Origin of the sequence: Oleidesulfovibrio alaskensis DSM 16109, from assembly GCF_000482745.1 — a bacterium.
GTDB classification, from domain to species: Bacteria; Desulfobacterota; Desulfovibrionia; order Desulfovibrionales; family Desulfovibrionaceae; genus Oleidesulfovibrio; species Oleidesulfovibrio alaskensis.
Genome location: NZ_KI519495.1, coordinates 1 through 57,671 on the forward strand (window position 1 = coordinate 1; position 57,671 = coordinate 57,671).

Annotated in this window: 49 protein-coding genes (1 of these 49 running past the window's edge); 16 read left to right on the forward strand and 33 right to left on the reverse strand. The window is 58.5% G+C overall.

What is annotated here, in order from left to right; genetic code table 11:
* Positions 1 to 142 precede the first annotated feature (142 nt).
* Both H586_RS0115300 and H586_RS0115305 read right to left on the reverse strand, forming a co-directional pair.
* The gene (locus H586_RS0115300) at positions 143 to 1,936 is read right to left on the reverse strand and encodes a methyl-accepting chemotaxis protein (RefSeq protein WP_027182478.1); all 1,794 of its coding nucleotides are present in this window, start codon (positions 1,934 to 1,936) and stop codon (positions 143 to 145) included.
* A 155-nt stretch (positions 1,937 to 2,091) separates the two neighbouring features.
* Positions 2,092 to 2,484, reverse strand: a complete 393-nt coding sequence (locus tag H586_RS0115305) for a Ros/MucR family transcriptional regulator (protein ID WP_011366485.1) — start codon at positions 2,482 to 2,484, stop codon at positions 2,092 to 2,094.
* 454 nt (positions 2,485 to 2,938) lie between these two features.
* On the opposite strand from H586_RS0115305, the gene H586_RS0115315 reads away from it, so the two are divergent.
* From H586_RS0115315 to H586_RS0115335, 5 genes are all read left to right on the forward strand, one after another.
* Positions 2,939 to 3,181: a hypothetical protein gene (locus tag H586_RS0115315; protein WP_011366484.1), complete on the forward strand. Its 243-nt coding sequence runs from the start codon at positions 2,939 to 2,941 to the stop codon at positions 3,179 to 3,181.
* 11 nt (positions 3,182 to 3,192) lie between these two features.
* Positions 3,193 to 4,713, forward strand: a complete 1,521-nt coding sequence (locus tag H586_RS0115320; RefSeq protein ID WP_027182479.1) for a cobyrinic acid a,c-diamide synthase CobB — start codon at positions 3,193 to 3,195, stop codon at positions 4,711 to 4,713.
* 33 nt (positions 4,714 to 4,746) lie between these two features.
* Entirely contained in the window at positions 4,747 to 5,409 is a 663-nt protein-coding gene (locus H586_RS0115325) for a precorrin-8X methylmutase (protein WP_011366482.1), read from the forward strand.
* 178 nt (positions 5,410 to 5,587) lie between these two features.
* Positions 5,588 to 7,177 carry a DEAD/DEAH box helicase gene (locus H586_RS0115330; protein WP_011366481.1) on the forward strand — a complete coding sequence of 530 codons (1,590 nt, stop codon included), beginning with the start codon at positions 5,588 to 5,590 and terminating at the stop codon, positions 7,175 to 7,177.
* A 12-nt stretch (positions 7,178 to 7,189) separates the two neighbouring features.
* Positions 7,190 to 7,672, forward strand: coding sequence for a hypothetical protein (locus tag H586_RS0115335; protein ID WP_011366480.1), 483 nt, complete (start codon positions 7,190 to 7,192; stop codon positions 7,670 to 7,672).
* Positions 7,673 to 7,966: 294 nt separating this feature from the next.
* On the opposite strand, the gene H586_RS0115345 is transcribed toward H586_RS0115335, so the two are convergent.
* The 6 genes from H586_RS0115345 to carB form a co-directional block, all read right to left on the reverse strand.
* A complete protein-coding gene (locus tag H586_RS0115345; RefSeq protein ID WP_148204095.1) occupies positions 7,967 to 9,154 on the reverse strand; it encodes an OmpP1/FadL family transporter in 1,188 nt (395 codons plus the stop codon).
* 407 nt (positions 9,155 to 9,561) lie between these two features.
* The gene (locus H586_RS19540) at positions 9,562 to 11,244 is read right to left on the reverse strand and encodes a glycosyltransferase (protein ID WP_051364063.1); all 1,683 of its coding nucleotides are present in this window, start codon (positions 11,242 to 11,244) and stop codon (positions 9,562 to 9,564) included.
* Between the two features lie 152 nt (positions 11,245 to 11,396).
* A complete protein-coding gene (locus H586_RS0115365; protein ID WP_011366477.1) occupies positions 11,397 to 11,927 on the reverse strand; it encodes an acyl-CoA thioesterase in 531 nt (176 codons plus the stop codon).
* Between the two features lie 148 nt (positions 11,928 to 12,075).
* Positions 12,076 to 13,080: a KpsF/GutQ family sugar-phosphate isomerase gene (locus tag H586_RS0115370; protein ID WP_027182482.1), complete on the reverse strand. Its 1,005-nt coding sequence runs from the start codon at positions 13,078 to 13,080 to the stop codon at positions 12,076 to 12,078.
* A 138-nt stretch (positions 13,081 to 13,218) separates the two neighbouring features.
* The gene (gene purF / locus H586_RS0115375; protein ID WP_011366475.1) at positions 13,219 to 14,607 is read right to left on the reverse strand and encodes an amidophosphoribosyltransferase; all 1,389 of its coding nucleotides are present in this window, start codon (positions 14,605 to 14,607) and stop codon (positions 13,219 to 13,221) included.
* A 4-nt stretch (positions 14,608 to 14,611) separates the two neighbouring features.
* A complete protein-coding gene (gene carB, locus H586_RS0115380; RefSeq protein ID WP_011366474.1) occupies positions 14,612 to 17,875 on the reverse strand; it encodes a carbamoyl-phosphate synthase large subunit in 3,264 nt (1,087 codons plus the stop codon).
* Positions 17,876 to 18,264: 389 nt separating this feature from the next.
* Here carB and hisH point away from each other — a divergent pair, with 389 nt between their 5' ends.
* The 3 genes from hisH (at position 18,265) to H586_RS0115395 (ending at position 20,327) form a co-directional block, all read left to right on the forward strand.
* Positions 18,265 to 18,906 carry an imidazole glycerol phosphate synthase subunit HisH gene (gene hisH / locus H586_RS0115385; protein ID WP_011366473.1) on the forward strand — a complete coding sequence of 214 codons (642 nt, stop codon included), beginning with the start codon at positions 18,265 to 18,267 and terminating at the stop codon, positions 18,904 to 18,906.
* Complete coding sequence (gene hisF, locus H586_RS0115390; protein WP_011366472.1) at positions 18,896 to 19,675, forward strand: imidazole glycerol phosphate synthase subunit HisF; 780 nt, start codon at positions 18,896 to 18,898, stop codon at positions 19,673 to 19,675. The genes hisH and hisF overlap by 11 nt, the downstream gene beginning before the upstream one ends.
* Before the next feature lie 211 nt (positions 19,676 to 19,886).
* Positions 19,887 to 20,327 carry a GNAT family N-acetyltransferase gene (locus tag H586_RS0115395; protein ID WP_011366471.1) on the forward strand — a complete coding sequence of 147 codons (441 nt, stop codon included), beginning with the start codon at positions 19,887 to 19,889 and terminating at the stop codon, positions 20,325 to 20,327.
* 187 nt (positions 20,328 to 20,514) lie between these two features.
* Here the strand turns inward: H586_RS0115395 and H586_RS0115400 are convergent, their stop codons facing one another.
* From H586_RS0115400 to H586_RS0115500, 18 genes are all read right to left on the reverse strand, one after another.
* Positions 20,515 to 21,735, reverse strand: coding sequence for a response regulator (locus H586_RS0115400; RefSeq protein ID WP_011366470.1), 1,221 nt, complete (start codon positions 21,733 to 21,735; stop codon positions 20,515 to 20,517).
* A 44-nt stretch (positions 21,736 to 21,779) separates the two neighbouring features.
* On the reverse strand, positions 21,780 to 22,208 hold the full coding sequence (locus tag H586_RS0115405; RefSeq protein ID WP_011366469.1) for a response regulator: 429 nt from the start codon (positions 22,206 to 22,208) through the stop codon (positions 21,780 to 21,782).
* Between the two features lie 78 nt (positions 22,209 to 22,286).
* Positions 22,287 to 23,762 carry an SLC13 family permease gene (locus H586_RS0115410; protein WP_011366468.1) on the reverse strand — a complete coding sequence of 492 codons (1,476 nt, stop codon included), beginning with the start codon at positions 23,760 to 23,762 and terminating at the stop codon, positions 22,287 to 22,289.
* 31 nt (positions 23,763 to 23,793) lie between these two features.
* Positions 23,794 to 24,342 carry a hypothetical protein gene (locus H586_RS0115415; protein ID WP_027182483.1) on the reverse strand — a complete coding sequence of 183 codons (549 nt, stop codon included), beginning with the start codon at positions 24,340 to 24,342 and terminating at the stop codon, positions 23,794 to 23,796.
* Between the two features lie 34 nt (positions 24,343 to 24,376).
* A complete protein-coding gene (locus H586_RS19545; RefSeq protein WP_011366466.1) occupies positions 24,377 to 24,760 on the reverse strand; it encodes a response regulator in 384 nt (127 codons plus the stop codon).
* Positions 24,761 to 24,783: 23 nt separating this feature from the next.
* Complete coding sequence (locus H586_RS0115425; protein ID WP_011366465.1) at positions 24,784 to 25,224, reverse strand: DNA-binding transcriptional response regulator; 441 nt, start codon at positions 25,222 to 25,224, stop codon at positions 24,784 to 24,786.
* A gap of 300 nt (positions 25,225 to 25,524) precedes the next feature.
* Positions 25,525 to 26,160: a sensor histidine kinase gene (locus tag H586_RS0115435; RefSeq protein ID WP_011366464.1), complete on the reverse strand. Its 636-nt coding sequence runs from the start codon at positions 26,158 to 26,160 to the stop codon at positions 25,525 to 25,527.
* A gap of 89 nt (positions 26,161 to 26,249) precedes the next feature.
* Positions 26,250 to 26,618 (reverse strand): response regulator, encoded by a 369-nt coding sequence (locus H586_RS0115440; RefSeq protein ID WP_011366463.1) that lies wholly within the window; start codon positions 26,616 to 26,618, stop codon positions 26,250 to 26,252.
* A 3-nt stretch (positions 26,619 to 26,621) separates the two neighbouring features.
* Positions 26,622 to 28,352: a sensor histidine kinase gene (locus tag H586_RS0115445; protein ID WP_011366462.1), complete on the reverse strand. Its 1,731-nt coding sequence runs from the start codon at positions 28,350 to 28,352 to the stop codon at positions 26,622 to 26,624.
* Positions 28,353 to 28,369: 17 nt separating this feature from the next.
* Entirely contained in the window at positions 28,370 to 28,714 is a 345-nt protein-coding gene (locus H586_RS0115450; protein WP_011366461.1) for a NifB/NifX family molybdenum-iron cluster-binding protein, read from the reverse strand.
* A 56-nt stretch (positions 28,715 to 28,770) separates the two neighbouring features.
* Positions 28,771 to 30,246, reverse strand: coding sequence for a sigma-54 interaction domain-containing protein (locus H586_RS0115455; protein ID WP_011366460.1), 1,476 nt, complete (start codon positions 30,244 to 30,246; stop codon positions 28,771 to 28,773).
* Between the two features lie 495 nt (positions 30,247 to 30,741).
* The gene (locus tag H586_RS0115460) at positions 30,742 to 30,921 is read right to left on the reverse strand and encodes a hypothetical protein (protein ID WP_011366459.1); all 180 of its coding nucleotides are present in this window, start codon (positions 30,919 to 30,921) and stop codon (positions 30,742 to 30,744) included.
* A 388-nt stretch (positions 30,922 to 31,309) separates the two neighbouring features.
* The gene (mltG, locus tag H586_RS0115470; protein WP_081701875.1) at positions 31,310 to 32,479 is read right to left on the reverse strand and encodes an endolytic transglycosylase MltG; all 1,170 of its coding nucleotides are present in this window, start codon (positions 32,477 to 32,479) and stop codon (positions 31,310 to 31,312) included.
* On the reverse strand, positions 32,479 to 32,913 hold the full coding sequence (gene ruvX, locus H586_RS0115475; protein ID WP_011366457.1) for a Holliday junction resolvase RuvX: 435 nt from the start codon (positions 32,911 to 32,913) through the stop codon (positions 32,479 to 32,481). The genes mltG and ruvX overlap by 1 nt, the downstream gene beginning before the upstream one ends.
* Before the next feature lie 389 nt (positions 32,914 to 33,302).
* Positions 33,303 to 36,869 carry an FAD-binding and (Fe-S)-binding domain-containing protein gene (locus tag H586_RS0115485; RefSeq protein ID WP_027182487.1) on the reverse strand — a complete coding sequence of 1,189 codons (3,567 nt, stop codon included), beginning with the start codon at positions 36,867 to 36,869 and terminating at the stop codon, positions 33,303 to 33,305.
* A gap of 317 nt (positions 36,870 to 37,186) precedes the next feature.
* Complete coding sequence (locus H586_RS0115490) at positions 37,187 to 39,034, reverse strand: chloride channel protein (RefSeq protein ID WP_027182488.1); 1,848 nt, start codon at positions 39,032 to 39,034, stop codon at positions 37,187 to 37,189.
* A 104-nt stretch (positions 39,035 to 39,138) separates the two neighbouring features.
* Positions 39,139 to 39,921, reverse strand: coding sequence for an ABC transporter permease (locus tag H586_RS0115495; RefSeq protein WP_027182489.1), 783 nt, complete (start codon positions 39,919 to 39,921; stop codon positions 39,139 to 39,141).
* Entirely contained in the window at positions 39,918 to 40,808 is an 891-nt protein-coding gene (locus H586_RS0115500; protein WP_011366453.1) for an ABC transporter permease, read from the reverse strand. The genes H586_RS0115495 and H586_RS0115500 overlap by 4 nt, the downstream gene beginning before the upstream one ends.
* A gap of 181 nt (positions 40,809 to 40,989) precedes the next feature.
* Between H586_RS0115500 and H586_RS0115510 the strand changes: the two genes are divergently transcribed.
* The 6 genes from H586_RS0115510 to H586_RS0115540 all read left to right on the forward strand — a co-directional run bounded on the left by H586_RS0115510 (position 40,990) and on the right by H586_RS0115540 (position 45,978).
* Positions 40,990 to 41,916: an SAM-dependent methyltransferase gene (locus H586_RS0115510; RefSeq protein ID WP_027182490.1), complete on the forward strand. Its 927-nt coding sequence runs from the start codon at positions 40,990 to 40,992 to the stop codon at positions 41,914 to 41,916.
* A 131-nt stretch (positions 41,917 to 42,047) separates the two neighbouring features.
* Entirely contained in the window at positions 42,048 to 42,620 is a 573-nt protein-coding gene (locus H586_RS0115515) for a peroxiredoxin family protein (RefSeq protein WP_027182491.1), read from the forward strand.
* A 5-nt stretch (positions 42,621 to 42,625) separates the two neighbouring features.
* Positions 42,626 to 43,246, forward strand: a complete 621-nt coding sequence (locus H586_RS0115520; RefSeq protein WP_027182492.1) for a peroxiredoxin — start codon at positions 42,626 to 42,628, stop codon at positions 43,244 to 43,246.
* Between the two features lie 89 nt (positions 43,247 to 43,335).
* Positions 43,336 to 43,935 carry a VOC family protein gene (locus H586_RS0115525; protein ID WP_027182493.1) on the forward strand — a complete coding sequence of 200 codons (600 nt, stop codon included), beginning with the start codon at positions 43,336 to 43,338 and terminating at the stop codon, positions 43,933 to 43,935.
* A 280-nt stretch (positions 43,936 to 44,215) separates the two neighbouring features.
* The gene (locus H586_RS0115530; RefSeq protein WP_011366448.1) at positions 44,216 to 44,608 is read left to right on the forward strand and encodes a Ros/MucR family transcriptional regulator; all 393 of its coding nucleotides are present in this window, start codon (positions 44,216 to 44,218) and stop codon (positions 44,606 to 44,608) included.
* Positions 44,609 to 45,051: 443 nt separating this feature from the next.
* Complete coding sequence (locus H586_RS0115540; protein ID WP_027182494.1) at positions 45,052 to 45,978, forward strand: DMT family transporter; 927 nt, start codon at positions 45,052 to 45,054, stop codon at positions 45,976 to 45,978.
* A 239-nt stretch (positions 45,979 to 46,217) separates the two neighbouring features.
* Here H586_RS0115540 and H586_RS0115550 read toward each other — a convergent pair whose 3' ends face one another.
* The 7 genes from H586_RS0115550 to H586_RS0115590 all read right to left on the reverse strand — a co-directional run bounded on the left by H586_RS0115550 (position 46,218) and on the right by H586_RS0115590 (position 54,155).
* The gene (locus H586_RS0115550; RefSeq protein WP_011366446.1) at positions 46,218 to 47,603 is read right to left on the reverse strand and encodes a multiheme c-type cytochrome; all 1,386 of its coding nucleotides are present in this window, start codon (positions 47,601 to 47,603) and stop codon (positions 46,218 to 46,220) included.
* Between the two features lie 99 nt (positions 47,604 to 47,702).
* Positions 47,703 to 48,269, reverse strand: a complete 567-nt coding sequence (locus H586_RS0115555) for a NapC/NirT family cytochrome c (protein WP_011366445.1) — start codon at positions 48,267 to 48,269, stop codon at positions 47,703 to 47,705.
* Between the two features lie 171 nt (positions 48,270 to 48,440).
* Positions 48,441 to 49,946, reverse strand: a complete 1,506-nt coding sequence (locus H586_RS0115560) for a flagellar hook protein FlgE (protein WP_027182495.1) — start codon at positions 49,944 to 49,946, stop codon at positions 48,441 to 48,443.
* A gap of 477 nt (positions 49,947 to 50,423) precedes the next feature.
* Entirely contained in the window at positions 50,424 to 51,284 is an 861-nt protein-coding gene (folD, locus tag H586_RS0115570; protein ID WP_027182497.1) for a bifunctional methylenetetrahydrofolate dehydrogenase/methenyltetrahydrofolate cyclohydrolase FolD, read from the reverse strand.
* A gap of 256 nt (positions 51,285 to 51,540) precedes the next feature.
* On the reverse strand, positions 51,541 to 52,836 hold the full coding sequence (gene eno / locus H586_RS0115580; RefSeq protein WP_011366442.1) for a phosphopyruvate hydratase: 1,296 nt from the start codon (positions 52,834 to 52,836) through the stop codon (positions 51,541 to 51,543).
* Between the two features lie 76 nt (positions 52,837 to 52,912).
* Complete coding sequence (locus H586_RS0115585) at positions 52,913 to 53,704, reverse strand: type III pantothenate kinase (protein ID WP_011366441.1); 792 nt, start codon at positions 53,702 to 53,704, stop codon at positions 52,913 to 52,915.
* A 7-nt stretch (positions 53,705 to 53,711) separates the two neighbouring features.
* Positions 53,712 to 54,155, reverse strand: coding sequence for an SRPBCC domain-containing protein (locus H586_RS0115590; RefSeq protein WP_027182498.1), 444 nt, complete (start codon positions 54,153 to 54,155; stop codon positions 53,712 to 53,714).
* A 164-nt stretch (positions 54,156 to 54,319) separates the two neighbouring features.
* Between H586_RS0115590 and H586_RS19550 the strand changes: the two genes are divergently transcribed.
* Both H586_RS19550 and H586_RS0115600 read left to right on the forward strand, forming a co-directional pair.
* The gene (locus tag H586_RS19550; RefSeq protein WP_011366439.1) at positions 54,320 to 55,423 is read left to right on the forward strand and encodes a hypothetical protein; all 1,104 of its coding nucleotides are present in this window, start codon (positions 54,320 to 54,322) and stop codon (positions 55,421 to 55,423) included.
* A protein-coding gene (locus H586_RS0115600) for a cytochrome ubiquinol oxidase subunit I (protein ID WP_027182499.1) crosses the window boundary here: on the forward strand, positions 55,424 to 57,671 show its 5' portion. Its footprint extends 278 nt past the window's final position; only the first 2,248 of its 2,526 coding nucleotides appear in the window; the start codon lies at positions 55,424 to 55,426; the stop codon falls past the right edge of the window.

Here is a 57,671-nt window from a genome sequence, read left to right on the forward strand (position 1 = left end):
AACGGGAACGGGAACGGGAACGGGAACGGGAACGGGAACGGGAACGGGAACGGGAACGGGAACGGGAACGGGAACGGGAACGGGAACGGGAACGGCCCGCCTTGCGGCGGGCCGTTTGTTCAGCAGTTACTCTCAGAAAGCGTTATTTTCTGCTGTTCAGCTCATCAATCAGTTCTTCAAGCCGGGCAGCAAGCTCGGCCAGACGTGCCACTGCGCCTGCGGCCTGATCCATGCCTTCCGCCGTATCCGTAGCCACAGCACTTATTTCATCCACGGCTCTGTTAATTTCTTCACTGGTCGCGGACTGCTGCTCCGCAGCTGTGGCGATGGAACGCACCTGATCGGACGTATGCTCTGCCAGCCGCACTATTTCCTTCAGTGCGGCACCGGCTTCGCGCGCTTTGCCTGTGGCTTCATCAGCGGCACCGGCTGCGTTTTCCACATGCTCCACATTATCATGTGCACTTTTCTGAATAGTCCCTATGGCATCACCAACTTCTTTGGTGGCATGCATGGTCTTTTCGGCAAGCTTGCGCACCTCATCGGCCACCACGGCAAAACCGCGACCGGCATCGCCCGCTCTGGCCGCCTCAATGGCTGCATTAAGGGCCAGCAGGTTTGTCTGGTCGGCAATATCGCTGATAACGTCCATAATTCTGCTGATGTCTTCCGTCTGTTTGCCCAGACCGGCCATTTCGCCGCGCAATGTCTGCGCCCGGCTGTTCACACGGGCGATGGACGCTACCACCTGCTCCACCACATTCTCGCCTGCCGCCGCCTTATGGCGGGTTTCGTCAGCAGTGGCGGCGGACTCTGCAGAATTACGCGCCACTTCCAGCACCGTGGCATTCATTTCCTCCATGGCCACAGCCGTCTCCTGCGAGCGGGCAGACTGAATTCCGGCACCGGATGCAACCTCGTCCACCTGCGCCGAAAGCGCCTGCGCAGCCAGCGACACCTGCTCGGCTATCTCTTTGGCCTCCGAAGCAATACGGGCCATGCTTTCCAGCAGGGCAGACACCTTCGCCTCCTGCTCTTTGGCTTCGCCCATGGCCGCTTCAGCCCGCTGTGTCTGTTGCGCTGCCTCTTCGGTGCGCGCAGCAGATTCGGCCATTTTATCACGCAGATCGCCCACCATGGATGCAATGGAATCACGCAGCAGGGCAAGTTCCGCCTCGTATTTACCCTCGGGGCGGGCCTTCAGATCGCCACCGGCCACCGCACCTGCATACGCGCGCAGACGCTCCAGAGGCGAAAGCAGACTGCGCCCCAGAAAATACCGGGCAAGCAGCCCCAGCACCAGCAGGACGCCGACGGTGGTAATTCCTACCCCGATGGCCGCGCTGCGCACGCGGGCATGCACGCCTTCCAGCGAACTGATCACCTGAAACGCCCCGTGGATGCTGCCGACCTTCCAGCCTTCACGCACGCCTCCGGTAGGATCTTTGGATCCTTTGGGATCGCCGTGGCAGAACATGCAGTCCTGCGTCAGCCTGACGGGTCTGAAATAACGTATGGCATCGGCTTCTCGCACAACATACTCATCAAGCTGTTCTTTTTTAAGCTTGGCAAGAACTTCCAGCTCAAGAGGCGTGGGCGTGTTTGCCGGATTTCTGGGGCTTACCTTGGGTACGCGGAATTCATAGCCGGCTTTTTCGGCATTTTCCGCTGCGGCGCGCATGGCAGTAACAACCGGAACAGCCGATACGACCTTGTCAGGCGGCAATTCAGCCAGCGGACGAACCACGCCGGTCTCCAGCTTTTCTGCCATCTGGTGGCGTGTGGCTTCTGCCATCAGCACTATGCTGCGGCTTTTTTCCAGTATGGCTTCCTCGGCACCGTGCCGGATATCCCTTACCCAGCTGACAGCCATCAGCAATGCAACAACCAGAGGGCCCAGCAGCGCAACAGCCAGCACTTTCCACTTTATGCTCATGTTCTTCCCCTGATGAAATCGAATAAAATACGGCCATGCGGCAAAGCTCACTTTATTCTATCGGCAGGACAAGGGAAAGCATAACCTCAGAACAAGTTTACCGCCGATGATAATAAAAAAGGGCACACATGGTGCCCTGTCTGCAGTAAAGCCGATTATTTCTGTGTTCTGCGTTCCCACAGCTTCATGTCTTTCATTTTTTTACGGCGCTCACGTTGCAGCGACTTGCATACAAGGGGAGTTCCTTTTTTATAACCACATTTCGCTCTGTACTCGTCCGGCGTCAGACCATGCGTTGCAAGGTGTTTTTTTGTCAGAATCTTGAACGATTTGCCGCACTCGACGCAAGTGATTGTCTTTTCCTTGATGGCTTTTTTGGCGTCAACGGCATCAACAGCGGCGTCTTCGGCTGTGACGGAGCACTCACTGATGTTCTTGATGCCTTCTGCCAGCGTTTTTACCATGGTAGTTATCTCTTCTTCTGTCATGGTGCGTACACTGGCCTGAGCCTTAACTATTTCCAGAGCTTCTTTAAGATATGCTTCCATTACATCGCTCCTGTAGTAGAAAAAAATTGCAAGTTCCGTATCACACGCGCATACCGGTGTTGGTGTAGGATATTCATACAACAACGGTCAATACTGAAAACATCGGCAACAACTGTCTTTTGTCCGGAAATCCGGCACCCGGCCGAAAATGCTGCATGGCGGTCGCCTGTTCTCACTGCATTCACATTTTATATCTTCTTTCGTTCTGATACATTGCGCATATACGCAAGACAGATACATAAAAACAGGCTTCCGCATCATGTTATGCCGGTAACACATCTGCCCTGTGACGGAACCGGACGTGATGCGCATATGCGGTGCCTGCCCGTATGCCGGACGGACTCCCTGCACACCGATACTCTATGCATCCGGCGCTGTTCCGGTTATGCTGCACAGGTACAGTCAGCGGCTGAACGCGCCGGACACACCCAAAATACCGTGAGGTCGAACCATCATGAAATACATCCTCTTTGAAGATTTTTCCGGCATGCCGGTTCCTTTCATTTTTCCCGACAGAGTCGACCATGCCGACATGCGCGAACAGATGCCCTATACTCTCGTGCTGGCAGCAGGGTATGTCCACATGAGGCAAGGACAGTTCTACTGCCACGGCGGAGCACCGGAACTGGAAGCAACCGCACGCACGGAAGACGCGGCAATCATCCGCGACTTTTTTCTGCGTGACGAAGCGGAGTAACGCACGGTTTCATGCATCCGCTCATCACCATTGCCGGAACCCACAGCGGGTGCGGCAAAACAACAGTCAGTCTGGCACTTATGGCTGCCTTGCGCCGCGCCGGATTTGCCGTGCAGCCGTTCAAGGCAGGGCCGGACTTTATTGATACGGGGCACCACGGCACCGTAACCGGACGGCAGGGCCAGAATATTGACGGCTGGATAATGGGCCGTCAGGCGTGCTGTGAACTGGTATCACGCGCCATGAGCAATCCCGCGGGGCATCCTGCGGACATCGGTGTCATTGAAGGCGTTATGGGCCTTTTTGACGGCGCGTCCGGCTCGTGCGACAGCGGCTCCACCGCGCAGCTGGCCTCATGGCTGCAAGCCCCCGTGGTGCTTGTTGCGGATGCACGCTCCATGGCCCGTTCCGCCGCGGCGCTGGTGTCCGGTTATGTCCGGTTTGACCCGCATCTGCCGTTTGCAGGCGTTATCTTCAACAGGGTGGGCAGCAGCAACCACCGCAGTCTCATTGCCGAAGCCATGCGCACGGCATGTCCGGACATTCCCGTGCTGGGCTTTCTGCCACGCGATGAATCGCTGGAAATACCGGCCCGCCATCTGGGACTGAACACCGCGGCGGAATCTCCGCTGACAGCCGGAGTGCAGGACAGGCTTGCCCGCTGGTTCACGGCCGGAGTCAGTCTGGACAGCATTCTGACAGCAGCGCGTCGGGCAGCAGCGTCTCGGGCAGCAACGCGTCAGACCGCAGAATGTCAGGCAGCAGAACGTGCCGGACAATGTGTTACGCGGCAGTCCGGTTCAGCACCCGACGGCATTGTACAGTCCCGCAGCACTGCACAAGCGCCTGTCCGCATCGGCGTTTCAGCCGATGAAGCATTCTGCTTTGTCTATGCTGAAAACCTGCGGTTGCTCCAATCAGCCGGTGCCGAACTGGTCTTTTTTTCACCGCTGCATGATGCGCACCTGCCTGCTGGCCTGCATGGGGTGTATCTGACTGGAGGCTATCCGGAACTTCACGCGGACAGACTGTATGAAAACACCCTGATGCGTACCGCTGTATATGATTTTTCTCTCGCCGGAGGCATAGTGTATGCCGAGTGCGGCGGCTTCATGTATCTGATGCAGCAGCTGTACGACCAGCAGGGAGCATCGTGGCCCATGTGCGGCTGCCTGCCTTTTTCATGCGCCATGGGCACACGCTTCAGGGCGCTGGGCTACCGGCAGGTACGCACCACTGCGGACTCGCCTCTCGGCGCGGCAGGCACAGTCCTGCGCGGGCACGAATTTCATTACTCGCACCTGTGCGCGCCGCCCGCCGGAGACGATACAATGAATATTACCAACATCTATGACGCCACAGACCGCAACGGCACGCCCCTGAACAGAGGTACCGGCGACGCCCCCGCAGCGGCAGGCCACCTGCAGCGCAACACTCTGGGGTCTTACGTGCACCTGCACTTTGCATCCTGCCCCGACGCGGCCCGCGCTTTTGTCGGCGCATGCCGCCGTTCATCCGTAACCACGCCCTGACAGCGCAACATCCGCAGTGCCGGAGGAAAATATATGGATACCCCCGTTCTTCAGCAATGCTTCGCACCTCAGGCCATCGAGGCGCGCTCCTTTGCCATTATCGATTCGGAAGTGCCCGAGCCGCGCCCCTTCTGCGGTGCCCACTGGCACATAGCGCGCAGACTGGTGCATACCACCGCCGATTTTGACCTGCTGAACCACATACGGTTTCATCCGCAGGCAGTGGAGGCGGGTATACGCGCCCTGCAAAACGGCTGCACCATATTCACAGACACGGAGATGGCCCGCTCCGGCATACCCCTGCGCCGCATGACACCGCTGGGCTGCACGGTAACGTGTCTGCTGAACCGCCCCGATGTGGTACACGCGGCGCAGCGCGACAACACAACCCGCGCCCATGCCGCCATGAACGCCGCCAGCAGCGAACTGGCAGGAGCCATAGTGGCCATAGGCAACGCACCCACGGCGCTCATCCGGCTGGCCGGACACCTGGAACAGGGCTGCCCTGCGCCCGCACTGGTCATCGCCATGCCCGTGGGCTTTGTAAACGCGGCGGAATCCAAGGCGCTGTTCATACAGCAAAACCGTGTACCATGGATTACCATAGAGGGCAGAAAAGGCGGGTCTGCACTGGCGGCAGCCACCGTGAACGCACTGGCCGTGATGGCGCTGGAATCTTCACCCGCCGCCCCGTGATACCGCACTGCGTGCGCCTTGCGCATCTATGCCGCGGTTGCTATGATAGCAGATTATGTGCGCCGCACGAACATTGTCTGTTCACACTGCCGCAGTGCACCCACGCGCCCCGAGGCGCTTTTCATACGCCCCTGTACACTGCATGCACTGTGTCGGCGGCACCAGAGAAGGAAGTTATATGACGGATGAAACCAACCGGAATTCCGGTTTTGGAGACGAGCTGCAGAACGACCCCGCAGCACGCATGGCCAGCGAACTGACCGGCGTGGACGAGCCGGAGAACGCGCTGCCCGCTCTGACTTTTGAAGAAGTACCCGACACCATCAGGCAGGCCGCCGCACGCGCCGGCTGGCAGAGCCTGATGCCCGTGCAGCTGCACACCATGCCCTATTTTCTCCAGCGCCGCGATCTTATGGTTCAGTCGCGCACGGGCAGCGGCAAAACCGGTGCCTACCTGCTGCCGTTGATTGACCGCATCGACCCGCACAAAAACGAATGTCAGGCTCTGGTGCTGGTGCCCACCCGCGAACTGGCCCTGCAGGTCGTGCATGAAGCCGAAGTGCTGTATCAGGAGCTGGGCATAAACATTGCCGCCGTGTACGGCGGTGTGGGCTACGGCAAACAGACCGACGCCCTCAAGGCCGGAGCCCAGCTGGTGGTGGGCACTCCCGGTCGTGTGCTGGACCACCTTCTGCGCCGCACGCTCACGCTGGACGCGCTGCGTGTGCTCCTGTTCGACGAAGCGGACCGCATGCTTTCCATCGGTTTCTACCCCGATATGAAAGAAGTGCAGCGGTACCTGCCGCGCAGACGCATCAGCACCTATCTTTTTTCCGCCACATATCCGCCGCATGTTGTCCGGCTTGCCGGGGAATTTCTGCACGATCCTCAGATGCTCAGCCTCAGTCATTCTCAGGTGCACATCACGCAGACCCCGCACGTTTTTTACGAATGCAAGCCCATGGAAAAAGACCGTGTGCTTGTACGCATCATTGAAATAGAAAATCCCGCGTCGGCCATCATCTTCTGCAACACCAAGTCCAACGTGCACTATGTGACGGCCGTGCTGCAGGGCTTCGGATACAATGCCGACGAACTGTCTGCCGATCTTTCGCAAGCCAAACGGGAACAGGTGCTCAAAAAACTGCGCAACGGGCAGGTGCGTTTTCTGGTAGCCACCGATGTGGCGGCCCGCGGCATTGACATTCCCGATCTTTCACATGTGGTGCTGTACGAACCGCCGGAAGACCACGAATCGTACATCCACCGCGCAGGACGCACCGGACGTGCCGGAGCCAGCGGCGAAGTGATATCGCTGGTGGACATCATGCAGAAGCTGGAACTGGGCCGCATAGCCAAGCATTACCAGATAGACATGCAGATGCGCCCCACCCCCACGGATGAAGACGTGGCAAAAGTGGCCACCGAGCGCATGACCGCCATGCTGGAAGCCAAGCTGCGCTCGCGCTCGCCGCTGCAGCGCGAAAGAATGCAGCGTTTCATGCCCATGGTACGCCAGATGGCCGAAGACGAAGAACAGATGAAGCTTGTGGCCATGCTTATTGACGAGCTGTATCAGGATTCGCTGCATGCCGCTCCTCCCGCGCCTTCGGCGGAAGAACACAGGCAGCGCCCCGCAGCGCGGCCCGCGCCGCGCACCGCTCCGGCACCACGGCCCCAACAGGCGGCAGCCGGTAATGAACAGCAGGACAGCGATCCGCGGCCCAAAAGACGCAGAAGACGCAGGAAGCCCGCCAGCTCTGAATAAAACGACTACGCCATGACCCAAGAACTTCACAGGCCGGCACCCGTCGCCTATTCCAGTGACGAGGTGATCCGCAACTTTACCGCTGTGCTCGGTTCGTATTCCTTTATACAGGAAATGCGGACCCTGCGCGTGGGCAGACTGCAGTTCCGCCGCCGAAAAAAAGTGCTGCGCGAATTCACAGCGCTGTTTATCGCGCTGTGGAATCTTGCGCTGCACAAGTCCTTTCCCGACGATGCAGAGCTGATCTTTGACGAATTCATCAGCAGGCTTGCCAACCATTGCAGCCAGTCCAGCAAAAACACAAAGCTGCTCTGGCAGCAGATACAGGTGTACCAGACGCTGCTCGAAGCAAGAAAAGACAGTGACTTCACCGAGATTGCCGCTTTTATCACCGGTCAGCTGGAAACAGACAGCACCGAACAGCTGCGGACAAAACACCGCCTTGCGCTGCTGATCCGAGGCGCCTACAGCATCATCTTCGACAGGCTGATCTGACAGGCACCCGCATCTGAAAATGCACAGGCCGGAAGGGATACTACTTCCGGCCTGTTTTTTTCACCCGCAGTCACACATCCGCTGCGGCGCCCGCCATGTCATACTCCCAAAAGCCCCGCCGGTGACTGCCGGTTTTGCAGCCCCGGAATGCTGCATTACCGCAGAACGCGCGGTGCAACATCTCATCCGCTTCCGCGCACCGGCACACGGCAACAGCCAGCCGGAGCAACAACATAAAAAAAGCGTGCGGAACATGTGTTCCGCACGCTTGAAGCCGTATGCAGCCGGTGCCGTCTAAAAGCGGTATCCCAGCGTCATGCCCACAAGGTGAGCGTCTCCGTCTTTGAAGCGCACTCTGTTTTCACCGCCCATTGTGGTGGTCACACTGCCTGTGCGTTCCTTGATAAGCAGGTAGGTGTAGCTGAGGTCCAGCGTCCACGGCCCCTGATGTATGCCCACACCGCCGCTGAAAAGATGCCTGTCGTTGGCAGGCACCAGAAAATCAAGATAGTTTTCGTTGAGCGGCGAATTGTCATAAACATAGCCGGCACGCAGGTCCAGCATCTCGTTAAGGGCATATTCAACCCCCACGTTAAACCGCCAGACATCCTTCCACTCGGTGGTTTTGTCCGTCGTTGCCACACTGGGGTTGTTATAATCGATGACCAGCTTGTCATAGCTTGTCCAGCCGGTACGTACCGCACCCGCTTCAATGCTCAGCCTGTCGGTGGGCATCACACATACCCCCAGAAAAAGCATGTCGGGCAGGTTCACGCTGCCGCGCGCATCGGTATCGCCCCAGTTGCTGAAAAGGGGGCCGGAACCGCTGAAATAGCCCGTGCCCTTCAGGTTCTGCTTGATGCCGGAACGCCAGCTGGCGCCCAGCGCAAGCCATTCCACAGGCTGATAGTGAATGCCCAGATTAATGCCGTAGCCTATGCTTTCGCCGTTCACACGGCCGTCCAGCCTGCCGCCGGCACCGGCTTCCACTATGTTTTTCTGCTCATAGTCAAACCACATGGCCTCAATGCCAAAGGCGACCGAAAGCTTGTCGGTAAGTTTAAGCCCCATGACGGGGTTCACCGACAGGGACTGTATGCCCACATAATACAGCTGGTCTTTACCGAACCAGTCTTTGGAATATTCATTACCCAGACCGAAACGGGAAAACACGCCGACACCGTAGTACAGCGCATCGTTGACCTGCCGCGTGGCGTAGGCATGAGGAATGGCCCAGTAATTCTTTTTGGCGGAGACAGTTTCCTGCCCTTTCACTTCCACGGTGGCGCTGGGGTCTACCAGCGTCATGCCCGCAGCCATCTGAGTACCCTTAAGCTGCGTAATCAGCGCAGGGTTGAACGCAATGGAAGAAGGACTGGCCTTGCGCGCAACCATGGCGCCGCCCAGAGCATTGCCGCGGGCGCTGAATTCGTACATGGCAAATCCTGCGGCCCGGGCCGTGTGCGGAAGGCTGAGAAACATGCCCGAAAGAGCGAGACAACAGACTATGAAGAACCGTCGCACTGATAACCTCGATTGATGATGAATAACGTTGTGTAGCCGCAACCTCCGTCCGTGTTCCCCGTTCTTCGAATCAGTGCGTATGCTTCATTACAGTATTCAGTCGGAATCGGGAGCTTTTAGACTCTTTTGCCGGTAAACACAAGAACACGCCCGACCGGCCATGCGCAGCAGGCATAAGAAACAAAATCGCCTCTTCCGTTGTCACGCCATGTGCAGCGCGACACGTCCCTTGCGGGTGCCGCCCGCACAAAACGCCCCGACGGACCTGTCACGGCTGCATTTACCGTCTGCCCCGAAGCGGCATAAGAAAACCCCGCACAGGCGGGGCAGAGATCACGGGCCGTAACCGGAAAAAACACCTGCCGTCAGCCGGCACCGCCTGTCATGGCCGCCAGCTCTCCCCGTGCCTCGCGGCTCAGCAGCGGGGCCACAGTCTGCAGCGCAGCCGTGAAATGACTGAAGCCGCAGTCTTCCACCGTCTGTTTAAGCTCTTTCAGACGCTCGCCGGAAAACTTTGCCTCCATCTTCATGTGGTTGCCCCACACATGCCCCCAGCCTGCCTCGCTCAGCGGCGCCTTGCGGCCGGTGTCCTGCCGGTGCACCACACATACACGCCCGTCATACAGCACCCTGCCGCCGGCGTTCCATACCTGAATATCATGCTCGATATCATCCACCTGCGACGGCGAAAAACGAACATCGAATTGCGGAACCCCCAGCCTGTCGCACAACCGCCTGTTGAACAGATGACAGCAGCCCATGACCGAAAGGCACGGACTGCGGTAGTCATACTGCCCCATATCCCAGAACAGCGGAGCGTTGTTTGTGAAGCGTATGAGCTTGTTACCCGCCTTGTAAAAGTTGCGCAGCACATACTGCACTGACGCGATGCTGCCGGGGTTGACCACCTTGGGCCCCACCACCGCAGCCTGCGGGTATTCATCAAGCGACTGCATGTACATGCGCAGCCAGCCTTCGGGCAGCAGCACATCGTCGTCCAGATACGCCACATAGTCCGCCTGCCGCATGGCAGGCAGCTGCCACAGCCAGTTGCGGGCCGCCGGGGCGCCCACATTCACCGGCAGATGGATAAAATCCACAGGCCTGCCGCAGGCGGCTTCCCGCGCGGCATCTTCCAGCTGACGCGGCGAAAACGCATCAGAACCGTTATTCAGCAGCGTGATGGATGCATTGCCTATATCGCTGTGCACAAGGCTGCGCAGCGTATCCAGAGTCACGTCAAATTTGTTCCATGTGTACAGAGCCACACTGACACTTCTGCCGCGGGCCACACTTTCAAAACCGGCAGGCGGTGCACCGCGCAATGTCTCCACCAGCCTGTACACCAGAAAAAACAAGGCAGGTTCGGCCTGCAGGGCATCACGCAGCAGAGCTATCCCCTGTTCTCTGTGCCCTTCACGCAGTGCCAGTTCCGCGCTCACATGCAGCGACACAGGGCCGGGTACGGCAAGTGACAACAGCTCGCGGCACAGCTCCGGACGGTTCATGCTCAGCGCGCCCCACGCAAAAAACGGCGCCGCTATGCCGCCTTCCGGAGTCTGCACAAATGCCCGTGCCGCCTGTTCAAAAAAAGCACCGTTGCCTATTTCCCACAGAATACCCGCGCAGGTGAACCGGTAAGCCGGAGAATCACCGTACAGCGCGCCGTGCAGCAGCTTTTCGTCATCTTTTTCCAGCGCGGTGGTCCGTTGCAGCACATCGCCCATATACACGGCAGGGCCGGAATCGAGCACATCGCGCACAGCACACAGCCAGCGCATGTACACTTCGGAAGCCCGCTGTCCCGCGCACAGCGAAGCCACCACCCCCCGCAATGCCGAATCAAAGGGATTCAGCAACAGGGCCTGACGCAGCAGCCCTCTGGCAAGTGCCATGCGCTGCATACCCTCCTGCGGCGGCTGAGCCTGCAGGTCACGCAGCAAATGGTCGGCCATCTGCATGGCCAGTGCGGGATCGGTATAACCGTTGGTCAGATGCTGCCTGCGGAAAAGAGAGGTCATCAAATCGCGTTCCGGCGCGTTGCGCATAATCGTTGTCCTGTCTGTAGGTCTGGCGGGGCGTCACTTTCTGCCGGTATCCGTACGGCAGGATAAAAAAAGCAAAAAATGTTCCGCAACAGGCGCAGCGCGGCATGCACACACAGCACTCCACAAAAAAATCACTGCCCGTCCGCGGTGCATCAGTACAGTTCTTTCACGCCTTCATCACGGGCCAGAGTCTGCCCTTCCTGCGACAGTTTTTCACGCCGCCGCTCTTCGCGCCGCACCTCGCGCCGCATGAGGGCTTCGCGGTTACGGCGGTGCTGCTCGGGCGTTTCCAGTATCAGGCCCGGCACTGCAGTCGGTCTGCGGTTTTCATCCATGGCCACAAATGTCAGGTATGCCGAAGCAGCATGCCGCACCTCGCCCGTGAGCAGGTTTTCAGCCTCCACACGTACCCCCACTTCCATGGACGTATTACTGACCATGTTCACGCTGGCCTTCAGCACCATAAGCTCTCCCACATGTACGGCAGCCTTGAATTCCATCCTGTCGATGGACGCGGTGACCACCGTGCGGCCTCTGGCGTGGCGCATGGCCGCCACGGCACCGGCAAGATCGATATGCTTCAGAATGGTGCCGCCGTGGATGTTGCCGGCGGGGTTGGCATCCTGCGGCAAGCCTCTGTGCGTCATAATGGTATCGCTGTCGCTCACCTTACGATCATTCATAATATACCTCCGGTATCCTGCCGGCAGCGCGGCCTGCATACGGTGCACGCGCCCGCAGACAACAGGGTATGCACCGCCGCAGCCGCGTCCCGTACACAGCATACAAAAACGGCGCACCGCGGTGCGCCGTTACCATGCCACGGGCCTGTCAGCGCGAAAATTTAACTCCGCCCTTGCCCAGCAGGTCATGCAGGTGCACAACCCCCAGCAGCAGTCCGTCATCACCGGTGATGGGCAGCACGGTGATAGCTTTTTCTTCCATCATATCAATAAGCTGCGCCACTGAAAATTCTTTTCTGGCGGTCAGCGGACTGCGTACCATCACATTGGCCACCGGCGATGCGGTTTCCACGCCCGCCTCGCGGCAGACCATGCGGCGCACGTCGCCGTCCGTCAGAATGCCCGACAGGCGCCCCTGACCATCCGTCACCAGCACAGTGCCCAGCCGTCCCTCGTCCAGCACGCGCAGCGCTTCTCCCGTCCGCACGGTCTCGCGCACCACGGGCAGGTTTTCGGTATGCATCAGACTTTCCACCCGCATACTCAGCCGGTGCCCCAGCGAACCGCCCGGATGAAACCGCAGAAAATCATTTTCAGTAAATGATTTCCAATGGATAAGACATACAGCAAGGGCGTCGCCCATGGCCAGCACAGCCGTGGTGGAGGCAGTGGGCGCAAGATTGAGCGGGCACGCCTCGCGGCGGACGCCGGTATCAAGCACCACATCGGCACTCTTTGCCAGCGTGGACTCCAGTCCGCCTGTCATGGCGATAAGCGAAGCCCCCAGACTGCGCAATGCGGGCAGAATGGCGTTCAGTTCGTCAGTCTCGCCGGAATTGGATATGGCGATGATGACATCATCACTGCGCAGCATGCCCATGTCGCCGTGCGCACCTTCCACAGGGTGCAGAAAAAAAGCGGGAGTTCCTGTGGACGACAGCGTGGCCGCCAGTTTGCGGCCCACCAGGCCGGATTTACCCAGCCCGGTAATGACAACGCGGCCCGTGCAGCGTGCCATCAGTGTCAGCGCATCCACAAAACCGCCGTTCAGTCTGTCGCGCATGGCGGCAATGCCTTCAATTTCAATATCCAGCACCTCGCGCGCCAGCGGAATCCAGTCCGTGCGGCGGGTGCATTGTGCGTCCTGAGTCATAAGTTCGGAATCCCTGTTATGAGTTGCATCGCCTCCGGCCAGGGCTGTCGGATACACACCGGATGACGCTGCGATAAAAAAAGCGCATGCGGGCACACCGTGTCCGGCACGGCAGCCCGCATGCACAATATGTCGTATTTAGCAGCCGCACTCAAGGCACGACTTCAGATTTCCTTCGCACTGCAACGGGTAGCTGCCGGTAAAGCATGCCAGACAATAGTCATCCGGCGTACTGACCGACTTGAGCAGCCCCTCTATGCTGATGTAATGCAGGCTGTCCAAACCGATAAAGCGTTCTATCTCTCTTACGGAATGGTTGGCCGCAATCAGTTCGCCCTTGGAGGCAAAATCAATGCCGTAGAAACACGGAAACTTGATGGGGGGGCAGCTCACGCGGAAATGCACTTCGCGGGCGCCCAGCTCCCTCAGTTTTTTCACGCGGGTGCGGATGGTGGTACCCCGCACGATGGAATCATCCACAATGATGATGCGCTTGTCCTTGATCATATCCTTCACAGGGTTGATCTTCACCCTTACGCTGTAATCACGCATATCCTGCGAAGGCTGGATAAAGGTGCGGCCCACATAGTGGTTGCGGATCATGGCATGCTCGTACGGCAACCCCGACTGCTGGGCGTATCCCACGGCGCAGTATACGCCGGAATCGGGAAAGGGCATGACGAAGTCGGCATCCACCGGCGCTTCCGTGGCCAGCTGCTTGCCCATGGCTTTGCGGCAGAAGTAGACATTTTCTCCGAATACCATGGAATCGGGGCGGGCAAAGTAGATCAGCTCGAAGATACAGTGGTGGCGCTTTTTGCCCATATCCATATCATAGCTGTGCACCTTGCCTTTATCGATGACAATCATCTCGCCCGGCTTGACGGAACGGATAAGCTCCGCCTCCAGCAGATCAAAGGCGCACGATTCACTGGCAAAGACATGCGCGTCGCCCACTTTTCCCAGCAGCAAAGGACGAAAGCCGTGCGGGTCACGCACGGCTATCATCTTATCATTGGCCAGAATAAGCAGCGAATACGCACCGCGTGCCTCGCGGCAGGCAGCCATGACGGCTTCTTCGACAGTGCCTCCGTTCATGTGCTTGGCAATCAGATGGACAATTACCTCGCTGTCGTTGGTCGTCTGGAAAATGGAGCCGCTTTCTTCCAGTCTGGAACGAAGCTCCACGGTGTTTACCAGATTACCGTTGTGGGCGATGGCTATATCCATGTTTTTATAGCGCACACGGAACGGCTGGGCATTGCGCAGCAGCGATGCGCCGGTGGTGGAATAGCGGGTGTGGCCGATGGCGATATCGCCTTTGAGTTCTTTGCTCAGATGCCGTTCATTGAACACTTCCGGCACCAGCCCCATGCCGCGTTCTTCACGCAGGGCCGAACCGTCCCATGTTACAATGCCCGCACTTTCCTGCCCGCGGTGCTGCAGCGCATACAGTCCGAAGTAGGTCATGCGGGCGGCTTCGGCATGGTTGTATATGCCGAAGACGCCGCAGTATTCACGTTTCATGATATTATTTTTCCCCGCATACGGGCGCTTCGGTGCTGCCCGCGTAGTATTCCTGCAGGCTTTTCACGGTAAGCCCGCAGCGGCGCTGCTCGGCAATGGCCCGCGCGATGGCGTGCGCACCGGATACCGTGGTGCTGTAGGGTACCCCGTACAGCAGCGTCGCCTGCCGGATGTCCTTGGAATCCTGAACAGTACGCTTTCCGGAGGCGGTGTTCACCACCAGCGAAACCTCGCCGTTCTTTATGAAGTCCACAATGTTGGGTCTGCCCTCGTACACCTTGTACACAGGCGTACATGAAACATTGTTTTCTTCCAGCAGCTTGCATGTGCCTTTGGTGGCCAGCACCTCAAACCCCAGACCGGCGAACACACGCGCCACTTCCACAACGTAGGGTTTGTCCTTGTCGTTGACGGAAATGAAGACCTTGCCTTCCTGCGGCAGTTTCTGTCCGCCGGCGATCTGCCCCTTCATAAAGGCTTCCTCAAATGTGCGGCCCATGCCCATCACCTCGCCCGTGGAACGCATTTCGGGGCCAAGCAGAATATCGACACCCGGGAAGCGCTTGAACGGGAAGACGGATTCCTTAACGGAGAAGTAGCCTCTGCGGCGCATGCTCCACGGGTCGAGTTCGCGCAGCGGCGTTCCCATCATCACCTGTGTTGCCAGACGGGGCAGCGGCACGCCCGTGGCCTTTGAAACAAAAGGCGCGGTGCGCGAAGCGCGGGGGTTGACCTCAAGGATGAACACGCGTCCGTCCTTGATGGCGAACTGAATGTTCATGAGTCCCACCACCTTCAGCTCTGTTGCCAGCGCAACGGTCTGACGGCGGATTTCTTCCACAATATCAGCAGGCAGCGTGTGGGGCGGAATCACACAGGCAGAATCGCCGGAATGAATGCCCGCCTCTTCGATATGTTCCATAATGCCGGCAACGTAGGTATCGCACCCGTCGGAAAGGGCGTCCACGTCAACCTCTGTGGCGTTTTCAAGAAACTTATCGATAAGTATGGGATGCTCCGGAGCTTTGCCCACCGAGTTGGCAAAGTACGTCCGCAGCTGTTCCGCATCGTAAACCACTTCCATGGCACGCCCGCCCAGCACGTAGCTGGGGCGCACAACCACGGGATATCCGATGGTCTCGCTGGCTTTCAGAGCTTCTTCCAGCGACATCACGGTGTCGTTGGCAGGCTGCAGCAGATCCAGCTTCTGAATGAGCGCCTGAAAACGCTCGCGGTCTTCGGCACGGTCGATGGAATCGGGATGTGTACCCAGAATGGGCACACCGGCGCGCATGAGCGGCACGGCGAGGTTCAGCGGTGTCTGCCCGCCGAACTGCACTATGACACCGTCCGGCTTTTCCGCTTCCACAATGTTCATGACATCCTCAAAGGTCAGCGGCTCGAAATACAGCCTGTCCGAGGTGTCGTAGTCGGTGGAGACGGTTTCGGGGTTGGAGTTGACCATGATGGACTGCACGTTCATATCGCGCAGAGCGAACGATGCATGACAGCAGCAGTAGTCAAACTCGATGCCCTGCCCGATGCGGTTGGGTCCGCCGCCGAAGATGATGACCTTTTTACGGTCTTCGGCCACAAGCTCTCTGCCTGTTTCGTATGTGGAGTAATAATACGGCGTATAGGCTTCAAACTCGGCCGCGCAGGTATCCACCAGATAATAGGTGGGCCGGATGCCCATGGACTTGCGCAGATCGCGCACGGCGGATTCGGGCAGCTTCCACATTTCGGCAAGCTGTCTGTCGGAAAAACCGTATTCCTTGGCCCGCTTCATCAGCGACACAAGGTCGGGGTTCTCCGCCACCATGGAGTTTGCCAGCGCAAATCCCTTGAGGGCCGCTTCCATGTCCAGCACATCTTTGAACTGCCGCAGAAACCAGGGGTCGATGGCCGTGATTTCATACAGCTCTTCCAGCGTGAATCCGGCCAGCATGGCCAGACGCAGCCAGAATATGCGTCTGGAGTTGGGCGTGCGCAGCCGCGGCATGATGTCTTCACGCGCGGGCAGCTCTTCGCGGTAGTTGCCCCCGAAACCGGCAGCGCCCACTTCGAGCGAACGCAGGCCTTTCTGCAGGGCTTCCTTGAAGGTACGGCCTATGGCCATGGCTTCGCCCACGCTTTTCATGGCGGTGTTCAGTTCGTCGCGCGAACCGGGGAATTTTTCAAAGGTGAACCGCGGCAGCTTGATGACGCAGTAGTCGATGGACGGCTCGAACGACGCCATGGTCTCGCGGGTGATATCGTTGGGAATTTCGTCCAGCGTATAGCCCACTGCCAGCTTTGCCGCGATTTTGGCTATGGGAAAGCCGGTGGCTTTGGATGCCAGTGCGGAAGAACGCGACACACGGGGGTTCATTTCGATGACCACCATGTCGCCGTTTTCGGGGTTGATGCCGAACTGCACGTTGGAACCGCCGGTTTCCACGCCGATTTCACGCATGATGGCAATGGAGGCATCGCGCATCATCTGGTATTCGACATCGGTCAGCGTCTGGGCAGGTGCCACGGTGATGGAGTCGCCGGTATGCACGCCCATGGGATCGATGTTTTCGATGGAGCACACGATGACGCAGTTGTCATTGCGGTCGCGCATGACTTCCATCTCATATTCTTTCCAGCCCAGCACAGACTGTTCCACAAGGATTTCGCTCTGCATGCTGGCCGCAAGGCCCTGCGAAGCGATTTCCTCAAGGTCTTCCATGTTGTAGGCTATGCCGCCGCCGCTGCCGCCCAGAGTAAATGCGGGCCGCACAATAAGCGGAAAGGGCATTTCGGCGCCCAGCCTGCGCACGTCGTCCATGGTGCGGGCTATACCGCTGGCGGGCACTTTCAGGCCTATGTTGGCCATGGCCTGACGGAAAAGATCGCGGCTTTCCGCCTTGTTGATAACGTCACGGGTGGCGCCTATCAGTTCCACGCCGCACTCTTCCAGCACGCCTGTTTCGGCCACGGCAAGCGCCGTGTTCAGGCCGGTCTGACCGCCCAGAGTGGGCAACAGCGCGCAGGGTCGCTCTTTGCGGATGATGGCGGCGACGGTTTCCGGTTCAATGGGTTCGATGTACGTCCGGTCGGCAAGACCGGGATCGGTCATGATGGTGGCGGGGTTGGAGTTGACCAGCACCACCTCGTAGCCTTCTTCCTTGAGGGCCTTTACGGCCTGAGTTCCGGAGTAGTCGAATTCGCAGGCCTGTCCGATGACAATAGGCCCCGAGCCGATGACCATAATACGCTTGAGGTCGGTCCGCTTTGGCATTTCGCTTCGCTGTATGTCGTCTTGGTTAGGTGTTACACCATAAGGCGGACGCGCGAAAAAGCTGGTGAACAATCACGCTTTCCGGGCAAGGCAGTCCGGCCGCAGACGTTGCGGCACAGGGTGCGACAGCCTGCGCGCCCCGCAGTACCAGGCGAGAAAAGAAGCCCGCGGGCATCCTTTTGTGATTGTTGAGGAACATGCACACGAAGCCTATGCCCCGTCAGCAATCCCGCCTTTATACCCTTTGATGCCCCACAAACGCAAGCACCAGAGTTTGCCCTGCCGTCACAGAATGTGCCCGCGACGTTATAGAGTGCAGGAAACGCTTGCTCTTTACGGCGTGAAGCTGATAATTGCCGAGTACCTAAACCCCGCAAGAGGAGGGAACCATGCTTGCGATCCTGAAATACAAGGCCGGCAACCAGACAAGCGTGCGCCGTGCCCTGAACCACATCGGGATCCCCAACGTGATCACGGCGGACCCCGCCGAGATCGCCGCCTCGGAAGGCATCATCTTTCCCGGCGTGGGGGCCGCCGGACAGGCCATGGACGAACTGACGGCCGCCGGACTTGACGCTGTGCTCAAAGAGCAGGTGGAAGCAGGCAAACCGCTGCTGGGCATCTGTGTAGGCTGCCAGATAATGCTGGACTACAGTCAGGAAAACGATACCCGTACGCTGGGCATCATTCCCGGAGAATGCCATCTGTTCAATCCCGCGCTGGAAGACGAAACCGGCGCGCCCATCCGCGTACCGCACATGGGCTGGAACAGAGTGATACCCAGAAAGCCGTGCGCACTTTTCAAAGGCATTTCCGATGATGCCGAATTTTATTTTGTGCACAGCTACTTTCCCAACCCGCAGCCGGACTATGTCATTGCCACCACGACGTACGGCAAGGAATTCTGCTCTGTTCACGGCGGGCCGGGGCTGTGGGCCGTCCAGTTCCATCCGGAAAAAAGCGGCAGACCCGGACTGAAGCTGCTCAGCAACTTCCACGCATACTGCAAGGAGGCCGCCAATGCTCAGTAAACGGATTATCCCCTGCCTTGACGTGCGTGACGGCCGCCTGACCAAGGGCATAAAATTTCAGGGCAATGTGGACATAGGCGACCCCGTGGAAAGCGCCAGACGGTACTACGAACAGGGCGCCGACGAGATTGTTTTCTACGATATCACCGCATCGCACGAAGGGCGCGGTATCTTTCTTGATATTGTGGAAAAGGTGGCTTCGAGCATTTTCATACCTTTTTCCGTGGGCGGCGGCATAAACACCGTGGACGATATGCGCGACGCGCTCAACGCCGGTGCGGAAAAGGTTTCGGTCAATTCCGGTGCGGTGAAAGACCCTGACATCATCAGCAAAGGGGCCGCCCGTTTCGGTTCGCAGGCCATTGTGCTGGGCATGGATGTCAAGCGCGTGGCCCCGACAGAAGCCATCCCCTCGGGGTACGAAATCGTCATCCACGGCGGACGCAAACACATGGGCATGGACGCGCTGGACTGGGCGAAAACAGCAGAAGTGCTGGGTGCCGGTGAAATCTGCGTCAACTCCATAGACGCCGACGGTACCAAGGACGGCTACGAACTGACCCTGACCCGCATGATAAGCGATGCCGTGCAGATTCCCGTCATCGCCTCGGGCGGGGCCGGACATCCTGCGCATATGTATGACGCCCTGACCAAAGGCGGCGCTTCTGCAGCGCTCATCGCGTCCATTGTGCATTACGGCGAATACACCATACCCGACCTGAAAAAACAGATTCAGGCCATGGGCTGCAAAATGCGGCTGACCTGGTAACACCCCTGCAATGCAGGCCGCCGGCAATGCACACCCGGTGAAAAGCGGGTTGCGTACCGGCCACGGACTGCCGTCGGCAATGCGCTTTAACGCACGACGCTGTCTGCTTCTGCGCTGTTTACTTCTGCCCGCCATGCGCTCATACGCTGCATGGCGGGCTGTTTTTTCCGCTGACAACACCGCCTCGCGCGGCACGCCACAGGAACACTCAATGAGCATACGTCCCGCCACCCGCCGTGATACCGAAGCCATACTGGACATCTGGCTTGAAGCGTCCATCGCGGCGCACAGCTTTATCGATGCCGCATTCTGGCGCGACAACATTGAAGCCATGCGCACCGTCTATCTGCCTTCGGCCACAACAGTTTGCGTATACGACACACCGCAGGGCATCACGGGTTTTTACGCACTGCACAAACGCCATCTGGCCGCGCTGTTTGTGGCGCCACGGCGACAGCGCAACGGCACAGGACGCTGCCTTTTTGCCCATGCACTGCGTCAGGCGGGCGGCCTGACTCTTAATGTCTACGCCGAAAACCGGCAGGCCTGCGACTTTTATCTGGCGCAGGGGTGCACCATAGCAGCCCGCAACACCGACCCGCACACCGGCAGGGCAGAATACATAATGACCTGTGCCCCCGCAGAGGGATAAAACCCGCAGCGGTGTGCAGCCGCTGATGCCGCAGTACTAAAAACGCCCCGGACGCGCCACATGCGCGCCGGAGCGTTTTTCCTGTGTGAGCCTGTACGGTCACAAACTCAGAGTGCGGAAGAATCGGCTGCGGGCACTTGCCCGCAGAAACCGGCGGTTCTTTTACAGAACCGCCGGCGGGTTATCATCAGGCGCTTTTCAGGTTCTGACGCGCCTTGGTATTTGCTTTAAGCAGTACGGAACTGAGCTGTTCGATATCCACGGGTTTTTCCAGATACGCGAATGCGCCCAGCTTCATGCATTCTTCGCGGTCCGCTTCCGAACCCTGACCGGTCAGAATGATCACTTCCACTTCAGGACGGGTTTCCTTTACGCGGCGCAGTACTTCCTTGCCGTCCACTCCGGGCATTTTCAGGTCAAGAATCATCACTTCCGGCTGATCGCGTTCCACGATCTCCAGTGCCGATTCACCGTCATATGCCACGGCGGAACCCATTTCGCGCACTTCCAGCCGCTGCGAAAGCGTCTGGGCAAAGTCGCGCTCATCGTCCACCACCAGCACTCTGTTGGGCAATTCAAAATTGCACTGCCGGTAAATGGACGGGGTATGAATGTCACGACCGCCCACCACACGCACGTCATCCACTCCGGGCATGTCGATAACAGCAGCCCGCAGCGTGGTGCCCAGCCGCTCAAGGTCGGACACATGACCGTTGACCGTCAGTGTGACCGTGCCGGCATCTGCCGCCACAGCCACAAAATGGCCCTTGGTGGCCAGCTGCACTTCCACCTGAGCAGCCAGCAGCGCATCCTGCGCTGTTTTTCTGCTGCGGGCGTCGGGTTGCACGGCCTCACGGCCCAGCATTTCCTTCACAAGGGCGGCAGCCTCCAGCGGGGTGCTTTTATCCACGGGTATGACAATGTCATACAGCCCGGCAGCCCACGGGTCGGTATTGCCGGTCAGGGTGTTCACCCATTCCGCGGCATCGGAATCACCTGCGCGCATGGTTTTCTGCGCGTCGCTCTCTGATATGCCCAGCGTTGCGGCAGCCGCAAGCCGTGCATCCCTGTTGGCGATAAGACACACCTTGAGCGCGTGTTTTACCGCCGCAGGCACCATCATGGCGGTAAACCCGCCGAACATGACGTTTTCCTTGACCAGATATTCAGCAACAATCATGCGGAACCACGCTCTGGCGCGTTCCCTGTCGTTGGTGAACGAATTGAAGATGGACGGCTTGGCGTCGAAAGCCTTGCGCAGGCGCGACGCACTGATGCCGGAACGGCGCGAAGCCTCTTCAACCACGGTGTCATCAGTAACAAAACTGTATCCGGTAGCCTCCCGGATGGCGCTCAGGTACTGGTCTTCGTGGCAGTAGATCCCATAGTGGACAGCGATGACAGACATAGTTCCTCTCCTTACACCTGCATGGTCGGCCGGGGCGGTCCTGCTTACCACCCTTTCTCTTCGAGAATGGCCTGAATCTTTTCACGGGTCTTTTCTTCCGCGATGACCAGCTTTTTAGCGCTGGCCTCTTGGATTTTTTCCGTCAGACTGTTGATGTCGGCGGACTTTTCCACAAAATCCATGGCGCCGTGTTTCATTACTTCAACACCGCGCTCCACGGTGGCATGACCTGTCAGCACAATGACCTGAACATCGTCATTGGCATCTTTCATGCGTTTAAGGGTTTCCAGCCCGTCCAGTTCGGGCATCTGAAAATCAAGCACGATGGCATCGAACGACCGGCGCGCCACCAGAGCCAGCGCCTCGATGGGCGATGTGGCAGTGGTCACATCCATACCGCGGGCACGCATGCGTTCTGCCAGCGCATCCAGAAATTCCTGTTCGTCATCGACGATAAGCACTTTTTCAGACATATCCGTTCTCCTTCGATAAGGATCATATCCGTATGCCGGAGCACGGCACGAAGCCGCGCTCCGGCTTGTATCAGGCAGTTACATGCCTACTCTGGGCACGGTGATGGGCATGCCCATAAGCGGCCAGACCACCAGAACGAAAACCCCGACCACTACCAGCAGCAGCGCACTGGCGACCAGCCCGTACTTGAAGAACTCGCCGGAAGTGAACTGACCGGAATCGTACGCGATGGCGTTGGGGGCCGCCCCCACCAGCAACAGGAAGGGCATACCCGCCACAACCAGCGCACCGAAGAGAATAACCTCGGGCGATACGCCGAGATACGGCGCTATAACCAGCGCCACCGGCAGCGATATGGCTATGGCGGCCACGTTCATGATGAAGTTGGTCATCATCAGCACAAAGAAGCAGATGCTCATGACAAAGACAAACCAGTGGGCTTTTTCGAACATGACCAGCCAGTTGACGGCCAGCCACTTTGCCGCGCCGGTTTCCCACAGGCAGTAGCCTATGCTCATGGCGCCCGCAAACAGCAGGATGATGTTCCACGGCACATCTTCAAGATCCTTGATATCCAGAATCTTGAATACGAAAAACGCGATGCTGGAAATGAGGATGATGGCCGTTTTGTCCAGCATTTTAAGCATGGGGAAGAACGACCGCAGGCTCATGACCAGAATGACAATGCCCACGATAAGGGCGGCCATGATTTCCTTGCGGGTCAGGGGCCCCATCTGCTTGTTCAGTTCTCTGGCCTTTTCACGCAGTCCGGGTATGGTGTCGCGTTCGGGCTTGCAGAAAATCATGAAGAAGCCCCACAGCAGAAACACCATGAGCCAGCCGATGGGGGCCATGTAGTAGGTAAGCTCGAAGAACGAGACCTCGGTACCCACTATCTCCTTGAAAAAGCCTACGGCCACGGCACCGCGGGCGGCACCGAGCAGCGTGATGATGGAGCCTGCGCCGGCCACATAGGCCATGCCGATGAACAGCCCCTTACCAAAACGGGTCTTGCTGCCGGTGTCGTCGTACAGAGCATAAATGGCCAGCAGCAGCGGATACACGGTGGCCGCCACCGCAGTATGTGCCATAATATGCGTCAGCAGCGCGGTGACCACAAACACGCCCAGATAGATGCGGCTTGTTTTTTCACCCACGACCATCAGCATTTTATAGGCAAGTCGCTTTGTCAGCCCGGTTTTGGTAAACACCAGACCGATCATGATGGAAGCAAAAATAAAGAGCACCGACGGGTCCATGAAGTCCTTGAACGCTTTTTCGGGCGGACGGACAAAGAAAAGAACCTGCAGCACGCCGATACCCAGACTGGTGATGCCGATGGGCACCACCTCGAACACCCACCACAGACCGGCAAACATAAATACGGCAAGAGCACCCTTGGCCTCTTTCGAAAGCGGGAACCGTTCACCCAGCGGATCCACCGCATCCGGCCACGCCGGAGAATAGTAGATCACCAGAAAAGCAGTCACCCCCAGCAACATGAAGCACAGTCTCTTCCAGTCAAACGATGTCGATTGAGCTTTGGTAGACATACGTTGTTCCTTTTTCAAAAAAGCACCCCGGCTAACCGGCGGCACACTCCGTAATTTTTGTTCTCAGATAGTCGAAAACATCGCCCAGACGCAGCACACCCGTCACTTTCCCCTCTTTGCGTACCAGCAGCGGCTGGTGCACACCCAGAATGTAGCGGTGCAGTGCGTGTTCCACCGTGTCGGATTCCTCCACGTATTCGCTCTGTTCAGGCACATGCATGATGTCTGTTATTTTGCACGAGCCCGCTTTGACACACAGCGAAGCAGTGGGGTCGGACCACAGACCGAAGTCGCGGATAAGCCGGTTCACAAGGTCGGAAGTAAGCGTTCTGCCCTGATAGCGTTCAGGGTCCACATGCTCGTACTTCGGCTCAAGTGATTTGAACACGTCCAGCATGGTCAGCTTTGCGACCACCGTGCCGCCACGTGTCACCAGCACGTCACGGTGCGGTTTACCGGTGCCTTTTTCGCGGCAGTGCTGCTCCAGCGCCATAAACGCATCGGCCAGAACACCGCCTTCTTCGATGACAACATACTCGGAAACAGGGATCATAACATCCCGTACTAAGGGTGTTTCCATACATCCTCCATTGCTAGGCGGCCCTGCAAGGGGCCTACTCCGCGCCCTGCAGCGCCGCTTCCTCGGCAGCCGCCGCAATGACCTCAGAGAGCTGACTGATGTCCACCGGCTTATTAAGATACTCGTAAGCACCAATAACCCTGGCAGAATCCTCGTCCTTACGGCCTCCGTGCCCTGTCAGCATAATAACCTGCATCCGCGGACATTGTTTGCGGACATGACGCAGCACTTCCAGCCCGTCCATGCCGGGAAGCCTGAGATCAAGAACCATCACCGATGCCCCGCAGTCATTCACAATCTGCAATGCGTGCTCCCCGTCATGAGCCGTGTCCACGGTCATGCCGCGGATTCGCAGACGTTCGGCCAAGGTCTGTACAAAGTCGACCTCGTCATCCACCAGCAAAACGTGAATAGTCATGTCAGTCTCCACCCTTGTTTTCCCTAACCGCGCCCCTGCGGGCTGCCTTTGCCGGACTGCTGCACGCCTGTGCATTGTCTGCGGCGTCTGGCAAGCTTTGCCTGTCCCACTGCCAGAGACAGCCTGACAAGCAGCGCATCCAGCGCAAACGGGATATAGATGTCATCAAAGGCTCCGTTTTTCATGCCTTCAATGGAAAGTCGCACCTGATTTTTCCGTACCATCAAGATAACCTGTGCGCAGGCATCAGGACGACCCACCTGGGTCAGAAACCGCATCACCTCGGACCCCACCTCTTCCGTGCCGAAAACCAGCACGTCTGTTTCCGGCGCAAACAACATCATGCGCGCCTCGTCCAGACTGCGGCAGACGGTGCAGGCTATGCCCAGCTCCGCCAGCCTTCCGGTCAGGTTGTCCGCAAACTGCCGGTCGGAATCATACACAGCCACCACAGCGTTTTTCATGCCTGACCCTCCCGGAGCATCGCCACGGTGTATGAATCCGGTCGGGCGCCCTGCAAACCTGCAGCGCCGGATGCATACAATGCCGTGCCGCGGCACGGTAAGGATGAAGGCATTTCCAGACAGCTTGTGTATCTGCGCATGAATCGTTCCTTGTCTTTGTGAAAATAAAGGCAAGGAACGTGCCAACAGAGAGTGAGTAGTTATCTTGGTACATTAAACCGATTGTTAAAAAAAGCACACACTATGATGAAACAAAATAAATCAATCATGGCGCCCAAGCCAGATACGATTTAATACATTTTAAGACGCAAAAAACGTTTCGATTTGTCCGACTGATGAATCAGACCGCAGAAAACCGCCGGCACCGGCCAGAAGAGACTGAGCCAGTGCCAGTTCGGGAGAGCTGTCAGGCTGCGGAAGGGGACCGCCGCTGACATTGAAACGCACCGTAAGCCCACTGCCCGCAGCCTCGCCCGTCAGCGTGACGGAAGAAGCAGCAGGAAGCACCCCGAAAAGCGCATCCATCACGTGGAAAAGCACCATCTGGAACTGTACGGGATCGGTGGAAAAAGAAATGCCCGCAGGAGTCATCCCGTGGGCAAGCGAAATCTCTTTGAGCCGTGCAAAACGGCTGCAGATGAAAACAAAATAATCAAGCCATTCGGCTGCATTCAGTGTGGCAACAGGGGTGTCGGGGCTGTGGGCCAGACGCGAAAGAGCAGCGCATATGTCCATACCCCGCTTTGCCTGCGTGCCGATACGCCCCAGACTTTTTTCAAAGATTTCCCGTCTGGGAAAATCCTCCTTGTGCATCATCAGCACATCTTCCAGCAGCCCGCCCGACTCGCGCATGGTTGCCAGCACATTGCGCATTTCATGCGTCAGGGCCGCGGTTATGCGCCCCATGTACGCCGCCTTGTCTTGCTCATGCGTCATGAGCCCTCCCGTTTACGGTACCGTGCCTGCCACACGGCACGCGTTTTCACGAGCCGGCACCTGTCCGCGCGACCTGCCGACGGGCAGCATCAGGCGCCGTTAACGGCTTCGTGAATTTTACCTATAAGGTCGTCAATGCTGATGGGCTTGACCAGATAATCGAACGCCCCCAGCCTCATGCCTTCAATTCCATCCCTTGTAGAGCCCTTTCCTGTCAACAGGATAACGGGCAAATCGGGCATATTTGTGCGCACCTGCCGCAACACGTCCAGCCCGTTCATGCCGGGCATCATCACGTCAACCACCATAACGTCCGGCCTGTGCGCGGTAACAAGACGCAGCGCCTCTTCCCCGTCGGTGGTCACATCGGCCTGCAATCCGCGCAGCCGCAACCGCTCAGCCAGCGTTCCGGCAAATTCAATTTCATCGTCAACCAGCAGCACCTTCAGCTCAGACATCGCCTAAGACTCCTCCTGCGGCTTTGCACGCTTGGGCAGTTCAATGGTGAACGTCGATCCCTTGCCTTCCTCGCTGGCAACCGCAATGCGCCCGCCCAGCTTCTGCACGATACCATAGGTGATCGCCAGTCCAAGACCGGTGCCTTCCGCACCCTTGGTGGTAAAGAAGGGTTCGAATATATGACTCAGCACTTCATCAGACATTCCCACGCCGTTGTCCGTTATCAGCACGGCAACGGTATCCAGATCGACGGAGCGGGTGGTTATCTGCACCCTGCCGCCGTTATCAACTGCCGCTATGGCGTTATTGATGATATTCAGAAAAACCTGCTGCAGCTGTCCGCGGTCGGATGAAATACGCGGCAGATCGTCATCCAGATTCAGTTCAAGACTGATATTGCGGTACAGGCTCTCTTTTTCCAGAAAACCGAGCACCTCGCGCACAATCTCGTTGACGTCCAGCGGTTCGACCTGCACTTCCATGCGGCGGGCAAAGCCCAGCAGCCGGTGCGTAATGGTGCGGCAGCGCGAAACGGACTGCAGCACAGAGGCCACAAGCTCGGGAAATTTCGCCCTGATGATCTCATCGTTTCCGTGCTCCATCAGGTCATTCATCAGCCCTGCTTTCTCGTTGATGATGGCAAGCGGGTTGTTTATTTCATGTGCCACTCCGGCAGCCAGCCGTCCGATGGAAGACAGCTTGTGCGCATGCTCCACCTCGCGGAACGCCGCCGCACGCTTGTCGTCCGCTTCGCGTATGCGGCGCACCAGCACGCCCGTCAGAGCCCAGACCACAAAAACAATCAGCACCGTGCTGCCCAGAAATAACGTGAGCATTTCCATGCGCAGCTTGTTCCACGCCTTGTATGCCACACTTATGGGCTGCACCAGCACAAGCGTCAGCTCCGGATTGCCGAAATTCACATGCCCCACAAAAATCTTCTGCCCGTTCAGTCCGGTGCTTTCCACCACTTCGGGCTGATGCGTGCCTGGCCCCACCGTTATGGCAGCCTTTTCCAGCACCTTGCCGAAATGCCGCGAGTCGGTCTGCATCACACCGGCCCTGTTGATAAGAAAAGCGTCGGACTGGGAGCCCAGCCCCATGGCGGCTATGAGTTCTTCAAACCGGTCGGTGTTGATGGTGGCCCGCACCACCCAGCGCGCACCGTCTTCGTCCAGATGTTCCACTGCTATGGCCACATGCGGGATACCGCGGTATCCCATGAACACATCACTGATGTATGTGCCGCGCACACGGACCTGCTGGAACCAGTCCTGACCGGAATAATCTTTGTTTTTAAGATCATACGGACCGACATAGCTTACCTGCGTGCCGTTGGCGTTTATAAGCCCGAAGTCCACAAAGCCGGCCAGTTCTTTTTTGGCGGCGTGGTACACACGGTTCAGGGCTTTTTCATCTTTAAGCTGATCGTAGGTATAGGCTCCGGCTATAAAAGCCACGGAAGCCAGCCGTTCATGCAGAAAAAGCTCAAATGAATGGCGTGTCTTGTTTATCAGGGTCCGCACCTGGCTTTCCGCCTGATTTTTAAGCGAATCCTGATACATGAAAAAGTTTATGGCAGCCATCAGCGCCAGCGGCACCACCGAGACGGACACAATCAGAATGATAATATTGCGCCGCAGATAATAATACCTCTGCGACGACTGTGTGCCGCCCAGCGGGTCAAACAGCCGGACGAGCCAGCCCTGTCTGCTGCAGTGTTGCTGCTCCATGGCAACCCCTTTATTCCTTATTCGTCACGCGGAACGAGAACCGCCCCCGGACGGAGCGTTCTGGCCAGATAGGCGTTTATGACATCTCTGCGCCTGCCGACCACGGAGTCATATACCTCAATACGCTTCCAGTGAAGGTATTCATAGTATTCTTCTTCTATCCCGCAACATATGACCACGTCCACATGTTCGCGCAATATAAGGTGGCACAGCTCTTCGGCAGAAGCATGCGGCAGCACGATGGTGCGTTCTTCCTCCACCAGATTGCGCCCGCCGGTACGGCCCAGCCAGATTTCCGTCGCCAGATCAAACCGCGGAGCCACATCGCTGCCGTGCAGCGTGACCAGTATCCTTTTATTCATAGTCCGACACCACCCCCGAGGCCACCATCCGGCGGTCTCCTTATACCTCCTGCGTATCAGGAGGATTCTATTTCGTAATGCTTCATCTTGCGCCAAAGTGTGGAACGTGCCCAGCCCAGAATCTCCGCAGCCCTGTTCTTGCGCCCCTTGGCCTGCAGCAGGGCGTCCAGAATCATCTTGCGCTCCATGTCGGCCCAGTTGACGGCGCCCGACGCCGCAGAAGATACAGGTGCCGGCATGCCGGGCGGGGGCATCATACCCGCGGGGGGCGCTTCGGGGGCAGGCTGCACGCCGTATCCCGTTCCGGCAGGCACACCAGCCGGCTGCTCCATAAGATACCGCGGCAGATGCTCCACCTCTATGGTTTCCTGACCGCATACGTTGACGCAGTATTCCACAACATTGCGCAATTCGCGCACGTTGCCGGGAAATGCGTAATTTTCCAGAAAATACAGCGCATCCTGCGAAAATCCGGTAACTTTCTTGCCGAATTCCTCGCTGAACACATGCACGAAGTGATTCAGGAAAAGATTAATGTCCTCACCGCGCTCGCGCAGGGGGGGCATATGAAAACGAACCACATTGAGCCGGTACAGAAGATCCTCGCGGAACTTGCCCTCGCGCACCATCTGCCTGAGATCCCTGTGAGTGGCCGCCACTATGCGCACATCCACGTTGACCCCTTTGGTACTGCCCAGCGGATGAATGACTTTGTCATCCAGAAAAGTAAGCAGCTTCACCTGCAGCGAAAGCGGCAGATCACCGATTTCCGTCAGAAAAAGCGTGCCGTTGTGTGCCATGCGGAACCGGCCTGGCTTGCTTTCCGTGGCACCGGTGAACGCCCCCTTGCTATGGCCGAACAACTCCGACTCCAGCAACGTTTCGGGCAGCGCTCCGCAGTTGACTTTTACAAACGGCCCCTTGGCTCTGGCAGAAGCGTTGTGAATCGCCTCCGCCAGCAGGTCTTTGCCGGTTCCGGTCTCACCGGTCACCAGCACGGATGAATCTGTCTGGGCAATGCCGGGCACCATCTGAAAAATGCGCTCCATCTCGTGGCTATGCCCGATCATGTCGCCGAAACCGTACGACCAGCCCTGCTTTATCTCAAGCTCCTGCAGGATGCGTATGTCTTCCAGCGCCTCCACATAACCGGCAATGCTCCCGTCCGGCGCAAGCACCGGCGCAAAAGTGGCCCGCACAGGAATCTTCCTGCGTTCCTTGCTGACTATGTTGGCATCGACACAGACAGCGGCACCCGTATCTTCCACCTTGGCAAGCGGGCACTTGTCCGGACACAGGCTGCTGCGCATGACATACATGCAGTGCAGACCGCGGGCTTCTTCCAGAGAAAAACCGGTGAGCACCTGCGCGGCCTCGTTTATAAACAATACCTTACGCTCCGGCGAAATAACCGCCAGCGGCAGCGGAATGGTATCGAGCAGCGGCCCGGCCTCCACCGACATGGCAAACAGCCCCTCCACAAGAGGCGTCACACCAGCAGAAGCCGTGCCTTTTGCAGTCCGATCACTCACAGCTATACCCCCGCATTTCCCGGATACCGCAGACACGCGGACCGGTATGTTTCAAATCATATGAATTCGAGACATACTGAATGTATCAAAACTTTGCAATACGCGTCTTGCGCCTTTTTTCTCAAATAAAAAAGGGAAATAAAGCAGCATATTACTAATGTGGCACAATACATGCTATTATAACAGGAAAGACCTCCGGATGTCCGGCGCCTGAAACACCCGCGGCAATGCCGGTCGCATACGGCATACGCCCGCAACGACAGCAGCGGAGACCGCGCCGCAGGTCACATTTTTCTGCAAACACTCTTCAACAGGCTTGACGAGTGTTCCTCTCCGGGCCTGCACCCGGACGGCGACAGAGGATCGCCGTCACCCGCAACCGCTTCCTGCCCGTGGCGGCTGCGGAATCATCCTCTGCCTGCCGGTGCTTCCTGCCCGTTGGCACCGGCCCCGACAGAAAAGGGCCGGAAGCTTGCGCTTCCGGCCCTTTCTCTTTTACTCCAAAGCCTTCTTGGCCTTGTCTTTCAAATCCTGCATCTGCTCTCCGGCCTGTTCCACGGCCTGATCAATCTTTTTACCGGCCTTTTCCGCAGGTCCTTCTTCACTGCAGCCCGCAAGCCCCAGCGCAAACAGCATAACACAGGCAACAGCAGCCAGTTGCAGCCATTTTGTCATAAGTATCTCCTTACAGTAAAGTTCTCCTGTCCGCCTTCAGTTTACCTGACGGCATGCGGCATGCACTGCATGCAAATGCAGCAGAGCTGCCGGCAGACTGCAGCCCTCTCTGTGACGGGCCGGTCAGTGCATTGCAGACGGACATATTTCCCCGCTTATACATAAAGCACACATTTTTTGCGAGTCTCTTTTTCAACAGGAGCATACATCCGGTGCATCCGCAGTGTCCGTGCCGTCTCCTTCACTTCGGGAGCCGCCGCAAAAGCTGCCGCCTTTCACCAGTCGCACACGCAACCGGCAATCCGGCAGGAAACAAGAGAGAAAATCGGGGTACTCTGCTGCAAAAAACAAAATCTCCCGCGCAGAACACGGGAGAAAAGGGTACCGCCTATCTGCCCAGCTGATACTTGCGTACTGCGCGGTTATGCTCTGTCAGCGTACTGCTGAAATGATGAGAGCCGTCGCCGCGCGAGACAAAATACAGATAGTTGTGCTGTTCCGGCCGCAGCGCCGCGGCAAGGGAATCCAGCCCCGGAGAGCAGATAGGGCCCGGCGGCAGGCCTTTATGCCGGTAGGTATTATAGGGATTTTCCGCATCGCGCAGATGAGTGCGGGTCAGGTTGCCGTCAAAGGATTCTCCCAGCCCGTAGATGACAGTGGGGTCACACTGCATAAGCATGCCCCGCCTCAGGCGCGCGGCATACACACCGGCTATGCGCTCGCGTTCGGAAGGCAGTCCGGTTTCTTTTTCCACCAGCGAGGCGAGAATGACCAGCCTTCCCAGCTCTTCCGGCTGAGGTTCATCCTGCCGGACACCGGCTTCGTGTTCCGGCGCTTGTGCGGACCACAGCAATGCAGACTTGCGGTAGAACATACTCACCAGCATATCCGCCACGGCACGGGCGGAAGCCCTGTTCATCTCCGGCGGACGCTGCAGCATGTACGTTTCCGGAAAAAGGTAGCCCTCTGCAGAATCGAAAGGGATTTTCCAGTGCCCGAGAAATTCCGGATCGTGGATAACCGCCCTGAAATCTTCATACCGGGCAAAACCGCCCTGTTCCACCAGACGGGCCACCTCCCACCACGGCAAACCTTCGCGCAGCGCCAGCGGATGAACCACCGGCGTGCCGTTCACCACGGCGTCCAGCACCCTGCCGGGGGTCCAGCCGGTATTCACCAGAAATTCTCCCGCGTGTACGGCTCCGGTCTGCTTTCTGTACATGCCCAGCAGACGGAACCGCGTCACATCCGTTATGGCTCCGGCCTGCCTGAGCTGCCACGCCACACGGATAAACGTCGAACCGGGCCGTATCTGCACGGTCACATCGCGCCCGTTCTTTTCCGGCGGCGTGGTCATGAACATCCACGCATCCAGAACCACATAGACCGCCACGGCCAGCAGCAACGCCAGCGCCGCGGCAGGCAGCACGCGCAATCTGCGCCGCAGGCGCACAGCACCGCCGCGAGCCGCATCCGAGTTGTCCTGCTCCGGCGCGCCATCTGCGGAAGATGCCGCCGGATGCCGTTCTGCCGGTTCCTGCTGCGGGTTCTCGTTCATTATCCTTCCAAAGGTATACGCCGGTCTTCCGGCAGGTTCAGAAACGATTCAAGAATACGCACTGCGGCCTGCTGATCCACCACGGCTTCACGCTCACGGAATGATAACCCCGCCTCGCGCAGGTCTTCACCCGCCTCGAACGAACTGAGTTCTTCCGCCACCAGATAGACAGGCAGGCTGCTTCTTCTGCGCAACCGTGCCACAAAATTCCGCACCTGACGGGTGATCAGCGTTTCTTCACCGCCGGCAAGCAGCGGCAACCCCACCACCACACCGGCCGGACGCTCTTCCTCCACCACCGACAGCAGCTCTGCAAAAAAAGCATCACGAGTGCTCATTACAATAGTCCGCCGCGGAAAGGCCATCATGCCGGCGCCGTCTGTAACAGCTATGCCGGTACGCCGTGTCCCGTAATCAATACCCAGATATTTCATGCAATACGCCCTGCGCGGATAAGGCCGCGCGCCAAAAAATGATGGCTGATTGTGCGATGTGTATAACGGGTTGCAGCACTGTCGTCCACAGAAGCCCGGCAACTGCATCCAGGGCACACAACTGCCCGCAGAAGGCTCCGCAGCGTATCATCTGCCGCCGTGCACAGGCATTCCGCCGTTCTCCGTATGCGGCATTTGCGGCACATCCGGTGCCACGCATGCACAAAGACACGGACGGCCTTACGGGGTGCAGAAAACCACACGCGGCGGGCGCCCTGCTGCCCGGCGGAAACAAGACAACCTGCCGGCACGGCACAAAAAAAAAGCGCACGGAATATTCCGTGCGCCTTGATATACTCCGGTTTCACCGCAAAAACGCTGACCGGACGCTAGTCCTGCTCGTCCACCATGCGCACCGGTCCGCCATCCTGCGATGCGGTAAGCCGCTTGCGCCATTGTTTGCGCCAGTCTTCCCCTGCCTGCGACTCTGCCAGCCACTCCACGGTGTGCAGCACGGGACGTTTGTCTTTCAGTTCCATCAGCGTTCTGGCTATGCCCACCTTGCACGACGGGCATCCCACCACAACGGGAGCCTGCGCATCATACCCAGCAAGATCTGCTTCCAGACGGGATTTTTTACGGCTGCGCAGCCTGTTGTAGATGGTCGGGCTGGTCATGGCACCCATGCCCGACTCGCCGCAGCAACCGGGGGTAAGCTGCACCTGCGCACCGGTGAATGCTTCCAGTGCGGCGCGGTAGATGCCGCCGGCCTTGCCTTTGTGCACCCCCGTCCATTCAGCATGGCAGGAAGAATGGTACAGAAGGCGCCGTCCTGCAGCGGAGCGGACAGGTTCCAGCCGTTCCACCAGCAACTGCACAAGGTCCTTGTGCTGCAGTTCCGTATTGGGCTGCCCCGCCAGACCGTAACGCGTGATACCGTCGCGGCACGAACCGCAGGCGGTGATAATGTGCGAGACCGTCAGGCCCTGCTGCGCCGCAAGATCAAACATGGAACGCATGGCCTCTATGTTACGCTCGCGGTTGCGGGAAAACTGTTCGCTCTGTCCCGCGGCAAGCAGCGGATACCCGCAGCACAGATGCCGCTGAGGCATCACAACGGCCACACCGGCCTTGAGCAGCAGCATGAGTCCCGCCAGCCCGATGTTGCGGTAAAAAAGACTGCCGCCGCAGCCGGGAAAATAGAACACGGCCTCCGTCACGCTGCCGCCGGTTCTGGAGGGGCCTTCCGGCACAAAAATGGACCCTTTGTCCAGCCGCAGAGCCTCTGCAAGATTCTGGTAGCCGAGTTCCGGCCCCGGTGCGGAAAACAACGGACTTTCCGCGCGCTGCCGCCAGCCGGCAGGCACCAGACCGAGGACACGGTTCTGCATTTTCTGTCCGAAAGCAGCAGCCTTGGCCGCTCTGGGCACACGCGCGGCAGGATCATTTGCCAGATAGTTCAGCACCCTGCTTTTAACGGGATGAAAACCGCCGTTTTCCTCTTCCACAAACGAACGCAGATGCAGCGCCACGTCGGACGAATTGATTTTCACAGGGCAGACCGCCGTGCACTTGCCGCATCCGGTGCAGTGCTCCATCAGCCTGTTAAGAGAAGCCATCAGCGACGAATCGGGTTTGCCCTTGTTGACCTGCGAATAATAAATGGCCTCGATGAGCGCCCCGAGACTGATGTTCTTGTTGCGCGGGTGGTGCTGCAGGTCCCGTTCCGGATAGAACATGGGGCATACGTTTTTGCATTTGCCGCAGCGCGTGCATACCTGAATATTGGTCAGCAGGTTGATAAGACGCTGCTTGTCAGGCAGGCCGCTGCCCGCAATATCCTGAATGAGCCTGTTAAAAGAAAAGGTGAACGGCTTCACAGGCGTTTCATACTGCGTCAGCTTGGCAGGGTTCAGAATATTGCGCGGGTCCACAAGGTCTTTGTATTCTTTCAGGCTTTCCATCTTTTCGCGCGAAAGAAACTTGATCTTTGTGATGCCTATACCGTGCTCACCCGAGACTTCGCCGTGCATCTCCTGCGCCTTGGACATTACCCGCTCGGCCACCTGTTCCGCATTGTGCAGCATGATGGCATCGTTGGAATCCACAGGAATGTTCACATGGCAGTTGCCGTCGCCGGCATGCATGTGGTTGGCCACCACAATGCGCGTGGCCAGCATGTGTGCGACAATACGGTCCAGCTTTCTGCCCAGCGAAGGGTAATTTTCCTTGAGCAGGGCAAAAAACGCCGTGGCTCTTTCGAGCATTTCCTGATCGGAAATTTCGGAAAACGGCACCTTGCCCTGAGCCACCTTTGAAGCAAAGGAAAATTCCTTGTTGAACTCTCTGTCTTCCAGCGGCATGCCTTGCAGGCGTCCTGCCTCCTGCAATGCAGTGCGGAAAGCCTGCGCAGTGCATTCAAGGTTCAGCTGCTCCAGAAACAGCGAAAAATCGGGAATACTGTCAATGGGGATGACAATGTCCTCGTTGATCTTGAATCCGGATGTACGGCGGGCTATGGCCGAAAGTTTGTGCCGGTCTTCCCAGAACAGTTCCGCTTCTCTGGCGTCGCGCGCCACAAACACATCCACATTGTCGTAGGGCCCGCATATGTCCACCACGTCACGCACGGACTGTTCAAGCGCATCCACGTTGTTACTGTCCAGCTGCAGGATAAGCACCGATATGGGCGTGCCTTCGTACCGCGCTGACTTTTTCTGATATTCAATGGCTTCAACATATTTGGGGCCGAATTCTTCCAGCGCGGAAATCTTTACAAGGTCGCCCTTGACGCGGATATCGTCGCGCAGTGCAACCACCTGCTTGATAACCTGCATGGCGTTCTGCATGCTGCGCCCGAAAAATTCCAGCACCAGCACGCGCGAATGTTTCTGTGCCGGATACAGAACAAAACAGGCTTCCGTGATGATGCCGTCCACGCCTTCTTTCTGCACACCCGGCAGACCGCCCAGCGTTTTATTGGTCACGTCTTTACCCAGACCGGCCTTGCGTATCTGGTCGCCGCGCAGCGTCACCACCTTGCGCACCCCGCCGCTTACATCGCGCACCTCAAAAACCGCCGTCTCGTTTTCCATTATCTTGTGACGGGGATGGTCTTTGCGCTCCACGTCGATTATCTCGCCCGTGGGGGTCACCATGCGGTAGCTCAGCAGGTTGTCCAGCGTTGTGCCGTATTCAAAAGCAAACGGCCCGCCGGAGTTTTCCGAAACGTTTCCACCGATGGTGGAAGCCGTCTTGGAGGCGGGGTCCACGGTGAACAGCACGCCTTCGCGTCCGGCGGCTTCGATGGCTTCGGAGGTAATGACACCGGCTTCGCAGCAGAGCACCATGGAACCGGTGTCCACATAGCGGATGCGCGACAGCTTCTGCAGGCTCATGACCACGGTGCGCTTGCGTGCGGGCACGGCGCCGCCGGTCAGCCCCGAACCGCCGCCCCGCGGGATAAGCGCAAACTTCATCTCGTTGGCAAGACGCACCACGGCGCTTACCTGCTCGGCGGAAGAAGGAGAAACAACCAGCAAAGGCAGTTCCATGCGCAGGTCGGTGGCATCGGTGGAGCTTTCCACCAGCGAGTTGGGCCGCGTATCTATATTGTCTTTGGGAAGAATCTGGGAAAGACGTCTGATAAGATCCTGCCGGTAGTCCATGTCTGCGTCGTAGGCGCTCCAGAACATGGTCAGCCCTTCGCCAAGCGTGTTGGCGTAATGATGGGCCAGAGCAGGCGACGCTTTCTCCCACTTTCCCTGCACGCTGGTGCGTACGGTGGCAGCATCGATGAACGGGTTATAACGGACAAGGAACAGCTCTTCGGCAAGTTCCATGGCCAGTTCGCGCACGGCTTCCGGCCAGTCCTCGAACTCGTCGAGGGGTATCCGCAGCACCCTGTTCACCAGAAATTCCGAAGAAATGGAAATGTGGGGACCTTTGTGCGGCATGGTTGATCGAATCCTCTTTAGCGTTGAAGCGTGAACTCTCTTGCATAGACACTCGGGCGCCGGTTGGCAAGCGCACTGTGCGACCGCTCAAAGGATATTTTTTCCTGCTGCACAGACAAGTCATGAGTGCGGGAAATAAGACAAAATTCCGGTCAGAGTCCTTTTTTGCCACCGGTTTCGGTCACTATTCCGGCACCCTTTGCGGACAGGATTACGGACATTTCGGCACGTTACGTTAAAAACGACAGGCGCAAAAATTCCGGCCGCGCAAGCGGCGCCCGCGCGGAGCCGCCACGCAGAGACCGTCCGGCGGAGCACTAGGGGGCACCATGCTCCATCTGACGCCGCACCACAGCCATATCATAGGCATGAATGACATCTTTTTCTCTCAGTATGCCTTTCAACCGGCGGGCATCCCCCAGTTCCACAACCGGCAGCTGGGCTATGCCGCTGCGGCTCATCCGCCCCAGCGCGCATTGTATGGAATCGCCCTCCGTCACCGTGACAAGACGCGTGGTTGCTATGTCGCCGGCAATGACAAGGCGCGCCGGGTATTCATCCGCCAGCACTGCACGCAGGTCGCGGAACGAAATAATGCCCTTCAGTCCGCCCTCCCTGTCCACCACATGCAGGTACGAGACATCACGCTGGCGAAAAGCCAGAATCACGTCATGCAGCGGCGTGCCTTCCCATATGGTGGGCGGGTCCGCCCGCATGAATTCGCCCACCTTGAGACTGCGTAACAGGTTCTGCTCCATGCCGCCGGCAATATCCACCCCGCGGCGCAGCAGCTTTATGGTATAAATGGAGCCGTCTTTCAGAGTGGAAGCCGTCACGGTGGCCAGTATGCAGGTGACCATAAGCGGCAGAATTATCTGGTAGTCGCCTGTCAGTTCAAAAATAATCAGAATGGCTGTAATGGGAGCGTGGGTGGTGCCGGCCACCAGACCGCCCATGGCGACCAGCGCATATGCGCCCGGCAATGCCGTTATACCGGGAAAAAGCTGCCCCGCGGCCCAGCCGAAAAAACCACCGGTCATGGAACCTATGAAAAGCGAAGGAGCGAACACCCCGCCGGACCCACCGCTGCCGATGGTTACAGACGTGGCGATGATTTTAACCCCCACAAGCAGCAGCATCATCTGCCACCCCAGACCGTTCTGCAGGGCAAGGTTGATGCCGCCGTATCCCACACCGAAAACATGAGGAAACCACAACAGCATACACCCCACGGCGGCTCCGCCCAGACAGGCTTTGAGCGGGTCCGGCAGGCGCACTGCCTCGCACAGGTCTTCAGTACGGTACAGCACCGTCACAAAAATCACCGCCACCGCGCCGCACACAATGCCCAGAAAAGGATAGATGCCGTACTCCCACAGCGAGACAACTTCGTAGCCGGGCACCACAAACGCGGGAAAGTCGCCGAAATAATGGCGTGAAATGGTGGTGGCAACCACGGATGAAAGCACCACGGGAGAAAACGCCGCCAGACCGAAATCACCCAGCAGCAGTTCAAGGGCGAACAGCACACCGGCCACCGGCGCGTTGAACGTGGCGGCGATGCCCGCGGCAGCACCGCAGCCCACCAGAGTACGCCGCTGGGGCCTGCCCACTTTGAGCATCTGTCCCACGGTGGACCCTATGCCCGACCCTATCTGCACGATGGGCCCTTCGCGCCCCACCGAGCCGCCGGAACTTATGCTGATGGCCGAGGCAAAAATCTTGACCAGCGCCACCCGCTTGCGGATACGCCCGTCATGCAGGGCAATGGCCTCCATTACCTCCGGCACGCCGTGCCCCCGCGCCTCGCGGGCAAAACGCGAAACAAGATAGCCGACCGCCAGCCCGCCCGCGGCAGGAGCGGCAATGACCGCCCAGTACGGCACCGAGTCATGAAATTCAAGAAAGTCCGCAGTGTTTCCGTAAAAAAGAAACTGCACACCTTTGATGACAAACTTGAACAGCACCGCGCCGTATCCGCCCAGCACCCCCACCAGCACAGCCATAAGCAGCATGGGCAGATGGCTGTCCAGCCTGGCAAGACGCCCCGACCGCAAAGTCCGCCAGCCGTGCTGCAGACTGCGCAGCGAAAAAGGCCGGGACGGTACGGGGCAGGTCCCGTCATCGCGGCTTCCGTTCCGTCCGCCGTCATCATCCGTTGTCATAGCGCACTCCCTGCATCTGTCTGCCCGGCAGGACAACACCGGACACACTGCCGCATTCTAACGCGGACAACAGCGTATGCCAAGCCGTACGCCGGCAAAAGCGGCTAGTACATGCCGCGTCTGCGGTAAACACGCGCCACAAGCAGTTCCACCAGAACAAAAAGAACAACGGGAATAACAAGAAACACCAGTGACAACGCCGATGCCAGCGCCCTGTCAGAAGAAGCGAGCAGCGGAAACAGATAGCCCGTGAATGAAGGCACCACCCCGCCGCCGATAAGAAACACCAGAAAATAGTCTGAAAACGCCACCAGAAAAACAACGGAGGCTCCGGCAACCACGGCAGGAGTCAGCAGCGGCAGTTCCACGCGGGTCAGCCGCAGCCACCATCCGGCACCCAGATTGCGCGCACACAGGTCATACCCTTCGCCGAACGAGGCAAAACCGGCCGTCAGCGCCCGCAGCATGTACGGATAACAGAACACGGTAAGAACCAGCACCACGCCGGTGACGGTATCTGCCAGACCGGTGATGATAAAGACATGGTGCACTCCCATGGAGAATGTCATCACCGGCACCAGCGCGGGCGCAAGAAGCAGAGCTTCCAGCAGGGCCCGCCCCCTGAACGTGCACCGGGCGAAATGCCGCGCCGGAGCAAGGCACAGCACAAAGCTCAGCCCCGTTGTCAGCAGGGCATACCACAGCGACGTGCCTATGTGTCTGCCTATTTCCGCCCGCTGCTGCCACAGGTACTGTACTGCGCGTGCCGAAAAATCCTGCGGCAGCAGATGCGGCCAGCTCCAGCCCGGTGCCGCGGCATACAGTGCCAGCACAACCACAGGCAGACCGAAAAAAAATACCAGAAAAACAAAAAATACCTGTTTCACAGTTTGCGTTCCCCCAGTCCGAAACGACGCACCAGCCGGCTGTACAGCGCCACAAAAACAAGAGAGAACAGAAACATGACCGTCAGCACCGCCATGGCTTCCGGGCGGCGGGCCAACCCCCGCTGAAAATACAGGTTGTAAATCTCCACACTCAGCATGCCGGGATTGCTTTCGCCCAGCAGGTACGGCACCTCGAACCCGCCGAAGGCAAAAAGAAACAAAATGATAAATACGGGATGCAGCGTAGGCGCCAGATGCGGCAAAATGACGGAACGCCATGTCAGAAGCCGCCCCGCCCCCAGCATGGCGGCGGTGTCCAGCAGCCGATGGTCCAGCCGTTTCAGCGCGGCATAGGACATGAGCATGACAAAGGGAATTTCTTTATAGACATAGGCCAGCACCATGCCCAGCCCGCTGCCGCCGTACAGCACGGCGGGAAAATCGGCCTGCTGCGTCACAAGGCCCGTCTGCCATGCCAGAGAGGAGACAAGCCCCGAACGCGACCAGAACACAAGGCACAGCAACGCCACAGCCACATGCGGCAGAATCAGCGGCACTTTGTACACCACGGCGGCCTGCTGCAGACGGTACGGCAGACGCCACACCCCCACCGCCAGCAGGGCACCGCATACCACGGATACGGCTGCGGACAGAAAGGCCACTTTTACGGAAAGCAGAAACGAAGCAAGGTAATAGGGCTGCAGCAGCATACGGTATGCCGCGGCAGACGGCTGCCCCTCCGGCGCGGGTACCGGCAGCGCATACCCCAGCGACTGCGCCAGAGTAAGCGCAAAGCCGCCGGTGAAAAGCACGCCGCAGGGCACCAGTACTGGGGCCAGACGCAGCAGGGTTGTTCCTAAACGGGCATGGCCGCGGGGCAGAGACATGACAACACCTTGTTGCAGGACAGTTACGGCAGCCGCACGGCATGGCGGTGCAGCCGGACAAAGCGGCATATTTCATACACCACACACCGGCACCGCACAACAGCGCCGCATCCGGGCGCACTTGCCATAACAGGCTGCCTGCGCTACCACCCGCGCGGCAACAGCAACAATCGGAGGAAAAATGACACGCCGGACAGTGTATCTGGCCGCAAAAGGCTACACGGAAGACCTGCTGCAGGAACTCGGCCATGCCGGAGTACATGTAACAGAGATCCGCGACAGGCTGGTTCTTGCGCAGGGGGCCGCTGTTCATGCTGCATGGGCACAGAACATCTGGCTCGAACCGGAGTTCATCACCATCAGTTCCATAAAGGACGGTGCGCGGCAGCTCCGGCAAAGGCAGCGTAACTGGGCGCTGTGTGCGGCCGGCGGCAACCATGGCAGGGCAAAGCTCATCCAGTCGTCTCTGCCGCATGTCTCGGCAAAGCCGGTGGTCTTCGGCAGTGAGGCACCCCGGGCGCCGCTGGGGTCGTGGACTCTGTGGGAACCGGACACCATACTTGCATCCGCAGCCTGCACCAGCGCCTTTGCCGACGGCGAGGTACTTTTTGAAGAAGACAGGCAGACTCCGCCCACCCGCGCTTATCTCAAGCTGTGGGAAGCTTTCACCATAACGGGATGCAGACCGCGGGAAGACGAGCTGTGCCTCGATCTGGGCAGCAGCCCCGGCGGCTGGAGCTGGGTGCTGGCACAATGCGGGGCCCGCGTGTTCAGTGTGGACAAGGCGGCACTTGCCCCGCACATTGCCGCGCATCCGCACATCGACTTCTGCTCCGGCAGTGCGTTCGGGCTGGACCCGCGCCACGCAGGCGATGTGGACTGGCTGTGCTGCGACGTCATCTGCTACCCCGACAGACTGCTGGCCATGGTGGCGCGCTGGCTTGAGCTGGGTTCGGTACGCAACTTCGTCTGCACGCTGAAGTTTCAGGGCGAGACAGACCACGAAACGGCGCGGCAGTTCGCCGCCATTCCCGGTTCGCGTCTTGTGCATCTTTCGTGCAACAAACACGAGCTCACATGGATGCGGCTTGACCCGCGGCAGATATAACCCCGCCGGACACCGCGGGGCACCCGTCCGTCCGCCCCTTGCGGTGCCGTGTCAATTGATGCATGTTCAATACAGCAAAAACCTTCATGCTCCGGCATGAATCCGGATGCTCCAACGCAAGGCAGGTGAACATGCATCGTTCTCTTTTTTACGGCCGGACTCTGTGCGCGGCGCTGCTGGCCGCGCTGCTGCTGACGGCAGCCGCCCAGGCCCACCCCCTCAAGTCCGGCGACAGTTTTCCGGACATCCCGCTCACCGGCACACTGACCCCGCAGCAACAGCAGGAACTGGGACTGAAATCCGGTCAGGCTCCTGTTCTTTCCGGCATCGGAACGCCTTTTGTACTTATGGAGATTTTCAGCATGTACTGCCCGTTCTGTCAGGCAGAAGCTGAAAACATGAACAGACTGCACACCGCCATCCGTCAGGAAGGGCTGGACGGCACCATTGCCGTCATAGGACTGGGTGCGGGCAACTCGCAGTTCGAAGTGGATTTTTTCCGCACAAAGTACAGCGTACCCTTTGCACTGTTCACAGACCCTGAGCTGGAGCTGCACAAACAGACCGGCGAAACGGCAACACCGCATTTTTACCTTATCTCGCTGAAAGACCGTAAACCCCGCGTCATTTACTCGCACACGGGACGCATGCAGTCGGTGGATGACATGCTGCAGACGCTGCGTTCCCTCACCGGCAGGGAGTAACCGTCATGAATATCAACATGCGCCAGTTCAGCTTTGCGGGCATTCTGGCCGTGGCCGTCGTGTGTGCTTTCGCCATTGCCGCCGCGCCGCTCCGTGCCGCGGCCCACGGCCCGCATCAGCCCGATGTCTACGACATGGGCACCCTGCAGCCGGTGGCCACTGTACCCCTGCTGCACAAGGGCGACGCAGCGCCGGATTTCGAACTGCCCGCAACGGACGGGACCAAAGTCAGGCTTTCATCATTCCGCGGCAGCAAAAACGTGGTCATTTCCTTTGTGCCTGCCGCGTTCACGCCCGTCTGCTCCGACCAGTGGCCCGGCTACAATATCGCCCGCGAACTTTTCCACCGGCATGATGCCGTGCTGCTGGGCATATCCGCGGACAATACCCCCTCGCAGCATGCATGGATACAGCAGATGGGCGGCCTGTGGTTTCCCGTGCTGTCCGACTTCTGGCCACACGGCGCCACCGCCGCCGCTTACGGAGTGCTGCGGCCCGAAGGCGTGAGCGAACGCGCCATATTTGTGGTGGACAAGCAGGGCCGCATAGCCGCGGCCATCATAAGCGACATCAACAAACGGCCGGATCTGGGCCTGATAATTGACGCGCTGAAAGACCTGCCCTGACCCCGTGCACCGGTGCGGACCTTGCGATGCTCCGCCCGATGTGCCGCACATTTTGCCCGCCGGAACGCGGCGGCCCCGCAGGAGCATCAATGCCCCGCTATACCGGAGTAAACCACCTTGCCCTTGTGACCGGAGACATGGATACCACCATCAGGTTCTGGCGCGACCTGCTGGAGATGCCCATAGTTGCCGGGCTGGGAAAACCCGGCTACCGCCAGTATTTTCTGCACATTGCCAACCGCAGCATGATCACCTTTTTTGAGTGGGACGGCGTGACCCCGTGCGAAGAAAAAGATCACGGCTATCCGGCGCCCGGACCGGCGGGGTTTGACCATGTGTCCATAGGGGTGGAAACCGACGACGACCTGTGGGAACTGAAAGACCGTCTTGATGCGGCAGGTTTCTGGGTTTCAGAACTGGTGGACCACGGATTCATCCACTCTCTTTATTCCTTCGACCCCAACGGCATTGCCATCGAGTTCAGCTGTTATGTGCAGGCTGTTGATATCGTCGCCCACCCGCGGCTTACCGCCGCCGAACCTTCTGCCGTAACGCTGGAAGGCCCGTACCCGCAAAAGGGGCACTGGCCGGCAGCCACCCCCGCAGCCCCGGACCACAGACGGCTGTACCCCGGTGAAGGACACGAGTTTCTGCACACCAGCACCAATGCATGGCAGACAGAACCATAACCATCGCTCTCTTCTTCGTGCTCTTCCCTGTCTCTGTTGTTTACACGCATGACCATGCACTTTTCAGCAGGACAGGCATTGCCTTTCATGCATATCATTTTCATTTGATGTAAAAATAATTGTCTCAAAAATGGTTTTTTACTACAGAAGCAGGGCAAAATATCTTCCGCCTGTTGCACAATCCATCCATGTAGTGCAATATATGGCTCACAATCTAATACTTTCATCAGCACGTGCGCTGCTTCAGCAGTGACATTTTTTTAAGAAAGGAGAGCACCCCATGGATGAAGCCCTGAAACAGGCACTGGAGATTGTAAAGGCACAGGCCAGTGTGCGTACCATGACCGAGGATGAAATAAACTCCATGGTTCTTAAGCTCGCACAGAGCATCCAGCAGATTACCGAAGGCAATATCGAACCGCAGGAAGCGGAGCCTGCGGCCGATCCGGCCAAAGCCATCAAGGAAAAATCCATTACCTGTCTTGAATGTGGAAAAACCTTCAAGATACTGACCCGAAAGCACCTTGGCACCCACGACCTGACACCTGCGGAATACCGTGAAAAGTGGGGCTATAAAAAGAATTTGCCGCTTGTATGCAAGACACTGCAGCGTGAACGCCGCAAAAAAATGAAAGACATGAAGCTGTGGGAAAAGCGCAAAGCAAAAGCATGACCGCTGTCCCTCCGGCACTGCCGCAGCAACACGGCGTATGCCGCCATATGATGCGGGGCGGCAAAGCTGCGCTGTAAAACACTGCCTCATTGTCCGGAAGGTTCGACGGTACGCTGCCGGAGACATCCTCCGGAAGAATATCGTAAATCAACAGGACAGATGCTGTCCGACCCAACAGGCCGTCTGCACAGTCGGCCTGTTTTTTTGCATCCGGCAGACCCCGCCTGCCCGCTCTTCCGGTTTGCGCCTCCTCCGTCGGCAGCAGTCGCAGGCCCCACCGCAGACAAATGCCGCCGCTGCAACGTGCCACCGGTCCCGGCCTGCCGGCAACCAACAGCCTTCCGCCACACTCTTTTTTGCGTATTTCTATTTAGTACCACTATCTTCATGGACAACGGTACAGGGGCACGCTACATCATTGCCATTACGCCGGAGGATTTGCCATGACCCCGTCTCAAGCCCGCATGCTGCCCGTTCTGGCGCTGCTGGTAACCATGCTGCTGTGGAGCAGCTCGTTCATCGCCATGAAAGTGGCCGTTATGGAACTGGACCCCATGCTGGTCATGTTCGGTCGAATGACGGCGGCATCGTTGTGTTTTGCCTGCTGCTGGCGGTCTTTGCGACGGGTCACTTACCGCAAAGGCGACTGGAAACCGCTGCTGTTCATGTCGCTTTGCGAGCCCTGTGCCTATTTTGTGTTCGAAGCATACGCGCTGCGCTACACATCGGCATCGCAGGCGGGCATGGTGGTTTCCACCATGCCGCTCTTTGTGGCTATGGCTGCCTTCATTTTTCTGCGTGAACGTCTTTCGCGTCAGGTATGGGCCGGTTTTGCCGTGGCACTGTGCGGCGTTGTATGGCTCACACTGGCCGGAGAAGCTACAGAACACGCATCCAATCCCCTGTTGGGCAACATTCTGGAGTGTCTGGCCATGGCCAGCGCCACGGGGTATGTAGTGACGGCCAAACGTCTTTCCAGTCACTATCCTCCGCTGTTCATCACCGCGGTGCAGGCTTTCACCGGCATGGTGTTCTTCATGCCGCTGGCTTTTCGTCCCGGCACCGCCCTGCCGGAGACCATCCCCCTGCTGCCGGCCCTTGCCGTGGTATATCTCGGTGTGGCCATTTCGCTGGTGGCATACGGTTTTTACAACTACGGCGTTTCCAAGATGCCCGCGGGACAGGCTTCGGCATTTATCAATCTCATACCGGTACTCACGCTGCTTATGGGGCAGGTATTTCTGGACGAGGTATTCACCCCCCAGCAGTATGTTGCCGCTGCGCTGGTGCTGGCCGGTGTGGTGCTCAGCCAGACAGGTTCCGCCTCGGACAGCGGACAGCAGGATACCGGACGGCAAAACACCGTTTAGTGCTTTCCGCGTTCTGTCACCGCGGGCAGTGCACCGCTGACACAGGCCGGTCACAGGCGGGCACAAAACAGCTGCGCTGTGGAAACTTTGCACGCACTGAGCCGGAAAAATGCACACCCGCGGACAAAAATGCACGCTGCTGTCCGGCATATACCGCTGCCGGCACACGCTGAGATGCTCACAAAAAGGGAGAAGGCCTGAAGCCTTCTCCCTGTATTTTGCCGTCTGCACTGTACCCGCTATTTTTTGCCGAAAATCTCCGGCGGGCGGGTGGTGTTGCCCGTGGCGTTGGGGAAGTTCTCGTATCTGTGAGCCTTTCTGTTTTCCTTGAGCAGCAGATCCGATTCGTGCATCAGCTCGTTGAACCGGTGCTTGCACTCATAGAAACCATGCCACCATGCATAGTCCGGGGCCATCATCATGGCGCCCATGCGCGCTCTGCGCCCTTCGTGGTGCCACAGCTCGTAGAATTCCACCTCAAGCTTTTCGTCAAAGATACGGCTGCTGTCCAGCAGGCCTTTTTCGTACAGTTCGTCCATGCGGGCTTTGGCAGGCTTGTAGTATACCTCGTTGTATTCTTCCACCGCCTTGTCAAAGTCGGCATAAAAACCGTCCACCCAGGCCTTGCCGTGGCACTGCAGGCAGATATCCTTCATCTTGTCGCGCTCCACACGCCAGTCTGTTTTGGCCGGAAACGCCTTGAATTCGCTGGGACGCACGGTAAGCGGGGCCTGTGTTTCCCACGACAGCCGTTCCGTCACATCGTGTGTGGTCATGGTGCCGCCCGCGCCGGACATATGGCACGAGGCGCAGGTGGGCGCGCGGTAGTCAACGCCGGGGGTCCATGTGCCGGGCGCGGCGTCGTAGTTGTATTCATGGCCGAAGGCCTTGTATATGTCGCCGTGCTTGGATTCAAAATAAATTTCTATCTGCGGATGATCCGGTCCCAGATGGCACTGGCCGCAGGTTTCAGGCTTGCGGGCTTCCATTACGGAGAAGCGGTGACGGGTATGGCAGCTTGTGCATGCGCCCAGACTGCCGTCCAGATTCACACGCCCCACGCCCACGTTGGGCCATGTGGCCGGGTCCAGCTTGCCGTCCTTCACCTTCAGCACGGTGCCGTGACAGTAATAGCAACCGGTCTTGCGCTCGTTGTCGGAATTCATGCCCATGTTCAGCCACGGGTCAATTTTCCACATGATCTCTATGGTGTTGGCATGCTTGGAGCGCGCGTACTGCTCCGTTTCGTCAGGATGACAGCGCGAGCAGTCTTTGGGTGTGACCACGGCCGCCACGGGAATTCTGTATTCTTTTGTCCCGTAGGGCATGTCGCCGCGTTCGTAGTACTGGTAGTGGTCAACGCTTACATCGGCATCACGTTCATCCGCCTGATGGCAGTCCAGACAGGTGATATTGGCCGAAGCATGTCTGCTGGCCGCCCAGTCGGCAAACAGGCCGGGAGTTTCCTTTCTATGGCATTCAATACAGGCCACGGCCTGATCAGGCATGGCCCGCTCGATGCGGAACTCTTTCATTTTCGGATAATTTTTCACCGATTCCGCCGCCTGCGCCGTCGCGGGCAGCAGCATGGCGGCACACAACCATAAAAGCCACGTCCGTTTCATTCCTTTGCCTCCTTCACGTTGATTCACCCGACGGCACCGGACGCACCGTCACCCGACGGAACGCGCCGCACCGCACCTTTTCCGGACCGGCGGCCGTTGTCAGATATCCGCCAGCCCCGACGCCCGATACGGGGCGGCAAACTGCTTGTACCGGTATTGAGGCCTGTCCACATGCACAAGGTCGCGGTGGCAGTCCACACACTTGCGTGTACGGCCCGAACGGTCGTACAGCACTGTGCGGTGAGCCATCATGGCTCCGCGGTTGTGCGGCATGTACAGGATATTGCGATGGCACTTCTGGCACTGGTCGTTGGTGAAACTGTCATAGGCGGCCTGACGGTTCTTTTCGCGGTCATACGCTTCTGAACCGTGAAGCACATGTGCCACAACGTCCTTGATGCCGTGGTAGGTTTTGGAAAAAAAGAAGTCGACGGTCTGATGAGGGGCAGGCAGGTGACAGTCCATACAGTCCGCCACTACGCCCTGCGCATTGTTCACATGAGTGGAAGTTTTCCACGACTGGTACGCCGGTACTATTTCGTGGCATGATGCACAGAATTCCGGCGTCGATGTGCGCACCATGGTATAGTAGGTCATGCTGAAAACAGGAAATCCTACCAGCACGCCCAGCGAAACCAGAAATAGCGGTTTCAGAAACCTCCGCATACAGCCTCCCGTTGCCCGATCTGGTGGCCTGATGTTACGGCGTCTTCAACACCTGCACTGATTACGCACCATCCAAACACATAATTATTGTTTTGTACAACACAGATTATAAAAAAAAGGATGAGCATCTGCTCATCCTTTATATTTCAGGAAACGTTACTGAGAACCGTATCAGCGCTTCAGTTCCAGTGCTTTCTGCAGCATGGTGTCTGCAGTTGTCACAACTTTACTCTGCGACTGAAATCCGCGTTGCGTGATAATCATATTAACAAACTCGCGCGATGCATCCACATTGGACATTTCAAGAGTTGATGCCGCCACGGAACCGAAATTTTCTGTCTTTGCCGTTCCTTCCTGCGCTTCACCTGATTCTCTGGTGGCCGAAAAATGATTGCCGCCTTCACGCCGCAGGCCGAATTCGCTGGTAAAGCGGAACAGCGGAATCTGATATAAATCAACAACCTGCCCGTTGCTGAATTTGCCGCTCATAACCCCTTCGCTGTCAATGGCAAGCGACATGAGACCGCCCTGCGCGTACCCGTTTTGTGTGCGGTGCAGGTTGGAGGAAGACCCTTCGTACCCCGTGGTCACCCGCGCCTGACGGGCCGCGCCTGCAAGCCCGGGCAGCTGCGAGGCATTGCTGCCCACGGAAGCGGCGCTGCCGCCGCCTGTCCAGCCTGTGCCTGTCATGCCGAATCCCGCGGTCATTACCTGAGCCCCTCCGCCCGACCCTGCAAAGGTGGCCGTAAACGAAGGATAGCCGTCCGCGCCCATGGCTGCCGGCTGCCAGCTGGAAAGCTGCGAAGCATCCCCTGAAGGGGTATAGGCTGTCATATTGATCAGTTCGCCGTTGGCGTTGAACGTGAGCGTACCCGCCATCAGCAGCCCGGCGGCGGATGTTCCAGCCCCTGCGCCTCCGTCTTCCGAAGGCGGCATGGCCATGACATATTCCACAATGCGCTGTCCGTCGGGACCGTCCGGCGCACCATCGTAATACACCGACACCTCGTGTTTGTTTCCGGCGGCGTCGTATACTGCTATGCTGTCGCTGTGCCCGTATGCTCCGTCGCCCAGCGGGGGTTCCGCCGTGCCGTTCCATTGCTGCAGCAGCGAAAAATACGGATCCGTGGCGCTTGCACTGCTGTCGGAGGTAACCCCGATATTGGAAATGATGGACAACGATGTCGTGGCACTGGGGGGCAGCACCATGTTACCGTTTTCCCCCGCCACCAGCTGCAAATCCTGAAGCCCGCCCGCCACACCATTTTCAATGGGTTTGGCCTGCAGACGGTAACCGCTGGGGTCCACAAGGTACCCTTCCAGATCAAAACGGAAATTCCCGGCCCGCGTGTAATGCGTTTTGTCGCCCTGCGCCACCTGAAAGAATCCTTTCCCTGAAATGGCAAGGTCAGTCACGGTATTGCTGGGTTCAAAGCCGCCCGCAGTGTGCAGAACGCGCACCTCCGCCACAGAGGCACCCATACCCTGCTGCGACATGCCCACCGTGGGATTGTTGCCCCCGGTGGTCACATCCAGACTCGTCAGGTCCTGATACAGCATCATGGACTGCTTGAACCCGACCGTATTGATGTTCGCCAGATTGTTACCGATCACCTGCATACCCTGACTGTGGGTTTTCATGCCGGTGGCTCCGATATACAGCGATGCAATGGTCATACGCGGTCTCCTGCCCGTTGGTCACGCGGGGCTTGGTCACAGGGCAAAATATGCCCCGCGTTGCAGTAAGCATGGACCGTGCCAGATATGCGGCCATGCGGGGCGCTTACCTCGCTGCCGCCCGCACGGCGGTGTCCGCAAGCTGCCGCTGCCCGCCGCTGCAAATCACTGCGCCGCAACACCGCAGGAAAAAGTTGCCTGCCGGAATGTATGCTCCCGCCAGCGGCATACGCACCCCGTACGCAGGCAACACGGGCGCAGGCAGCACAGACACAGGCAACACGGGCGCAGCAGCCTTTACCCGCAGAAAATAAAACAGGCCGCACCATGTGCAGCCTGTTTGTTGTGTTACGGGCAGTTATGTATGCAGCGGCAGCCGCGCGGCCGTCCGCCATGCGCGGCGAAAGGCAGCCCCCACGGCGGTGTTCCTGCAGCCGGGGCAGAGACAACGGCGGACGGCATGCGGTTACCCCGCAGTTACACGCCGCAGCGTTTCTTCCACGAAGCCACGGTATTCACCAGCAGCTGCGCGATGGTCATGGGGCCTATTCCGCCCGGCACAGGCGTAATGGCAGAGGCCACCTTGCTTACAGGGCCGAAATCAACATCTCCCGCAAGGCCGTTTTCCGTCCGGTTGATGCCCACGTCCACCACCACGGCACCGGGTTTCACCATGTCTGCGGTGACAAAGTTGGCCCTGCCGATGGCCACAAACAGAAAATCCGCTTCGCGGCACTGCTGCGCAAGGTCGGGAGTGCGCGAATGACACACAGTGACAGTGGCATTGGCAAAAGGACCCGAAGCACCCAGCATGAGCGCCAAAGGCTTGCCCACAATATTCGAGCGGCCGAGCACAACGGCTTTTTTGCCCGCCGGCGACAGGTTGTAGCGTTCCAGCAGTGTCATCACGCCTGCCGGCGTACAGGGCCGGAAGCCGGGAAGCCCCAGCGTCAGTTTGCCCATGTTGACAGGATGAAAGCCGTCCACATCCTTGGCGGGATCGATAAGTTCAAGACAGCGCTGGCTGTCCAGTCCGGCGGGCAGAGGCAGCTGCAGCAGAATGCCGTCTATGTCTTCACGGGCGTTGAGGGCGGCAATGCGTTCCTCAAGCTCCTGCTGCGTGGTCTGTGCAGAGATGCGGAACGCTTCGGAACGGATTCCGGCGTCGGCGCAGGCACGTTCTTTGTTGCGCACGTACACCTGCGATGCGGGGTCGTCGCCCACCAGAATAACAGCCAGCCCGGGCGCTCTTCCGGCGCGGTCTTTCAGGGCGTCCACATCCTTTTTCAATTCTTCGCGCAAAGCCGCGGCGGTGGCTTTACCGTCCAGCAGAATCATGGGCGTACTCCTTGCAGTGTATGCAGCACATAGTATGGTTATGCAGCCTGTCGCGCGCCGCCAGACCGGCGCAACAAAAAAACCGGCCGGAGCAGACAGCTCCGGCCGGTGACAGGTCGCACGTATTCAGGGTTCGCAAAGGCGCGATGCGCCGGATATGTGAAATCCCTGTATGACATTGTTTGCATCCTCACCCGCGGGCGGGTTCCGTGGCGGCTACATACAGCCAACCGCGGCAGGATGCAAGCAACGCGGTTTACTCTTCGCCCAGCCCGAAATGCGAAGCCATGTAAGGGCCGAAGTAGATGCCCTCGTCATCCAGATCTTCCTCGATGCGCAGCAGCTGGTTGTATTTGGCCAGACGGTCGCTGCGGCACAGCGAGCCGGTCTTGATCTGCCCTGCGTTCAGTGCCACGGCAAGGTCGGCGATAAAATGGTCTTCTGTTTCTCCGGAACGGTGCGAAATAACCGTGGTATAACCGGCACCCTTGGCCATTTCCACGGTGTCCAGCGTCTCGGTGAGGGTACCTATCTGGTTCAGCTTGATAAGAATGGAGTTGGCCACGCCCTCATCGATGCCCTGAGCCAGAATGTCGGGGTTGGTCACGAAAACGTCGTCACCCACAATCTGCACGCTGTCACCCATTTTGACGGTCATTTCCTGCCAGCCTTCCCAGTCACCTTCGGCCATGCCGTCTTCGATGGAAATAAGCGGGTAACGCTGGGTGAAATCCATAAGCCAGTCAATCATCTCGGAAGAGGAGAGCACTTTGTTCTCGCCCTTGAGGTGATACTTGCCGTCCTTGTAAAATTCGGAAGCCGCGGCGTCGATGGCCAGGGCCACTTCCGACCCGGGAATATAGCCTGCGGTCTCGATGGCGCGCATGATGTACCGGAAAGCCTCGTCGTGGCTTTTCAGGTTGGGAGCAAAGCCGCCTTCGTCGCCCACGCTGGTCACGTGACCGTCGGCAGCCAGCAGCGCCTTGAGGTTGTGGAAAATTTCAGCCCCCATGCGCAGCGCTTCACTGAAGGTGGGCGCTCCCACGGGCATGATCATGAATTCCTGAATATCAAGGTTGTTGGGGGCATGCTCGCCGCCGTTGATGATGTTCATCATGGGCACGGGCAGTACTTTGGAATTGATGCCGCCGAGGTACTGATACAGGGGCATGCCGATGAAGTTGGCCGCGGCGCGGGCGGTGGCCAGCGATACGCCCAGCATGGCGTTGGCACCCAGCCGGTCCTTGTTGTCGGTACCGTCAAGGTCGATCAGCGCGTTGTCCACGGCGACCTGACGCAGAGCGTCCATGCCGACGATGTTCTCGGCTATTTCGCCCATCACGTTGTCCACGGCTTTTTCCACGCCTTTGCCAAGGTAACGGCCCTTGTCGCCGTCACGCAGTTCCAGAGCCTCGCGGCTGCCGGTGGAAGCGCCGGAAGGCACGGCGGCGCGGCCGGAATGGCCGGATTCAAGCGAAACTTCCACTTCCACAGTGGGATTGCCGCGGGAATCGAGGATTTCTCTGGCCCAGACGGAAACGATGGTGCTCATACTGCTGTTCTCCTTGAGCTTGGCGGAGCGTCAATACTGCTCCGCTACGCCTGTTGGGGCGGTTGCGGCAAAGGCATCAGCCCTTTATTCCGCTTTCCATGTAGAGAATTCTCAGGCCTTCCAGCAAAAGGTCGGGCCTGACATGATCGAAACAATTACTTACGCGGGCGATGGCAGAGGCAAAACCGCCCGTGGCCACCACCTGCATGGGCGCCTCAAGCACGGCGGAAAGTCTGTGACACAGACCTTCGGTCATGGAGGCAAACCCGAAAACAAACCCGTGGTTGAGGCTCATGCTGGTGCTGCGTCCCACCACCGGCAAATCTTCGCGCACATCAAGACTGATGCGGGGCAGGCGTGCGGTGCCCGCTGCCAGTGCTCCTGCCGCGGAGTGCACTCCGGGGCATATCAGCCCCCCAAGATACGCTTCGCCCTGCACACAGTCAAACGTCGTTGCCGTGCCGTAATCAACCGAAACAATGGACCGCGGCGCAGGCCACAGCCGCCGTGCGGCAAAGGCTGCCACCAGCCGGTCCGCTCCCACTTCCTGCGGGCGCTCGTAGCGGTTTTCCAGCGGAATGGCTATGTCCTCCGGCGCCAGCAGCAGCCGGCGGTCAAAGTAGCGCCCGCAGGCCTGCCGCATGAGCGGATTGAAACTGGGAACCACGGAACTGGCCACACAGGCTGTCACGTCGCCGGGGGCAAATCCCGCATGGCGCACCACATCCGCCAGACGCAGGCCGAGCGAATCGCCTGTCTGATGCGTGTCTGTGGGCAGCACATACGAGGCAACCACGCCGTCATGGTCTGCAATGCCTATTTTAACATTGGTATTGCCTATATCAAACAGAAGAAAAACTGAGGGCATATGCAAGCTACCGCCGGGCCTGAGCCACGGCTTTGAGTGAAATGTTCATGGTCTCCATACCCTGCCCGGCAGCCCGCCCGATACGACCTGCCAGCAGCGGCACAAAAATGCCGGACACGCGCAGTCCGTGGGTGAAGCGTGACGTATGGCTGTCCAGCTGCGCAATGATAAAGCAATGGATCACATCGGCCAGACCGGGCATACGAAACGAACCGGTCAGCACCAGCTGGCGGCAGAAGTCGGCCTGCTGCACCCGCAGCATATAAGGGCTGGGACTGTTGCCCCACAGCCGTATCAGCGCTTCCACATCCTGCCCCGCTTCGGCTGTCCCCTGCATGGAAGGCATAAAAGGATTCCAGCGCTGCCATGCAGAAAAATCCGTCAGCACACGCCAGATTGTCCACGGAGTGGTAGCCACCACGACGGAACGTTCGACAATCCTGCTCAGCATGCGGGGCACCTTACCTTTTTCTCTCAAAAACTCAATATAATGCGTATCTATCCTTGCTGCACAAAGCAATCCCAAGTATATATTGTCCGGTGTAAGCTTGTGCTTACTTTTTGCGGACTGCACACCGGGCAGGTTCCGCCCGCAACAAAACGGAGGAAATGTCCATGAATCCCGCGGCCCTCATCCCTCCGGCAGATTCCATTCCGGTCCACTGGGCATGGCTCGAAGGATTTCTGCTGCTCACGTTCGGTTTTCATCTGCTGTTCATGAACAGCGTGGTCGGCTCCGCCGTCATCGCCACGGTGCGCGCGGTAACCCGTCCGCAAGACCCGGCCCCCACGCTGCTGGGCAAAGCTCTGCCCAGTCTGCTGGCCCTGACAATCAATTTCGGCGTGGCACCGCTGCTTTTCGCACAGGTGCTGTACGGCGGCTTTCTGTACACAAGCTCCGTCATCATGGCTGTGTACTGGCTGGGACTTATCTTTGTCCTCATTGCTGCTTATTACCTGCTGTACGGTTTTTCCGGCAGCCGCCGCAAGAAAAAAAACGGCACGGTCTTCATCGCTGCGGCATGCGCCCTGCTGCTGTTCACCGGCTTTGTGCTGGTAAACAACGTCACGCTCATGCTGTCTCCCGACCGCTGGGTGGGCTACTTTGAAAAGCAGGACGGCAGCATGCTTAATCTAGGCGACCCCACGCTGTGGCCGCGCATTCTGCACTTTCTGCTGGCCTGTCTTGCCGTGGGCGGCCTGACGCTGGCGCTGCTGGCCCGCCGGGCGGCGCATAAAGGCACCATAAGTGCCGACGTTTCGGCCTCGCTCACACATGACGGCCTGCGCTGGTTTTTCTGGAGCACGGCAGCGCAGATGCTGGCGGGACCTTTTTTTCTGTTTTCGCTGCCGCGCCAGCTCACCACGGCGTTCATGGGACGCCACGGGCTGGGCACGGCGCTGCTGCTGGCAGGCACGGTATGCGGCCTTGCGGCACTGCATTTCGCATGGCGCTCGCGCCTGCGGCTGACCATCGCCTTCACCGCGGGCGCCGTGGCGCTGATGGTCGGTGTGCGCTCCGTACTGCGCACCCTGTATCTGGCCCCGTGGTTCAGTGCGGCCGATATTCCCAGTGAAGGCCAGTATTCCCCGCTGATTCTGTTTTTCGGCTCTCTGCTGCTCACCGGAGCCCTGATGGTCTGGGTATTGCGGCTGGCTCTCAACGGCCGCAGACAGCACGGCAATGCCACCGCCAACGGTACGGAAGGAGAAGGATAAATGGAATATCCAGTCTGGTGGACGCCCTTTCTGAGCGGCGGCCTCGTTATTGCCATCATCGCCATCGTCCATGTTTTCATCGCCCACTTCGCGGTAGGCGGCGGCTTTTATCTGGTACTGACAGAAATGAAAGCCGTGCGCGAAAAATCAGACCACATTCTGGACCATGTCCGCAGCCACACCAGATTCTTTCTGCTTACCACCATGGTGGCCGGCGGGCTGACCGGCGTCGGTATCTGGTTCACCATCAGCGTGCTTTCACCCACCGTCACCAGCACGCTCACACATTCGTTCGCTTTCGGGTGGGCGGCGGAATGGGCGTTCTTCCTCGGAGAAATCGCCGCGCTTCTGGTTTATCACTATTATTTCGACTCCATGCCCCGCAAAGCGCACATCAAGGTGGGCTGGGTGTATGCCTTTTTCGCGTTCATGTCGCTTGTGGTCATCAACGGCATCATCACTGTCATGCTCACGCCGGGCAAATGGGCGCAGACACATCTTTTCTGGGACGGTTTCTTCAACGTATCTTTCTGGCCTTCGCTCAGTCTGCGTTTTGCCTTGTGCCTCATGTTTGCAGGGCTGTTCGCTTTTGTGACGGCCATACGCATTCCGCACGAGGAAACCCGCGAACGCATGGTGCGGCGCGCCGCCATGTGGGTTGGACTGCCTTTTGCCGCTGCCGCGCTTTCGGGCATCTGGTATCTGCTCATCCTGCCCGACCCGCAGCAGTCCATGGTCATGGAACGTTCCACCCAGACTCCGCATCTGGTACAGGCGTTCATTCCGCTGGGCATTGTCATACTGGTGCTCAGTCTTGCCATTGCATGGTTCAGACCGCTTTCTGTCCGCCGGCCGCTGGTATGGCTGGTGCTGGCGCTGGGACTGGCCCAGATCGGCGTTTTTGAATGGGTGCGCGAAGCCGGCAGAAGACCATACCTGCTGTACGGGCACACCTATTCCAGTTCCATCCGCGTGGAGGATGTGCCCCGTGTGCTCAGCGAGGGTATTCTGAAAACAGCCCGCTGGACTCATATAAAGGAAATCACAGAAGATAACGTGCTGGAAGCCGGCAAGGAAATATACAAACTGCAGTGTATGACCTGTCACGGCATAACCGGCCCCATGCTGAGCATACTGGATAAAACAGAAAAATTCAGTGTGTACGGCATGGATTCGCAGCTTGACGGACAGGGCAAGCTGCGGCTGCACATGCCGCCATTTCTCGGCACAGTGGAAGAACGCCGGGCTCTGGCCGCCTATATAGTCACGGGCCTGCACGGACGCACGGACGAAACAGCACCACCGGCCATACGCACCCTGCAGACCGCCATTCCCTCGTTTGACAGAGAAACGGCGCCCTATGTGCTGCTGGCATGGAGCACCAGAGGCATGCACAGCGTGGTGGAAGACGGCGCCCTGAATCTTGCTCCCGCCGGCAGCGACCTGCGGTGTCAGCTTGTGCGCCGCGACTCCACACCGGAGATAATAACTTCGGGTGTGACCATAACCTACCGGCCCGAAGACGGGCACGGCCCGCAGGGCACCTTTGCCGCCAACGATGACATGCGTGCCCACGAGGCGCTTAATGTGGCCGTAACCCCCTATCCGCAGCCGGACACCTTCAATCCGTATCCGGTATACATAGTGGAGGCACGCGACGAAGCCACCGGCGCGCTGCTGGCGGTAACCAAAACCGTGGTGGCAGCTTCCGGCGAAGTGGCCTGCAACAGATGCCACGGCGGCCAGTGGGCCGTGGAAGACATGTCCGGCATCAGCAAGGCCACTCAGAATGACATATTCGCCGTACACGACAAAATTCAGGGGACCGATTTCACCGCACAGGCAGCCGCCGGCGAGGTCATCCGCTGCCAGTCGTGCCACGACGGCAACAGCGACATTCCGGAATTCTCCGCCGCCATTCACGGCTGGCACGCCAGCTATCTGACCGGGCGCGACGCCGATGCGTGCAACGGCTGCCATCCTTCGGCACCGGACGGGGCCACGCAGAGTTTCAGAGGCATCCACAACATGATGGGGCTTACCTGCACCAACTGCCACGGCCACATGGAAGACCACGCCATAGGTCTGCTGCGCAACGAAATCGAGCAGGAACGCTACGCCGCGCGCGCACTGATGGAACCGCTCAAGCCGCAACAGGCGGCATCGGCCGCCGAGATTCCCCCCCGCGAGGCATGGACGCAACTGCCCCCCTGCTCCACCTGCCACGATTTCATGCAGTCTCCGCCGC

What these genes read in the sequence shown, in the direction of transcription:
- H586_RS19540 (WP_051364063.1), bottom strand. Translation starts at nt 11,244, where the DNA reads ATGCGCAACGCGCCGGAACGCGATTTGATGACCTCTCTTTTCCGCAGG.
- H586_RS0115530 (WP_011366448.1), top strand. Translation starts at nt 44,216, where the DNA reads ATGGATGAAGCCCTGAAACAGGCACTGGAGATTGTAAAGGCACAGGCC.
- H586_RS0115440 (WP_011366463.1), bottom strand. Translation starts at nt 26,618, where the DNA reads ATGTCTGAGCTGAAGGTGCTGCTGGTTGACGATGAAATTGAATTTGCC.
- H586_RS0115515 (WP_027182491.1), top strand. Translation starts at nt 42,048, where the DNA reads ATGCATCGTTCTCTTTTTTACGGCCGGACTCTGTGCGCGGCGCTGCTG.
- H586_RS0115560 (WP_027182495.1), bottom strand. Translation starts at nt 49,946, where the DNA reads ATGACCATTGCATCGCTGTATATCGGAGCCACCGGCATGAAAACCCAC.
- eno (WP_011366442.1), bottom strand. Translation starts at nt 52,836, where the DNA reads ATGAGCACCATCGTTTCCGTCTGGGCCAGAGAAATCCTCGATTCCCGC.
- H586_RS0115425 (WP_011366465.1), bottom strand. Translation starts at nt 25,224, where the DNA reads ATGAAAAACGCTGTGGTGGCTGTGTATGATTCCGACCGGCAGTTTGCG.
- H586_RS0115540 (WP_027182494.1), top strand. Translation starts at nt 45,052, where the DNA reads ATGACCCCGTCTCAAGCCCGCATGCTGCCCGTTCTGGCGCTGCTGGTA.
- H586_RS0115395 (WP_011366471.1), top strand. Translation starts at nt 19,887, where the DNA reads ATGAGCATACGTCCCGCCACCCGCCGTGATACCGAAGCCATACTGGAC.
- H586_RS19545 (WP_011366466.1), bottom strand. Translation starts at nt 24,760, where the DNA reads ATGACTATTCACGTTTTGCTGGTGGATGACGAGGTCGACTTTGTACAG.
- hisH (WP_011366473.1), top strand. Translation starts at nt 18,265, where the DNA reads ATGCTTGCGATCCTGAAATACAAGGCCGGCAACCAGACAAGCGTGCGC.
- H586_RS0115450 (WP_011366461.1), bottom strand. Translation starts at nt 28,714, where the DNA reads ATGAATAAAAGGATACTGGTCACGCTGCACGGCAGCGATGTGGCTCCG.
- H586_RS0115445 (WP_011366462.1), bottom strand. Translation starts at nt 28,352, where the DNA reads ATGGAGCAGCAACACTGCAGCAGACAGGGCTGGCTCGTCCGGCTGTTT.
- H586_RS19550 (WP_011366439.1), top strand. Translation starts at nt 54,320, where the DNA reads ATGAATCCCGCGGCCCTCATCCCTCCGGCAGATTCCATTCCGGTCCAC.
- H586_RS0115485 (WP_027182487.1), bottom strand. Translation starts at nt 36,869, where the DNA reads ATGCCGCACAAAGGTCCCCACATTTCCATTTCTTCGGAATTTCTGGTG.
- H586_RS0115320 (WP_027182479.1), top strand. Translation starts at nt 3,193, where the DNA reads ATGCATCCGCTCATCACCATTGCCGGAACCCACAGCGGGTGCGGCAAA.
- H586_RS0115585 (WP_011366441.1), bottom strand. Translation starts at nt 53,704, where the DNA reads ATGCCCTCAGTTTTTCTTCTGTTTGATATAGGCAATACCAATGTTAAA.
- H586_RS0115550 (WP_011366446.1), bottom strand. Translation starts at nt 47,603, where the DNA reads ATGAAACGGACGTGGCTTTTATGGTTGTGTGCCGCCATGCTGCTGCCC.
- H586_RS0115305 (WP_011366485.1), bottom strand. Translation starts at nt 2,484, where the DNA reads ATGGAAGCATATCTTAAAGAAGCTCTGGAAATAGTTAAGGCTCAGGCC.
- H586_RS0115525 (WP_027182493.1), top strand. Translation starts at nt 43,336, where the DNA reads ATGCCCCGCTATACCGGAGTAAACCACCTTGCCCTTGTGACCGGAGAC.
- H586_RS0115400 (WP_011366470.1), bottom strand. Translation starts at nt 21,735, where the DNA reads ATGTCTGTCATCGCTGTCCACTATGGGATCTACTGCCACGAAGACCAG.
- mltG (WP_081701875.1), bottom strand. Translation starts at nt 32,479, where the DNA reads ATGAACGAGAACCCGCAGCAGGAACCGGCAGAACGGCATCCGGCGGCA.
- H586_RS0115325 (WP_011366482.1), top strand. Translation starts at nt 4,747, where the DNA reads ATGGATACCCCCGTTCTTCAGCAATGCTTCGCACCTCAGGCCATCGAG.
- H586_RS0115490 (WP_027182488.1), bottom strand. Translation starts at nt 39,034, where the DNA reads ATGACAACGGATGATGACGGCGGACGGAACGGAAGCCGCGATGACGGG.
- H586_RS0115590 (WP_027182498.1), bottom strand. Translation starts at nt 54,155, where the DNA reads ATGCTGAGCAGGATTGTCGAACGTTCCGTCGTGGTGGCTACCACTCCG.
- H586_RS0115365 (WP_011366477.1), bottom strand. Translation starts at nt 11,927, where the DNA reads ATGAATGATCGTAAGGTGAGCGACAGCGATACCATTATGACGCACAGA.
- H586_RS0115435 (WP_011366464.1), bottom strand. Translation starts at nt 26,160, where the DNA reads ATGACGCATGAGCAAGACAAGGCGGCGTACATGGGGCGCATAACCGCG.
- H586_RS0115500 (WP_011366453.1), bottom strand. Translation starts at nt 40,808, where the DNA reads ATGTCTCTGCCCCGCGGCCATGCCCGTTTAGGAACAACCCTGCTGCGT.
- H586_RS0115335 (WP_011366480.1), top strand. Translation starts at nt 7,190, where the DNA reads ATGACCCAAGAACTTCACAGGCCGGCACCCGTCGCCTATTCCAGTGAC.
- H586_RS0115460 (WP_011366459.1), bottom strand. Translation starts at nt 30,921, where the DNA reads ATGACAAAATGGCTGCAACTGGCTGCTGTTGCCTGTGTTATGCTGTTT.
- H586_RS0115405 (WP_011366469.1), bottom strand. Translation starts at nt 22,208, where the DNA reads ATGTCTGAAAAAGTGCTTATCGTCGATGACGAACAGGAATTTCTGGAT.
- H586_RS0115330 (WP_011366481.1), top strand. Translation starts at nt 5,588, where the DNA reads ATGACGGATGAAACCAACCGGAATTCCGGTTTTGGAGACGAGCTGCAG.
- H586_RS0115555 (WP_011366445.1), bottom strand. Translation starts at nt 48,269, where the DNA reads ATGCGGAGGTTTCTGAAACCGCTATTTCTGGTTTCGCTGGGCGTGCTG.
- ruvX (WP_011366457.1), bottom strand. Translation starts at nt 32,913, where the DNA reads ATGAAATATCTGGGTATTGATTACGGGACACGGCGTACCGGCATAGCT.
- H586_RS0115315 (WP_011366484.1), top strand. Translation starts at nt 2,939, where the DNA reads ATGAAATACATCCTCTTTGAAGATTTTTCCGGCATGCCGGTTCCTTTC.
- H586_RS0115370 (WP_027182482.1), bottom strand. Translation starts at nt 13,080, where the DNA reads ATGACTCAGGACGCACAATGCACCCGCCGCACGGACTGGATTCCGCTG.
- folD (WP_027182497.1), bottom strand. Translation starts at nt 51,284, where the DNA reads ATGATTCTGCTGGACGGTAAAGCCACCGCCGCGGCTTTGCGCGAAGAA.
- H586_RS0115410 (WP_011366468.1), bottom strand. Translation starts at nt 23,762, where the DNA reads ATGTCTACCAAAGCTCAATCGACATCGTTTGACTGGAAGAGACTGTGC.
- H586_RS0115300 (WP_027182478.1), bottom strand. Translation starts at nt 1,936, where the DNA reads ATGAGCATAAAGTGGAAAGTGCTGGCTGTTGCGCTGCTGGGCCCTCTG.
- hisF (WP_011366472.1), top strand. Translation starts at nt 18,896, where the DNA reads ATGCTCAGTAAACGGATTATCCCCTGCCTTGACGTGCGTGACGGCCGC.
- H586_RS0115345 (WP_148204095.1), bottom strand. Translation starts at nt 9,154, where the DNA reads ATGTTTCTCAGCCTTCCGCACACGGCCCGGGCCGCAGGATTTGCCATG.
- H586_RS0115415 (WP_027182483.1), bottom strand. Translation starts at nt 24,342, where the DNA reads ATGGAAACACCCTTAGTACGGGATGTTATGATCCCTGTTTCCGAGTAT.
- H586_RS0115520 (WP_027182492.1), top strand. Translation starts at nt 42,626, where the DNA reads ATGAATATCAACATGCGCCAGTTCAGCTTTGCGGGCATTCTGGCCGTG.
- H586_RS0115510 (WP_027182490.1), top strand. Translation starts at nt 40,990, where the DNA reads ATGACACGCCGGACAGTGTATCTGGCCGCAAAAGGCTACACGGAAGAC.
- purF (WP_011366475.1), bottom strand. Translation starts at nt 14,607, where the DNA reads ATGAAACGTGAATACTGCGGCGTCTTCGGCATATACAACCATGCCGAA.
- carB (WP_011366474.1), bottom strand. Translation starts at nt 17,875, where the DNA reads ATGCCAAAGCGGACCGACCTCAAGCGTATTATGGTCATCGGCTCGGGG.